Below are 53,306 nucleotides of genomic sequence, written 5' to 3' on the forward strand. Positions count from 1 at the left end.
CTGCGCGGTGGCGACGTCGTTGCGGGCGGATTCGTAGCTCGTCTCGGCCTGACGCGACTCCAGTTCCGAGGCGGTGCCGATGCGGAACTGGGCACGGGTTAGCTCCAGCGATTGTTGGAATGCCTTGAGCGTATTCTGCGCGATGGCGAGCTGCTCCCGGTCCGACGCGAGGGTGAGCCAAGCGCTGGCGATCTCGCCGATCAGAGAGACGCGGGTGGCGCGTTGCGCCTCGCTGCTGGCGAAATATTGTTCCTGTGCGGCACGGCTGAGGTTCCGGATACGCCCGAACAGGTCGACCTCGAAGGAGGTGATTCCCGCAGACACGCTGAAGTTCTGGACATCCTGCACGCCGGCACCGCCCAGCGCGCCGCCGGCGCTCGCCGCGAATTGTGCGGTGTTGGTGTAGGTGCCGGTGCCGGTCGCGCCGATCGCGGGGAACAGGTCCGCCCGCTGCGCCCGGTATTGCGCCCGCGCCTGCAGCACGTTGGCGGCCGCGAGGCGCAGGTCCTGGTTGTTGTCCAGGCCCAGCTGGATCACCCGGCGCAGGCGTTCGTCGACGAAGAAGTCGCGCCAGCCGACCTTGCTAATGTCCGGCGCGTCGGTAGCGGCGGCCGGGTAGACGCCGCCCTGGGGCAGCGCCGCCGGCACCGCCGGCTCCGGCCGGCTATACTTGGGAGCTAGGTTGCAGCCCGCGAGCGTGGTGCTCGCGGCCAGTACGAGGAGCAGGGGGAAGCGGTTGGTCACGGCCGTCAGGCTCCCTGCGACGCCGAGGCGCCGCCGTCATGGGTGGTTGCGGGGGGCGTCTGGTTCTTGTTGCGGCGGCGATCGAACAGATTGCGCACCACCACGAAGAACATCGGCACCAGGAAGATGGCGAGGATCGTGGCGGAAAGCATCCCGCCTACCACCGAACGGCCGATGGCGTGCTGGCCGCCGGCGCCCGCGCCGGTGGAGATCGCCAGCGGCAACACGCCGAAGACGAAGGCGAGGCTGGTCATCAGGATCGGGCGTAGACGCAGCTTGGCGGCTTCCACGGCGGCGTCGAAGGCGCTCATGCCTTCGCGCATCCGTTCTTCCGCGAATTCCACGATCAGGATCGCGTTCTTCGCCGACACGCCGATCGTGGTGATAAGGCCGACCTGCAGGTAGATGTCGTTGTTCAGCCCGGTGAGCCACGCAGCGAGCAGCGCGCCGACCACGCCGAGCGGCACCACCAGGATGACCGAGATCGGCACCGACCAGCTTTCGTAGAGCGCGGCTAGGCAGAGGAACACGATCAGCAGCGACAGCGCGTAGAGTGCCGGTGCCTGGCCGCCGGAGAGACGCTCTTCGTACGACAGGCCGGTCCATTCGAGCTGGGTGCCCGGCGGCAGCTTGGCGTGGATCGCCTCCATCGCCGCCATGGCGTCGCCGGTCGACACGCCGGGTGCCGGCGAGCCGAGGATTTCGATCGCAGGCAGGCCGTTGTAGCGGGTGAGCTGCACCGGCGCTTGCTCCCAGCTAAGCGTCGAGAAGGCGGTGTAGGGCGTCATCGTTCCCGTGGGGCCGCGGACGAACAGGTTGGCGATGTCCTCGGGCTTCAGGCGGTACGGTGCGTCGGCCTGGACATAGACGCGTTTGACGCGGCCGCGGTCGATGAAATCGTTGACATAGGACCCGCCCCAGGCGGTGGCGATGGTGCTGTTGACCGAAGACAGATCCAGGCCGAGCGCCTTGGCCTTGTCCTGATCGACGTCGACCTTGAGCTGCGGCGCGTCTTCCAGCGAGTTCGGGCGCACGCCGACCAGGCGCTTGTCCTGCATCGCCATGCCCAGCATCATGTTGCGAGCCTGGAGCAGGCGCTCATGTCCGATGCCGCCGGTGTCGACGAGCTGGAGGTCGAAGCCGGTAGCGTTGCCCAGCTCCTGCACGGCAGGCGGGGTGATCGCGAAGATAAGGCCGTCACGATATTGCGCAAAGACGCCCATGGCACGGCCGACGATCGACTGGGCGACATTGGCGTTGCCCTTGCGCTCCGACCAGTCCTTGAGCGGCATGAAGGCGAGGCCGCTGTTCTGGCCGGCACCAGCGAAGCTGAAGCCGTTGATCGTGAACACGCCCTTCACGTTGCCGCCTTCCTTCTGGAGGAAGTGGTCGCGGATCAGGTCGAGGCCCTTTTCGGTACGCGCCGAGGTGGCGCCTGCCGGACCCTGAACCAAGGCGATCATGATGCCCTGGTCTTCTTCCGGAAGGAAGCCGCTGGGCAGGCGCATGAACAACAGGCTCATGCCCCCGACGATCAGCAGATAGACCAGCCCGGAGCGCTTCCAGCTGCGGGCGGTGCTGCGCACGCCTCTTTCGTACTTCTCCTGGCCGCGATCAAACTTTTCATTGAACCAGCGGAAGAAGCGCGAGAGCGGCCCGTTGCCTTCCAGCTTGTCCGGGTCGTGCGGCTTGAGGATGGTGGCGCAGAGCGCGGGCGTCAGCACCAGTGCGACGACTACCGACAGCACCATTGCCGACACGATCGTGATCGAGAACTGGCGATAGATCACGCCGGTCGACCCGCCGAAGAACGCCATCGGCAGGAACACCGCCGACAGGACCATGGCGACGCCGATCAGCGCGCTGCTGATCTCGTCCATCGACTTGCGGGCGGCATCGATCGGGCTGAGATGCTCGGTGGTGATCAGGCGGTCGACATTTTCGACGACGACGATCGCGTCGTCGACGAGCAAGCCGATCGCCAGCACCATGCCGAACAGGGTGAGCGTGTTGATCGAGTAGCCTGCTGCCGCCATCACCGCGAAGGTGCCGAGCAGCACCACCGGCACGGCGATCGTCGGGATCAGCGTGGCGCGGAAGTTCTGCAGGAACAGGAACATCACGAGGAAGACGAGCACCACCGCTTCGATCAGCGTGTGGACCACCTGCTCGACCGACAGGCGGACGAACGGGGTGGTGTCGTACGGGTAGATCACCTTGATGTCGGGCGGGAAGGTCTTGGCGATCTCGTTCACGCGCGCCTTGACCGCGTCGACCGTGGTCAGGGCGTTCGCGCCAGGGGCGAGCTTGATGCCGATGCCGGCGCCGGGCTTGCCGTTCCACTTGGAATCGAAGCCGTAATTCTCGGCGCCGATCTCCACCCGGGCGACGTCGCCAAGGCGCACCACCGACGCGTCGGTGGCACTCTTCAGGCGGATCTGCGCGAACTGGTCCGGCGTAGTGAGGCGGGATTGCACCGAGACAGTGGCGTTGAGCATCTGCTCCTTGGGCGCCGGGCGCGCGCCCAGCTGGCCGGCCGAGACCTGCGCGTTCTGCGCGCGGATCGCGCTCGTCACATCGTCCATGGTGAGCGCGTATTTGTTCAGCTTCACCGGATCGATCCAGACACGCATCGCATATTGCGAGCCGAAGATCTGGGTGTCGCCGACGCCGTTCACGCGCGACAGCGGATCCTGCAGCTTGGACACCGCATAGTCCGCAAGGTCGGTGCCGCTGTGCGACCCGTCTTCCGAATAAAGGCCGATCACGACCAGGAAGTTCCTGGTGGCCTTGGCGACCTGCAGGCCTTGCTGCTGCACTTCCTGCGGCAGGAGCGGGGTGGCCGCCTGCAGCTTGTTCTGTACCTGCACCTGGGCGATGTCAGGGTTGGTACCCTGCTCGAACGTCAGCGTGATCGTGACCGTGCCTGCCGACGAGGACGAGGACGAGAAGTAAAGAAGGTGGTCGATCCCCTTCAGCTGCTGCTCGATGATCTGCGTCGTCGTGTTTTCCAGCGTTTTCGCGTCCGCGCCCGGATAGGTCGCGGTGATCGAGACGGACGGCGGCGCGATCGCCGGGAACTGCGCGATCGGCAGCGTGCGGATCGCGAGGATGCCCGCGAGCATGATGATGATCGCAATGACCCACGCGAAGATGGGCCTATCGATGAAATAGCGCGACATGGGGGGTTACTCCCCTTGCGCGGGCTTGGCGCCCGCCTGGCCTTGCCCTTCGGCAGGCTTGGCGTTGGGGTTCCACGGCTGCGGGGTGACCGGCATGCCCGGACGCAGCATCATTGCGCCCTCGACGATTACCTTGTCGCCCGGCTTCACGCCGCCGGTGACGATCCAGCTTTCGCCGGCGGTACGGCTGGTCTGGATCGGGCGCGGCTCGATCTTGTTCTCGGCGCCGATGACCATGACGATCGGGTTGCCGCGCTCGTCGCGGCTCACCGCACGTTGCGGTACCAGCATTGCGTTCTGCTGCGTACCCTCAACGAGATGGGCGCGGACGAACATGCCCGGCAGCAACAGGCTGTTGGGGTTGGGGAACAACGCGCGGATCACCTGGCTGCCGGTCGTCTCGTCGACGGTGACGTCGGCGAAGCGCAGCGTGCCCTGCGGGCCGTAGCTGGTGCCGTCCTCCAGCGTCACGGCGACCTTGGCGTTGCCGTCGCGGGCGACCTTGCCGGCCATGATCTGCTGGCGCAGTTTGAGGATGTCCGCGCTCGACTGCTGGATGTCGACATAGATCGGATCGAGCCGCTGGATCGTGGTCAGCGCGTTGGCCTGGGAGGCGGAAACCAGTGCGCCGGTGGTGAACACCGAACGACCGATCTTGCCGCTGATCGGCGCGCGGATCGTGGTGCGGGCGAGGTCGATCTCTGCGGTCGCGAGCGCGGCCTTCTGCGCGGCGACATCAGCGCGGGCCTGCGCGGCGCTGGTCACCGCATTTTCGTAATCCTGCTTCGAGATCGCGTTGATCTTGGCAAGTTCGCCGTAGCGGCGGGCGAGTGCCTCGCTGGAGGCGATCGCGGCTTGGGCGCGGGTCAGCGCGGCACGGGCGCTGGCGACGGCGGCGCGATAGGGCGCGGGGTCGATCCGGTAGAGCGGCTGGCCCTGGCGCACCATGTCGCCTTCGGTGAACAGCCGCTCGAGGATCAGGCCGTTGACCTGCGGGCGCACGTCGGAGCTCTCATAGGGGCTCAGCCGGCCGGGCAGTTCGCTGGTGAGCGGCACGGCCTGCTGCTGGACGACGACATAGGAGACGGGCGGCGGCGGCGCCTTTTGGCCACCGGTGCCGCCGGGGCCCCCGGCACCCTGCTGCTGGGACTGGCCGCCACAGGCAGCGAGGACGAGCGCGAGAGCCGGCGCGGTGTGACGGAAAAAAGTCATGCGGAAGCCTGCCGTTGTGTTATATGTGAGTGAACGTTCGCTCACATTCGCCGCTACTGCGAAGTGAGTGACTCGGTCAAGATGGTTTTATAGGGACGCCCGATGGCAGAAACCACGGAAGAAGGCGGGGTTCCACACCGCGACAAGGCGTTGTTGCGGCGCGAGAAAATTGTGTCCGCTGCGCGCAGGTTGTTCATTGCGAACGGTTTTCACGCAACCGGCGTAGCCCAGATCGCCAAAGAATCGGGCATTGCGGTAGGTCAAATTTATCGAGATTTTTCTTCGAAGGAGGCGATCGTCGCGGAGATCGTGCAGGCGGACTGCATGGATTTCCTCGCACCCGACTCGCTCTGCGCAGGTATCAAAAGCGGCGATCCGGAGTTTGTGTGGAACTGGCTGGGCGACTTCATCCGTCCTGAGCCTGACGAGTCCGATCCGCTTTTTGCGGAGATCGTCGCTGAGTCGGCGCGCAACGAACGCATTGCGGTGATCTTCGAGGATACGCGGGAGGACGTACGCGGGACGATGCTCGCGGCGCTCTCGTCGCTGATCCCGGGGGAGGCCTTTGCCGATCGGCGTTGCGCGCTGGCCGATGTGATTACCGCGACCGCGCTGGGGCTGATGCAGCACCGCTTCCTCAGCCCCGCCGAGGACACCGATCGTGCCGCGGCACTGGTGCTGAAGATGATCCGGCGTGAAGTCGCCGAAATGCAGGCCGAGGCTGCAGGGAGTTGAGCGCGCCATTCTGGAAGCTGCGGCCTTGATATGCGAAGGGGCGGCATGAGCATGGTCCCCTCGTCTCGCGTCGCGCTGTTCGTCACCTGCCTGGTGGACGCGATGCGGCCGCGGATAGGCTTTGCAGCGCTTCGGGCGCTAGCCGATGCCGGCTGCGAGGTGGTGGTTCCGCAAGCGCAGACCTGCTGCGGCCAACCCGCGCTTAACTCGGGCGACCGCGCGACCGCGACCGACTTCGCGCGGCGCAACGTCGCGATGCTGGAGGTCTATGACGCGATCGTCGTGCCTTCCGGCAGCTGCGCAGGCACGATGCGGTGCCGTTATCCCGAGCTGCTCGCCGAGGACCCGGAATGGAGCGCGCGGGCGGAGGGGGTGGCTGCGAAGACCTGGGAAGTGCTTGCCTATCTCGATGCGCGCGGCTGGCGGCCCGCGGGCGTGGCGCTGCCGGCGAGCGCGACCTATCATGACAGCTGCTCCGGCCTGCGCGAGCTCGGCATCAAGGCGCAGCCGCGGCGGCTGCTGGGCGCGGTGGACGGGCTCGATCTGGTGCCGCTGGCGGGCGAGGAGACCTGCTGCGGCTTCGGCGGCACCTTCTGCGTGAAATACCCCGCCATCTCCAACGCGATCGCCGACGAGAAGGCGGCGGCGGTGGAGGCGAGCGGCGCGGGGCTGCTGCTCGCGGGGGATCTCGGCTGCCTGATGAACATGGCGGGCAAGCTGCATCGGCGCGGATCGGACGTGCGGGCCTTCCACACCATCGAGGTGCTGGCGGGCATGGCCGACGGCCCGGCGATCGGGGAAGCGCAATGAGCCGGGCCTTCGACGCGCGGGTCGATGCCGCGCTCGCCGACCGGCAGCTCAAGATCGCGGTCGAGCGCACCGCCGGCACCGCCGAGGCCAAGCGGGGTGCTGCGATCGGCGTCTGGCCCAGTTTCGCGGCGGCACGCGAACGGGCGGCGGCGATCAAGGACCATGTGATCGCCAATCTCGGCGCCTATCTCGTCCAGTTCGAGGCGGCGGCGACCGCTTCGGGGGCGACGGTGCATTGGGCCCAAACCGCCGACGAAGCCTGCGCGATCGTGGTTGAGATCTGCCGCAAGGCGGGGGCGAAGAGCGTCGCCCGCTCCAAGTCGATGCTCGGCGAGGAGATCGGGCTGCCGCATGCCCTTGAAGCGGCGGGGATCGGCCGGGTCGAGACCGATCTGGCCGAACACATCATCCAGCTCGCCGGCGAGCGGCCCTCGCACATCATCTGGCCGGCGATGCACAAGACGCGCGAGCAGGTCTCCGAACTGTTCCACGCCCGCCACCGCGAGCCGCATGTCGAGGAAAGCATCGTCGCGATGGCGGCGAGCGCACGGCGGCAGTTGCGCGGCGAGATGCTGGGCGCCGATGTCGGCATCTCGGGCGCCAATTTCCTGATCGCCGATAGCGGGCAAATCTGCACCGTCACCAACGAGGGCAATGCCGAACTCTCGCTGGTGCCGCCGCGCGTCCATATCGTCACCGCCGGGATCGAGAAGCTGGTCCCCTCGATGGACCATGCGGTGCATCTGCTGCGGCTGCTCGCCCGCTCGGCGACCGGCGCGGCGCTGACGCAATATACCACCTTCTATGCCGGGCCGAAGCGGGCAGGGGACCACGACGGGCCGGAGGAGATGCACATCGTGCTGGTCGACAATGGCCGCAGCGCGATGCGCGACGAGGGGCTGGCGGAGATGCTCCGCTGCATCCGCTGCGGCGCGTGCATGAACCACTGCGTGGTGTTCCGCCAGATCGGCGGCCATGCCTATGGCGGCACCTATCCGGGGCCGATGGGATCGGTGCTCACCCCTGCGCTCGACGGGCTGGCGGCGAACCGCGATCTGCCGAACGCGTGCACGATGAACGGCAAGTGCCAGGAGGTGTGCCCGGTCGCGATCCCCCTGCCGACCTTGCTGCGCGGCTGGCGCGAGAAGAGCTGGCGCGAGGGACTGGAGCCGATGACCTTGCGGTCGGGGCTCGGCCTCTGGGCCTGGGCGGCGCGGCGGCCGTGGCTGTATCGGGCAGGGGTGCGCTGGGCGATCCGGGCGATGCGGCTGGCCGGGCGGGGCTGGATATCGCGGCTGCCGCTCGCCGGCGGCTGGACCGGCGGGCGCGACTTTCCCGCACCCGCGGCGGAGAGCTTCATGGACCGCTATCGAAAGGGCGAACGGTGAGCGCGCGCGATGCGATCCTGGCGCGGCTGGGGCCGGTCCGCGACCCGGCGGTGCTGGCGGCCGAGGCGGCATGCCTGCTCGCCGGCGAGGAACGCGAGCGGCCGGCGGGGTCAGAGGATCTGGTCGCCCGCTTCCTTGCGCAGCTGGCGCTGCCGAGCGTCGCGGCGACGCATGTGCGGATCGGCTCGCTGGCGGAGCTGCCGGGGGCGGTGGCGGGCTATCTCGCGGCCGAGGGCGCGGCGCCGGCGCTATGGCTGCCGCCCGATGCGCGGGTGGCGGGGCTCGACTGGGCTGGGCTGACCCGGCTGGCGGACTGCCCGATCGACGACGGCGCGGTGCTGGCGTTCGCGCGGGCCGGGGTGGCGGAGACGGGCTCGCTGGTGTTCGAGACCTCGCCGTCCGCGCCGATGCTGCCCAACTTTCTGGCGCTGCGGCACATCGTCGTGCTGGAGCTCGCCGGTGTGGTTCGCTGGCTGGAGGATGCCGCACCCGGCGGCGCGACCCCACGCGCGCATTACTGGGTAACGGGCGTCAGCGGCACGACCGACATCGAAGGCACGTACGTGCGCGGCGCGCATGGTCCGCGGTTCCTGCATGTGGTGCTGGTGGGGTGATCTTCTTAAGCCCCTCCTCCTTGGAGGAGGGGTTGGGGGTGGAGGGATTCCAGAACGTCGGTTGGTCTCTTCGAGACACTGCCCCACCCCAACCCCTCCCCTGAAGGGAGGGGCTTTTAATGTCGCCTCAATGCCCCGCCGCTGCGAACTCCACGTCCCCCGCCGTCCCCGTCGCGCGCATCCCGAAGGCGAGCACCACCAGGAATGCCACCGCCGGCACCAGCAGCGCCATGTTGATCCCGGCGAGGTCGGACAGGTGCCCCATCGCGGCGGTCAGCACTGCGCCGCCGATAATCGCCATGATGATCAACGAAGCGCCGATCTGCTTGAGGGGGCCCAGGCCGCCGATGCCGATCGCAAAGATCGTCGGGAACTGGATCGACATGAAGAAGCTCGCCGCCACCAGCGCGTAGAGTCCGGTCGTGCCGCCGACGAACACCGCCACCGCCGCCAGCGCCGCCGCGACCCCGGCGAACACCACCAGCAGCTGCGGCGCCTTGACCTTGCCAAGTAACGCTGCGCCCACGAAGCGGCCCACGCCGAACAGCACCAGACTGGCGAACAGATAATCGGCCGCGCCCTGCTCGGTGAGGCCGGGCAGGTTCACCTGGGCGTAGCGGATCGTGTAGCTCCACAGCCCCACCTGCGCGCCGACATAGAAGAACTGCGCCACCACCGCGAACACCAGCGTCCGGTCGCGCAGCACGGTGCCGAGCGCCTTGGCCGTAGGCACCGCCGGCGCGTCGTCCGACGGGCGGTTGTCCGGGAAGGCGATCAGCGCGGCGGCGATCGCGAAGGCGAGCACGACGAGGCCGATGACGAGGTACGGCGTCTGCACCGAGGCGAGTTCGCCGCGCAGCGTCGCGGTCCGCTCGGCGGCGGACATCGCGGCCAGTGCGTGATCGTCCTGCGCGAAGCTGGAGAGGATGAAATATTTCCCCACCAGCACGCCGAAGATCGTGCCCAGCGGGTTCGCCGCCTGGGCGAAGTTGAGCCGGCGGGCGGCGCCCTCGGGGCTGCCGAGCTCGGTAATCAGCGGATTGGCCGAGGTTTCCAGGAAAGCGAGGCCGCAGGCGATCACGAACAGCGCCGCGAGGAACCAGCGATACTCGCCGAAATGCGTCGCCGGATAGAAGAGCAGCGCGCCGATCGCGTACAGCGTGAGCCCGGTGACGATCGCCGTCTTGTAGCCGCGCCGCCGCGCAAGCATCGCCGCCGGCGTCGCCAGCAGGAAATAGCCCATGTAGAAGGCCTGCTGGACGAAGCTCGTCTCGAAATCGCTCAGCGTGAAGGCGCGGCGGAAATGCGCGATCAGGATGTCGTTGAGGTTGTTCGCCATTCCCCACAGGAAGAACAACGAGACGGTCAGGATGATGGCGGGGGTGTAGCGTCCGGCCTTGCTGGCCATGTGTCCTCTCCTTGGTGCGACGCCCCTGTTGGGGTCATTCGATGGCGCGGTCCAGATGCGTGTAGCCGCCGTCGACGAAAAGCCACTGGCCGGTGCTGTGGCTGGCCCGCCCGGAGAGCAGGAACAGCGCGGTATCGGCAATCTCTTCCGGCGTGGTGAAGCGATTGCCGAAGGGCACCCGGCGCTCGATTTCCTGCCGCCTGGCGGCGGGGTCGTCGAAACTTTTCAGCCATTCGGCATAAGCGGGGGTCTCGACCTCGGCGGGGACGATCGCATTGACGCGGATGCCGTCACCGCGCAGCGCCACCGCCCATTCGCGGGTCAGCGCCAGCACCGCGCCCTTGGCGGCGGCATAGGCGCTGGTGTGCCCCTGCCCGGTGATCGAGGTCTTCGAGCCGATATTGACGATCGCGCCCTGCGCCGCCTTGAGGTGCGGAAGGGCCGCGCGCGCCATGCCGAAATAATGGACGAGGTTGATGTCGAGCGAGGCGCGGAACTGCGCCGGCGTCGCTTCGAAGCCGAGATTGTCGTTGAGCCCGGCATTGTTGACCAGTCCGTCGATCCGCCCGAAGCGCGCCGCCACCGCGTCCACCGCGGCGACCACCGCATCGTCGTCCGCCAGCTCGCAGGGGTGGAACAGCCAGTCCGCGCCCAACTGCGCGACCAGCTCGGGCCGGGGCGGCTCGCGCGAGACGATGGCGGGGAACGCGCCTTCGCGCGCCAGTCCCGCCACGATCGCCGCGCCGATCCCCGACGAACCGCCGGTGACGATCACGACCTTGCCGGCGAGCCCCAGGTTCATGCGCCGAACCGGTATTGGACGAGCGTCTCGGGCTTCATCTGGATCGAATAGCCGGGGCGCTGCGGCGGCATGTACGCTGCGTCGCGGATCACGCAGGGCTCCAGGAAATGTTCATGGAGATGATCCACATATTCGATGACCCTGCCGTCCATGGTGCCGGCAAAGCACAGATAGTCGATCATCGACAAGTGCTGGACGTATTCGCACAGCCCCACGCCGCCGGCATGCGGGCACACCGGCAGGCCGTAGCGCGCGGCGAGCAGCAGCACCGCCAGCGCCTCGTTCACCCCGCCGATGCGGCAGGCGTCGAGCTGGATCACATCGACGGCGCCGACGCTCATGAACTGTTTGAACAGGATGCGGTTCTGGCACATCTCGCCGGTCGCGACCTGTACCTGGCCGATGCCGTCGCGGATCGCCTTGTGGCCGAGCACGTCGTCGGGGCTGGTCGGCTCCTCGATGAACCAGGGCTTGGCGAAGGCGAGGGCGTTGACCCACTCGATCGCCTGACCGACGTCCCAGACCTGGTTCGCGTCGATCATCAGCTTGCGATCGGGCCCGAGCACCTCGCGGGCGATGCGGACGCGGCGGATATCGTCCTCCAGGTCGCGGCCGACCTTGAGCTTGATATGGTGGAAGCCGGCATCGACCGCTTCCTGCGCGAGGCGGCGCAATTTCTCGTCGGGATAGCCCAACCAACCGGCTGACGTGGTGTAGCAGGGATAGCCGTTCGCCTCGAGCGTGGCGACGCGCTCGGCCTTGCCGGCTGCGCGTTCGGTGAGCAAGGCGAGCGCCTGGCCGGGCGTGATCGCATCGGTGAGGTAGCGGAAGTCGATCGCGCGGACGAGCTGCTCGGGCGTCATGTCCGCCACCAGCTTCCACACCGGCTTGCCCTCGGCCTTGGCCCAGAGATCCCAGATCGCGTTGACCACCGCGCCGGTGGCGAGGTGCATCGCGCCCTTGTCCGGGCCGATCCAGCGCAGCTGGCTGTCGCCGGTGAGGTGCCGCCACATCCGCGCGGGCTCCTCGGCGATCCAGGCGAGGTCGAGGCCGATGACGAGGTGGCGCATCGCCTCGATCGCCGCGACGCAGATGTCGTTGCCGCGGCCGATCGTGAAGGTGAGGCCATGGCCTTCGAGGCCGGGCACGTCGGTCTCCAGGATGACATAGGCCGCCGAATAATCGGGGTCCGGGTTCATCGCGTCCGAGCCGTCGAGCGAGGCACTGGTCGGGAAGCGCAGATCGACGGTGCGCAGGCCGGTGATGCGGGCGTTCGTCGTCATCAATTCACCCACCCGCCGTCGATCACGTGCACCGCGCCGGTGGTGAAGCTGGCCTCGTCGCTGGCGAGGTAGCAGATCAGCGCGGCGATCTCGTCTTCCTGGCCGAGCCGGCCCATGGGCTGGCGGGCGACGAAGGCGGCATGTGCTTCCTCCACCGCGATGCCCTGTTGCGCGGCCTGTTCGGCGACGCGCTGGCGAAGGCTGGGCGTGTCGACGGTGCCGGGGCAGACCGCGTTGCAGCGGATGCCCTTGGCGACGAAGTCCGCCGCGACCGATTTGGTCAGGCCGATCACCGCGGCCTTGGAGGCGCCGTAGGCATGGCGGTTGGGGATGCCCTTCACGCTGGAGGCGATCGACGACATGTTGACGATCGCGCCGCCGCCCTTCGCCAGCATGCCGGGCAGGAACGCGCGGATCATGCGGTGCATCGCATGGACGTTGAGGTCGAAGGACAGCATCCAGTCCTCGTCGGTGCCGTCGAGGATCGAGCCTGCCGCCACGAAGCCGGCGATGTTGGCGAGCACGTCGACCCTGCCGATCTTTTCGGGGAGCGCCGCGATGGCGCCCGCGTCCAGCAGATCGAGGACCACCGGCTCGACGCCGTCCAGCGTCGCAAGCGCGGCGCCGTCGCGATCAAGCGCGAACACCTTGGCGCCCTCATCCCGAAGCCGCAGCGCGGTCGCGCGGCCGATGCCGTGCCCAGCCGCGGTTACGAGCGCGGTCTTGTTCCGGAAACGCATCGCCTCCCCATCTCCTCTAGAACGTTTTCATAGGTCAAAATGACTTTTATCTTCTTATGCGTAAGCCGACGTTCTTCGCAAGTGGCATGACACCGCTCGTCGCATTGGCTAGCGTGGGTGCATGACCGATACCGTTTCGCCCGCTTCGGCCGAAAAATCCCCGAGTTACGCAGCGCCTGCGCTGGAAAAGGCGATCGACGTGATCGAGCTTCTCGGCAGCGAGCCCCAGGGGCTGACGATCAGCGAAATCGCGCAGCGGCTGGGCCGCTCGATCAGCGAATTGTTCCGTATCATCGTGGTGCTCGATCGCCGCGGATGGTTGCACAAGGATGGCGGCAGCGACCGCTACCGGGTGACCTACCGCGTGCTCGAGATCGCCCACCGCGCGACACCGGCGCAGGAGCTCACCCATGTCGCCACGCCGCTGATGCACAGCCTGGCGGCCGCGACGGTGCAATCCTGCCATTTGGTGGTGGCGAACGGCACGCGCGGGTTGATCGTCGCGCGGCAGGAAAGCCCAGGCCAGACCGGCTTCGCGGTGCGGCTCGGCACCGAGATCGACTTGCTGACCAGCTGTTCCGGCCATGTGCTGCTTTCGGCGATGGACGAGGATCGGCGCACGGCGCTCTATCCGAAGGGACTGCCCAAGGGACTGGCGGAGCGGCTCGAGGAGGTGCGCGTCCAGGGATATGAGTCGATTCCCAGCGCGCGGATGGCCGGCGTGTCGGACATGAGCTGCCCGGTCTTCGGGTTCGACGGCCATGTCGTCGCGGCGCTTACCATCCCGTTCCTTGCCGCGATCGACGATGCGCCGCACGTTTCGCACGACGAGGCGCTGGCGCTGTTGCGGACGACGGCGACGTCGATCTCCTCGGCGCTAGGCTGGTTCGATCGGGTGGAGGCGCCGGTGGTGCCGAGCCTCTCCGTCGCCAGCCCGGTCCGCCGTCGCCGCGCCCGGACGCGTGCGGAATAGCCTCAGCCCGGCGTGACGATGTAGTAGATGTTGTAGCCGACGAACAATAGGGCGAGGGTCAGCAGCACGATCAACGCGACCACGCCCAGCCCCTTGCGCGCGCGTTTTTCGACAGGTTCGTGTCTCGGGTCCATGGTGCGCGCCTTGTTATGGTTTCTCCATCAACAGACGCTTCGCCGACGCGATCGTTGCGTTCAGCCGGCCAGTACCCCCAGTCGGCGCGCATAGGCGGCGAACAGCGCGGGCCACGCCGAGGCCGGCACCGTTTTCGGCAGGCGGGTGCCGAAGCCATGGCCGCCCTGGTCGAAGGCGTGGAGTTCGCCCGGTCGCTTGGCGGCGAGCAGCGCCTGGTAGAGGGCGATGCTGTTTTCGATCGGTACCAGCCCGTCGTCGCTCGCATGGGTCAGGAAGATCGGCGGCGTGTCGGTAGTGACACGGGTCTCGACCGAGGCAGCGGTAAGCGCCTGGGGCGAAGCGCCGGTGCCGAACAGATTGTCGCGCGACCCGATATGGGTGAAGGACGCGGCCATGCTGACGACCGGATAGATCAGCCCTGCCAGATCCGGGCGGGCAGAAAGCTGATCGGCCGCGTCGACAGGGGCGTAGGCACGCTCGGCATGGCGGGTCGCCAGGCTGCCGGTGAGATGCCCGCCCGCGGAGAAGCCGATCGCCAACACCTTCGCGGGATCGACGGCATAGCGCTTGGCCGAAGCGCGTATCAGTCGCAGGCCGCGCTGCGCGTCGGCCAGGGGCACGGTCGCGCGATTGGCCCAGCCCTCGGTGGGAATGCGATAGCGCAGGATGAAGGCGGTGACGCCGAGCGCGTTGAGCCAGCGGGCCTGTTCCTCACCCTCATTGTCGATGGCGAGGAAGCCATAGCCGCCACCGGGCACCAGCATCACCGCGGTGCCGTTGGGCGTGGCCGGGCGGCGAACGGTCAGCGAGGGGCGGTCGACGCCGCGCATCCAGCGATCGGGCGCGGCAGGATCCTTGGAGCGCTGCTCGTAGCTGGGCTTGGGCAGGGTGGCGGGGGCGCCAGGGGGAGAACCCGGCCAGAGCGGAAGCACCTCGTCCGCATCGGCAGCGCGGGCAGGAACGGCGGCGGCGACGCCGGTGGCAGCCATGGCCGTGAGCATCGTCCGGCGGGTAAGGTCTTCGAACACGGGCATCCCTCTCTCTTCCGCGACGGCATGCGGCGGTGGCTGGACGCGGCCAGTGCGCTGCTGCCGATTCTGGTAGCGGTACCGCGTGGTCGCAGAATCGCGAGGCGCGCGCAACGGGCTCGGCACGGGAGCGATATGGGTATGGCGGGACGCCTGGCGGCGGGGATCGTCTCTATCGATCGAAGGGGAAAATGGTGCTGCCGGCGAGGATTGAACTCGCGACCTCAGCCTTACCAAGGATGCGCTCTACCACTGAGCTACGGCAGCACTGTTTTCCAACCGCGGCGATCAGCGCCGTGCGGGAGGGGCCTATGTGCAGGGCAGCGGGTGATTGTCAACCCGCATCGCGCCGGTTTATCGCTTTTCGCATGAAGGATGTGGATAAGCAGGCCCGGCTGGCCGAAAAGCTGCGCGAAAATCTGCGGCGGCGGAAGGCGCAGGCGCGCGGCGCGAAGACGGAAGCCGGCGAGCGGGGGGCGGCGACGCCCCCCGAATCGGCAGATTGAACGATCCTCCCCGTTTCGGGGAGGATCTTCCCGTCATCCGATCGGCGCGCACTTTGCTTCCAGCCACGCACGCTCGGCGCCCTCCAGCTGCGGGCCGACGATCGCCAGCACTTCGGCATGGTAGGCATCCAGCCAGGCGCGTTCCGCTGGGGTGAGCAGCTCCGCCAGGATCAGGCTGCGCTCGATCGGCGCGAAGGTGAGGGTTTCGAACGCCAGCATCGGCTTGTCGCCGCCGGGGATCGTCCGCTCGACGATGTGGACGAGGTTCTCGATCCGGATGCCGTATTCGCCCGCCTTGTAATAGCCCGGCTCGTTCGAGAGGAACATGCCCGCGCGCAGCGGCTCCAGCGCCTGGCCGCCGGGATAGGAAGGCGGCGCGATGCGCTGCGGTCCCTCGTGCACCGAAAGATAGGCGCCGACGCCGTGGCCGGTGCCATGCGCGAAATCGAGCCCTGCCTCCCAGAGCGGCCGCCGGGCGAAGCCGTCGATCTGCGCGCCGGTGGTGCCATCCGGGAAGATCGCGGTGGCGATGGCGATATGGCCCTTCAGCACGCGGGTGAAACGGTCCCGCATCTCGTGGCTGGCCTCGCCGACCGGCATCACGCGGGTGACGTCGGTGGTGCCGTCGCCATATTGCCCGCCCGAATCGATCAGGAACAGCTGGCCCCGCTCGATCGGCAGGCTCGATTCGTCGGTGACCTTGTAGTGCGGGATCGCGCCGTTCGGGCCGGTGGCGGAAATGGTGTCGAAGGACAGGTCCTTCAGCTTGCCCGTCGCCTCGCGGAATGCACGCAGCTTGTCCGCGGCGGACATCTCGGTGAGGCCGCCCTGCGGCGCGGTCTCCTCGAACCATTTCAGGAAGCGGCTGAGCGCGGCGCCGTCGCGCGCCTGCGCGGCCTTGTGGCCTGCGACTTCGGCGGCGTTCTTGATCGCCTTGGCGAGGATCGTCGGATCGCGCAGCGCAACGACGGTGGCGCCGCCGTCCTCCAGCGCATCGAAGATCGCCGAGACCGCGGTCCCCGGATCCGCGACCACGCGCTTGCCCGCGAAGCCGCTCAGCGCCGGCGCAAAGGCAGCGCGATCCTGGATGCGCACCGCGTTACCGAGATGCTGGCGCACCGCGTCGGTCACTTTTTCGGGCGCAACGAACAGATCCGCGGTGCCATCGGCATGAATTACCGTATAGGCGAGCGCGACCGGCGTGTGCGTCACGTCGTCGCCGCGCACGTTGAACGTCCAGGCGATCGAATCGAGCGCGGCGATCACCACCGCATCGGCGTTGCGGGCCTGCAGCCAGTCGGCGATCTCGGCGCGCTTGGCGGCGGAGGACTTGCCGGCAAACGCCTCGTCGAGCACCGAGAGCGGCGCGTCGGAAGCGTCGGGCTGATCCGCCCAGACCGCGTCGATCGGGTTCCGCGTGACCGGCACCAGCGTGGCGCCCTTCTCCGCAAGCGCCGTTCGCGCGTCCTCCACCCAGGCGCGGGTGTGGAGCCAGGGATCATAGCCGATCCGGCCGCCGTTCGGTGCATGCGCGCCCAGCCAGTCCGCGACGCTGGTGGCGGGAACACCCACATATTCCCACTGCGCGGCCGAAACCTGCTGGCGGACCTGCAGCGTATAGCGTCCGTCGGTGAAGATCGCGGCTTCCTGCGGCAGCACTACCGCGGTGCCGGCCGATCCCTGAAAGCCGGTGAGCCAGGCCAGCCGTTGGGCATAGGCGCCGACATATTCGGACATGTGCTCATCGGTGAGCGGCACGACGAAGCCGTCGAGCGCGTCCTGCGCAAGTTGCGCGCGAAGGGCGTTCAGACGATCGGCATAGCTGGACATACGCATATTTCCTGCATCTTCGGAGGCGGCGCGAAGGGCACCGCGGAATGGCCGGTTTCTGGCCGATGCAGGGGGATTTGGAAAGGGGCGGGACCCGCCCGCCCCTCCTGGTCGCTCAGCGGCGGACCTTGACGTAGTAGCAGCGGTTCTTCGCGGTCATCGTGCGATCGATCGCGCGGCCGCCCAGTGCACCGGCGACACCGCCGGCTGCCGCACCCAGCAGGCCGCCGCCGATGATTGCCGGACCCGCGACGGCACCGGCCACGCCGCCTGCGATCAGGCCGGCCTCGCCCTTGGACTTGCGGCACTTCTTCACATAGCGATAGCCGCGGCTGGACTTGCCTTCGTAGCGCGACTGAGCGCTGGCGACGCTGATCGGCATGGCGACCGGCATGACCAGTGCGAAGGCAGCGAGAGCGGCAATTGTCTTACGCATCGTGTGACCCCATCTTTCGGTTCGTGTTCGATGCGTATCAATGTGCCATGCCACATTTCGGTTGCATGAACCCGCAGCGATCGGGGTGCAGCCGATGATTTCTGGTGGCTTCCGTCTGCGCGGCGCGGCTGCGGCCATCGCGGTGGAGGCGCTGCTGGCGGCGCTGCTTTTCGCCGGTTTGCGGGCGCAGACGGTGCTGCGCGCCGATCCCGACGCCAGCCTGCTGAGTTTCGACGTGGCGCCCCCGCCGCCGCCTCCCGCACCGGAGCCCGCAAAGCGCCGCGCGGCACCGAAGGCCGAAGGGGCCGCCGCGCCGCCAAACCGGGTCTCCAAGGCCACCGAAGTGGTCGCGCCGCCGCCGCCGGTGCTGCTCAAGCCGCCGCCCGTGGTGACGGCGCCCAAGCCGGCGACCGCCAGCGATTCCTCCTCCGGTGCGGCGCCGGTCGCGGGGCCGGGCACCGGCGCGGGCGGGCAGGGCGACGGGACCGGCAGCGGTGGTCGTGGTAACGGCGCAGGCGGTGGCGGCGGGGTGCCGTTGCGCTGGGTCGGGGGCCGGATCACCGATGGCGACTATCCCCGCGCGGCGCTGGAGGCAGGGGCGAGCGGCGTGGTGGGGTTGCGCTTCGTCGTGGGCGTGGACGGCCGCGTTTCGGACTGCGCCGTCACCCGATCGAGCGGCAATCGCGATCTGGACGAAACGACCTGTCGGCTGATCCGCAAGCGCTTCCGCTATGTCCCCAGCAAGGATGCGGCGGGACGCCCCTATCCCGACACCGTCACCGGCGAGCATCGCTGGGATTTGTACGACCGGCCGGACGCGGGGGAGTAGACGTCCGTTCCCCCCAACCCCTCCTGCGTGCGGGTGGGGGGGGCGGATGCGCGCGCGGCTGGTTAGCCGCGCACCAGCGCGTCGATCGCGGCGGCAAGTTGCAGGTCGCGGGTCGATAGCCCGCCAGCGTCATGCGTGGTCAGCAGGATGTCCACCCGGTTCCACACATTCGACCATTCGGGATGGTGATCGGCCTTTTCAGCAATCAGCGCGACACGGGTCATGAAGGCGAATGCCTCGGCGAAATCGGCGAACAGGAAGCGGCGCGTGATCGCGTCACGTCCCGGTTCGTAGTTCCAGGCCGGCAAGGCCGCGAGCGATTCCTGCCGCAATCCATCGGTCAAACGCGCTACCATGGTATCCCCTCCTTGCTCCTGCTCTGCCGCTCCGCCTATGCATTCGGCCATGCCGGAGCAAGCGCCAACCTTCGCCCCCGATGCGGCCCTGATCGAACGCCTTGCCCGCGCGGCACTGGCGCGCATTCCCGAGCCGTTCCAGGCGCATCTCGCGGATGTGGTACTGCTGGTCGAGGAGTTCGCCGACGAGGAGACACTCGACACGCTGGGCATCGATGACCCCTTCGCCCTTAGCGGCCTGTACCATGGCCGGCCGATCGGCGAAAAATCGGCGTTCGATTCCGGCGGCTTGCCGGATCGCATCCATTTGTATCGCCGTGCCATCCTCGACGAATGGGTGGAGACGGGCGAGGCGCTGGAGCGGCTGGTGCATCATGTCGTGGTGCACGAGGTGGGTCATCATTTCGGCCTGTCGGACGACGACATGCATGCGCTGGAAGACGCTGCCGATTGACCCCCGGCCTCGCCTTTGAAGACGTGACCTGTTTGCGGGGCGGCCGGCTCCTGTTCGAGGGGCTGCGCTTCACGCTGGGCGCCGGGGAGGCCGGGCTGGTGCTGGGGCCCAACGGCGTCGGCAAGTCGAGCCTGATCCGCATTGCCGCCGGGCTGCTTGCTCCGCTGGGCGGCCGGGTGACGGGGGAGGGTGCGCGGGCGCTGCTGAGCGAAACCGCCGCGCTGGACGCGGAGCGGACGCTGTCCGGCGCGCTCGGTTTCTGGGCCGGGCTCGACGGGCGCGGGGCGGCGGTGGCCGGGGCCCTGGAGCAGGTGGGACTTGCGGACATCGCTGATGTACCGGTGCGGCTGCTCTCCACGGGCCAGCGCCGGCGGGCGGCGTTCGCGCGAGTGCTGGCGAGCGGCGCGCCCGTATGGCTGCTCGACGAGCCGGCCAACGGCCTCGATGCCGCCTCGGTCGCTATGCTGGAGGCGCGGATCGCGACGCACCGTGCAGGCGGCGGCATCGTGCTGGTCGCGACGCACCAGACTATCGCACTGCCGGGCGCGCAGGAGATCAAACTGTGACCGCCCTGGTGTGGCGCGAGCTGCGGCGCGCCTGGAGCAGCGGCGGGCTGGTGCTGCCGATCGCCTTTTTTCTGCTGGTCGCGATCCTGTTTCCGTTCGCGGTCGGGCCCGATGGGCGCCTGCTCGCGCGGATCGGCGGCGGCGTGATCTGGGCGGCCGCGCTGCTCGCGGCGCTGCTCCCGGTGGAGCGGCTGGTGACGCCGGATGCCGATAGTGGCGTCCTCGATCAGCTGGTCGTGCGTGGCTTCTCGGACGTCGGGATCGCCGCCGCCAAGATGCTGGGCCATTGGCTGGGTTTCGGACCTGCGCTGCTTGCGGCGACCTGCGTGGCCGCGGCGCTCCTGCATGTGCCGGGTCCGGCGCTGGGGACGATCCTGATCGGGCTGGCGATCGGCACGCCGGGTCTCGCCGCGCTGGGCGTGGCGACGGCGGCGCTGGTGGCGGGATTGCGTGGCGCGGGCGCCCTGGCGGGACTGGTGATGCTGCCGTTCGCGGTGCCGCTGCTGATCTTCGGCGCGGGCGCCACCGGCGGCGAGCCGGGCGCGATCAAGCTGCTCGCGGCGATCAGCCTGCTGCTGGTGGCGGGCTGCCCGTTCGTGGCGGGCGCTGCGATGCGGATGGGGCGGGGATAGGAAGCGCTCAATCCTCCCCCGCCAGGGGGAGGTGGCGCCGAAGGCGACGGAGGGGGAGGATGCCAGAACTTATAGGCCGGCGTGCTTCCTCCCCTCCGCCAGGCTGCGCCTGACACCTCCCCCTGGCGGGGGAAGATTATGGTCGCTCAGTTCCCTTCCGGGCCGGTATAGTTGGCCAGCTCGTCGCCGAGCAGGGTCACCACGTGCAGCACGTTGGTCGAACCCGGCGTCTTGAACGGCACGCCGGCGCAGACGATCACGCGATCGCCTGCCTTGGCGAGGCCGTGGCGGAGCGCCATGCGCTTGGCCTTGGCGACCATTTCCTCGAACGAGTCGACATCGCGCGTGTTCACCGCATGCGTGCCCCACAGCAGGCCAAGTCGGCGCGCCGTGTCGCGTTCCGGGGTGAGCACCAGGATCGGCACCAGCGGCCGCTCGCGGGCGATGCGCCGCGCGGTCGAGCCCGAGCTGGTGAAGCAGATAATGGCCGAGGCCGACACCGTCGCCGCGATGTTCTTCGCCGCTTCGGCAAGCGCGTCGGCGGTCGTCGGATCGGGCTTGGTGACGGTGAAGTGGACGCGGTCGCCATGCGCCGGATCACGCTCCACCGCATCGGCGATCGAGTTCATCATCGACACCGATTCGACCGGCCACTTGCCTGCGGCGCTCTCGGCCGAAAGCATGATCGCGTCGGCGCCGTCATACACCGCGGTCGCCACGTCCGACACTTCGGCGCGGGTGGGCGAGGGGCTCTCGATCATCGATTCGAGCATCTGCGTCGCGACGATCACCGGGCGGCCCAGGCGGCGCGCCGATTCGACGATGCGCTTCTGCAGCGGCGGCACCTGCTGCGGCGGCAGCTCAACGCCGAGATCGCCGCGTGCGACCATCACGCCGTCGCACTGCTCGAGGATCTCCTCGAGGCGGGCGATGGCCGACGGCTTCTCGATTTTGGCGAGCAGGGCGGCCTTGCCGCCGATCAGACGGCGGGCTTCCATCAGATCCTCGGGGCGCTGGACGAAGCTGAGCGCGATCCAGTCCGCGCCCTGCTCGACCGCGAAGCTGAGGTCGCTGCGGTCCTTCTCGGTCAGCGCAGCGAGCGGCAGCACCATGTCGGGCACATTGAGGCCCTTGTTATTCGAGAGCGGGCCGCCGACCTCGACGATCGTGGTCAGCCGGTCGGGTGCGACGTCGGTCACGCGCAGCACCAGCTTGCCATCGTCGAGCAGCAGGCGGGCATCGGGGTGCGCGGCTTCGAAAATCTCGCGGTGCGGCAGCTCGACGCGGGTGGCGTCGCCCGGCGTGGGATCGCGGTCGAGCGTGAACTGGTGGCCGGTGACGAGCATGACCTTGCCGTCGGCGAACTTGCCGACCCGCAGCTTCGGCCCCTGAAGGTCGGCGAGGATCGTGGTCGGGCGACCGGTGATCGCCTCCATGCCGCGGATCGCCTCGAACAGCGGAATCTTCGAGGCCTGGTCGCCATGGCTCATGTTGATGCGGAACGCATCGGCGCCGGCCCGAAACAGCTTCTCGATCATTTCGGGGGACGCGCTGGCGGGTCCCAAAGTTGCCAGTACGCGCACCTTGCGCGAGCGGGGGGAGATCGCCTGTGTCATCGTTGTCTTCCTCGGCTTGTGCGTGCCCGCCTCTAGCCCCAAATGCGTTAACATCAACTGCGGAGGTGCCAAATGGATGAACTAGATCGCCTGGATGACGCAACAGCGGCCAAAGCGTTCCGTCGGCTGGTGCGGCATTTGCGGCATCGGCACGACGCCCAGAACATTGATCTGATGGGTCTTTCGGGCTTTTGTCGGAACTGCCTGGGCGACTGGATCCACGAGGCGGATCCGAGCATCGCCAAGGCCGACGCGCGGCGAATCGTCTACGGGATGGAGCAATCCGAGTGGAAGGCGAAGTACCAGAGCGAGGCGACGCCCGAGCAATTGGCGCGCATGGAAGAGAGCCTGAAGAAGAACGAGGGCCGCGACGATGCGCTCGACGAGGCGCTTGACGAGAGCTTCCCGGCCAGTGATCCTCCCAGCATGACCGACCCCCACGCCTGAGTTGGGGGCGACAGGGGGAGACGGGCATTGAAGACGTTGCTGCTGGCCGCGCTGTCCTGTTCCGTGGCCGTTCCCGCCCTTGCCCAATCTTCCTCCAAGGTCACCTATGTCCAGGCCGGGCGCCTGCTCGACCGGCCCGGCCAGGCGCCGCGCGGCGCCAGTACGCTGATCCTGCGCGACGGCAAGGTCGCCGAGGTGCGCGACGGCTTTGTCGCGCCCGAGGCGGGGGCGACCCTGGTCGATCTGCGCGACAAGTTCGTCCTGCCGGGGCTGATCGACCTGCACGTCCACCTCTTCTCCGAGGGTGACCCGGTGAAGGAGCGGATGAACGCGCTCACCGAAGACGAGGCCGACGAATTCGTCATCGGCATCGAGGATGCGCGGCGCGATCTGGAGGCGGGCTTCACCACGGTCCGCGACCTCGGCAGCAATCCCCGCGCGATCCGGGCCCTGCGCGACGCGGTGGAGCGCGGCGCGATCGCGGGACCGCGAATCGTCAATGCCGGGCGGATGATCTCGGTCTCGGGCGGGCATGGCGACGGCACCAACGGGCTTGCCGAGGAATTCGCCGAGGCGGTGGCACACCGCCAGATCAATACCTGCGACGGCGCCGATGATTGCCGCCGCGCCGTGCGGCAGCAGATCGGGCTGGGCGCACAGGCGATCAAGTTCGCCGCGACCGGGGGCGTGCTTTCCAACGTCGCCGGGGGCCTCGGCAAGCAGATGTCCGACGAGGAGATGAAGGCGATCGTCGACACGGCGCACGCCTTTGGCCGTCGTGTCGCGGTCCACGCCCATGCCGCCGAAGGCGTGCGCGGTGCGGTGGAGGCGGGGGCCGATTCGATCGAACATGGCAGCTTCCTCGACGATGCGACGATCGCCGCGATGAAGGCACACGGCACCTGGCTCGTCCCGACAATGATCGCGCCGGTGACCGCGCTCGCCAATGCCCGGGCGGGCAAGCTGCCGCCCGCCACCATCCCCAAGGCCGAAGCGGCCGCCGCGGCAGCGGCCGCCAGCCATGCCCGAGCGATCAAGGCGGGGGTGAAGATCGCGTTCGGCACGGATACCGGCGTGTCGCGGCACGGCGAGAACGCCAGAGAGTTCGCGCTGCTCGTCCGCGCGGGGCTGACCCCGGCGGGGGCGATTCGCGCGGCGACACTGGACGCCGCCGACGCGCTCGGTCGCAAGGACCAGCTCGGTTCGCTCGAACCGGGCAAGGCAGCGGACCTGATCGCGGTGGCGGGCGATCCGCTGCAGGACGTGACCGTGCTGGAACATGTCGACACGGTTGTCCGAAGCGGCGTGGTGCACAAGCTGGGCGGCAAGCGGCAGGTCTTCCCGCAGGACGGTGGTTGAGCGCGGGCGTCGGCTGGCGTACAGGGCCCGCCGGATTCCTTTCCTTTCGGACGATCCGACCTGCGCGACTCTCGCGCGGCGTGCCTCGTCCGATCCCATGCTTCAGGAGCTAGAACACCCATGTCCGACAATATTTCCGCCGAGCAGCTCCGCCTCCTGATCGAGCGTGTCGAGCGTCTCGAAGAGGAGAAGAAGGGCATCGCCGACGACATCAAGGACGTCTATGCCGAAGCCAAGTCGACCGGCTTCGACGTGAAGACGATGCGCACCATCGTCCGCCTGCGGAAGATGGAAAAGCATCACCGCGAAGAGGCCGAGATGCTGCTCGAAACCTACAAGCAGGCGCTGGGCATCTAATCCCGCGCCGATGGCGCTCGCTGGCCATCCGCGCTAAGGCGAGCGCTTCCACCTCTTCCAAATCGCAGGCAGTTCGGGTTCACCATGGCAGGCCATTCCAAATTCAAGAACATCATGCACCGCAAGGGCGCGCAGGATAAGAAGCGCTCGGCGATGTTCTCCAAGCTCAGCCGCGAAATCACCGTGGCGGCAAAGATGGGTCTGGCGGACCCGGACATGAACCCGCGCCTGCGCGCCGCGATCAACGCCGCCAAGGCGCAGTCGATGCCCAAGGACAATATCCAGCGCGCGATCGACAAGGCGAGCAAGGGCGAGGGCGATAACTACGAAGAGATTCGCTACGAGGGCTTCGGCCCGGCGGGCGTCTCGCTGATCATCGAGGCGCTGACCGACAACCGCAATCGCACCGCGACCAACGTGCGCACTGCGGTGTCGAAGAACGGCGGCAACCTCGGCACCGCCGGTTCGGTAAGCCATGGCTTCGATCGCCTGGGCCTGATCTCCTATCCGCCGAGCGCCGGCGACGCCGAGAAAGTGTTCGAGGCGGCGCTGGAAGCGGGCGCCGAGGACGTCACCAGCAGCGAGGACGGCCACGAGATCTGGACCGGCCAGGGCGAGCTGCACGAAGTCGCCAAGGCGCTGGAGCCGGTGCTCGGCGAGTCCGAGGGCGCGAAGCTCGCCTGGCGGCCGCAGACGATGGTGACGGTGGGCGCGGACGATGCCGCGACGCTGTTCAAGCTGCTCGACGCGCTGGATGACGACGACGACGTCCAGACGGTTTGGGGGAATTACGAGATCCCTGACGACGTGATGGAGAAGCTGGGCTAAGCTGGCGATCTACTAGCCCCTCCCCTTCAGGGGAGGGGTTGGGGTGGGGACTGGCAGAGTAGCCAAGCGGCCCGCTGGTGGTACATCCTGTCTCCGAGGGAGGGCAGGGATGGTCACCGAAGCCGAGCTATACGCCCGAGCGCGCGAAATGCGGCGCAATCCAACCGAGCTGGAGAAGCGCCTGTGGCGCCACCTCTCCAATACCCAGCTCGGGCACAAATTCCGCCGGCAGCAGGTGGTGTTCCCCTATATCTGCGACTTCTTCTGCCCCGCGAAAGGGCTGGCGATCGAAGTGGATGGCGACACGCATGATCCCGGGCGCGACGAACGACGCGACGCCTACCTTCTAAGCCAAGGATTTCTCGCCCTGCATTTCTCGAACTACGAGGTTTTCGACAATATCGACGGCGTGCTCGCAGTGATCGTCGAGGCACTCAAAACCCGTTCGGATCGCTGGTCCGCCATGCCCCACCCCAACCCCTCCCCTGAAGGGGAGGGGCTAGGCTCGTGATCATCCTCGGCCTCGATCCCGGCCTTGGCACTACCGGCTGGGGGCTCATTCGCGCCGAGGGAAACCGCCTTGGCCATGTCGCGCATGGCAAGCTCGTTACCGACACCAAGGCAGAGCTCCCCCGCCGGCTCGCCCATCTCGATGCGATGCTCGCCGCGCTGATTGCCGATCATGCCCCCGAGGCGGCGGCGGTCGAGGAAGTGTTCGTCAATTCCAACGCGCAGTCGACGCTCAAGCTCGGCCAGGCGCGCGGGGTGGTGCTGTGCGCCGCGGCGCGGGTGGGGATCGACGTGGGCGAGTATAAGCCGAGCACGGTCAAGAAGTCCGTCGTCGGGGTTGGCAATGCCGACAAGGAGCAGGTCCATGCGATGGTCTCGCGGCTGCTGCCGGGGGTGAAGATCGTCGGCGCCGATGCTGCCGACGCGCTCGCGGTGGCGATCTGCCATGCGCACCATCTGGCGAGTGCACGGTTCGGGGTTCGGTAGCGGGACCTTCGCAATGCTCGTCATCCCGGCGAAAGCCGGGATCCAGACGCCTCTTGCTATCAGCAGGGACCGGAGCGGAGACCCCAATGGATCCCGACTTTCGTCGGGATGACGGCTCGGGGGTGCCTGCGCACTATCCGCAAACAAAAAGGCCGGAGCGTCGCCGCCCCGGCCTTTCCGAAACCCATCGGGTCAGCGGATCAATACACCCGCTTCTTCGGCTTGATATACTCGATCGCGTCGGTGAGCGTGTAGTCGTGGACCGGGCGGTAATCGAGCTCGGTCTTGCCGCCCTTGCCGCCCCAGCCGTCGAACGTCGCGATGGTGTGCTTCATCCAGCCGGCATCGTCGCGCTCGGGGAAGTCCTCGTGCATGTGCGCGCCGCGGCTTTCCTTGCGGTTGATCGCGCTGCGGATCGTCACCATCGCCTGGCCGAGCAGGTTGTCCAGCTCGAGCGTCTCGACGAGATCGGTGTTCCAGATCAGCGAGCGATCGCTGACATGGACGTCCTGCAGGCCCGCATAGACCTGGTCCATGTGCGCCACGCCCTCGGCCATCAGCTCCTCGGTGCGGAACACGGCGCAGTGGCGCTGCATCGTCTTCTGCATGTCGGCGCGCAGCTGCGACGTGCGGGTGCCGCCGTTCGCATTGCGGAAGTGATCCAGACGGCCCAGCGCCAGCGCTTCCGAATCCTTCGGCAGCGGGTGGTGCGGGGTGTTCGGCTTCAGGATGTCGACGATCCGCTTGCCGGTCGCGCGACCGAACACGACGAGGTCGATCAGCGAGTTGGAGCCGAGGCGGTTTGCGCCGTGCACCGACACGCAGGCCGCTTCGCCGACCGCGAACAGGCCGGGGACCACCGCATCCGGATTGCCATCCTTCAGATGGACGACTTCGCCGTGATAATTGGTCGGGATGCCGCCCATATTATAGTGGACGGTCGGCACCACCGGCAGCGGCTGGCGAGTGAGGTCGACGCCGGCGAAGACCTTGCCGGTCTCGGTGATGCCGGGCAGGCGCTCGTGCAGGATCTTCGGGTCGATATGGTTCAGGTGAAGGTAGATATGGTCCTTCTCCTTGCCCACGCCGCGGCCTTCGCGGATCTCCATCGCCATCGAGCGCGACACGACGTCGCGGCTGGCGAGATCCTTGGCGGACGGTGCGTAGCGCTCCATGAAGCGCTCACCCTCGGAATTGGTGAGATAGCCGCCTTCGCCGCGCGCACCCTCGGTGATCAGCACGCCCGCGCCGTAGATGCCGGTCGGGTGGAACTGGACGAACTCCATGTCCTGCAGCGGCAGGCCGGCGCGGAGCACCATCGCGTTACCGTCGCCGGTGCAGGTGTGCGCCGAGGTGGCCGACTGGTAGACACGGCCATAGCCGCCGGTCGCCAGCACCACCGCATGGCTGCGGAAGCGGTGGATCGAGCCGTCTTCCATGCACAGCGCGATCACGCCGCGGCACTCGCCATTTTCCATGATCAGGTCGAGCGCGAAATATTCGATGAAGAAGTCCGCGTCGTACTTCAGGCTCTGCTGGTAGAGCGTGTGCAGCATCGCATGGCCGGTACGGTCCGCCGCAGCGCAGGTGCGCTGCGCGGGCGGGCCTTCGCCCATGTTCTGCATCATGCCGCCGAACGGGCGCTGGTAGATCTTGCCTTCGTCGGTGCGGCTGAACGGCATGCCGGCATGCTCGAGCTCGTAAACCGCGGCCGGGGCCTCGCGGGTCAGATACTCGATCGCGTCCTGGTCGCCGAGCCAGTCGGAGCCCTTGACGGTGTCGTACATGTGCCAGGTCCAGTGGTCCGGACCCATGTTGCCGAGGCTGGCGGCGATGCCGCCCTGCGCCGCCACGGTGTGGCTGCGGGTGGGGAACACCTTGGTGATGCAGGCGGTCTTGAGGCCCGACTGCGCCACTTCCATCACCGCGCGGAGGCCCGAGCCGCCCGCGCCGACGACGACGGTGTCATAGATGTGATCGATGATCTTGTAGGCGGCGGGCATCAGGCGGCCACTCCGGTGGTGGTGAAGGCGATCTTCAGGATGGCGAAGATCGCGAGCACGCGGACGGTGATCGTGAAATATTCGAGCAGGACCAGCAGCACGAAGCGGCTTTCGTCGTGCTGATAGTCCTCGATCACGACCTGCAGGCCGTGACGGAAGTGGAAGGTGACGCTGAGCACCAGGAGGATCAGCGGCACAGCGACCAGCGGCTGGGCGATCCAGGCCTGCATCGTCGCATAGTCATAGGCCGGCAGCAGGGCGATCGAGACGATCAGCCACAGTACCAGCAGCAGGTTGGATCCGGCGGAAACCTTGTGCTTCCACCATTCGCCCGCGCCTTCATGCGCGGAGCCGAGGCCGCGGACGCGACCGAGCCGGGTGCCGTTACCCATGGGCCTTCTCCAGAAGCACGACCCAGAAGATCGCAGTGGCGAGGATGCTGACCGCGAAGGTGGTGAGCGCGCTGCGCTTGTTCGCGCGCAACTCGAAATTCGCGCCTGCATCCAGGAAGAGGTGGCGGACGCCCGAGGCCATGTGCTGGAAGAAGGACAGGCTCAATCCGATCCCGACGACATAGCCGAGGATGTTGAGCTGGCCGTTCTGCAGCGTGAACACGTCCAGGAACGTCGCATAGGCATCGGGGCCATAGGCGAGCGCGACCAGCCACCAGACGAACAGCCCGGTGCCCACGGTCGCCATGCCGGAGCCCGTGGCGCGGTGAATGATCGAGACCGCCATGTGCGGTCCCCATTTGTAGATGCCGAGATGCGGCGACAGCGGTCGTGCCGTGTTGCGGACGTTGGCCAACGATAAATCCTTTCGGTCGACGCGGGCTTCCTTAATCCCGCCAGACGAGGATGCAAGACGGATTGCCCTTAGGTTCAGCCGGGCGGTGCGCGCAAGATGTTGCGGAGCGGCAATGGCACACAGGCTCCTAACCGCCTCTTAACCACTGGCCCGGCATAGCTTGTGGTCGACGCGGCCGAAGCGCGGCCGCCGACCGGGGATAAAAAGTACGTGAGCGATTCGGTTTCCACCCAGGCGCTTGCCGCCGCCGGCACGATGAGCGCGCGGATCGACGTGGCGGCGCGGCTGCATGTGTTCGACTTCGAAGGCTCGCTGCAGCAGTCGAGCCGCGAGTGCTGGGATATTCTGGAACCCGAAATTGAAGGCGTCTCGGCCGCCTATTGGCACCAATGGGTCCGCTGCTTCCCCGAAGAACGCGATTGGGCGCCCTCCGATACGGCGAAGATGATCGATGTGGGCGTGGTATTCCTGCGCAACCGCTTTCTGGAGACGACGGGCAAGACCTGGATCGAGTCGATCGAGCGTTCGGTCGCCGCAGCCTATGAAAAGGGCGTGCCGCCGATGGCGCTGCTCTCGATGATCAGCGCGAGTGACCGCGCCGCGCTGGAAGTGCTGATCCGCCGGGTCGGCGGGATCGATCCGCGGCTGCCGGCGCTGGTGGATACGCTGATGCGCCTGTCAGCGCTGGAAGCGGACATCACGGTGGAAATCTACAACATGTACCGCGAACACAGCGCCCAAGTGGCGCGCGACCGGCTGGCGAGCGAGTTCCGCGACTCGATCGGCGCAACGGTGGAGCAGGCGTCGCGCGGCGGCGAGGAACTGCGCGATCAGGCGGTGCATACTTCCGCTTCGGCGCGTGGCATGCTGGGCAAGGCGAGCGAAGTGGCCGCGGCGGCGGAACAGTCCGCGGTGGCGATGCGCGAGGCCGCGATGACCGCCGCCGGCCTGATCCGCGCGATCGAGGATGCGCGTACCGAAGTGGAAGCGGCGGCGGCAATCGCGACCCGCGCTTCGGGCCAGGCGACCGATGCCGTCGGCATGAGCGAGATGCTGTCGGAGCACGCCAAGTCGATCGAATCGATTCTCGGCCTCATCCGCGACATCGCGGGGCAGACCAATCTGCTGGCGCTCAACGCCACGATCGAGGCGGCGCGGGCGGGCGATGCCGGGCGCGGCTTCGCGGTGGTGGCGCAGGAAGTGAAGAGCCTCGCCAGCCAGACCGCGCGGGCGACCGACGATATCGCCGCCAAGATCGCCGCGATCCAGTCCGCGACGCGCTCCACGGTGGCAACCAATGCCTCGATCCGTGAGACCGTCTCTGAGGTGCAGGAAAGCGCCAACCGCATCCGCACCGCGATGGAAGTGCAGGCACAAACCGTCACGGCGATCACCGCGGCGGTCGATGAAACCGCGCTGGCGGCAGACTCGATGTCGGCGACGATCGGGGCGATTCGCGAGGATACCAAGAGCGTCACCAGTGAGATCGACACGCTCCAGCACGATGTGACCGAAGTGGACGATCGCCTCAACCAGTTGCGCGCAGCGGCGGAGAGCTTCTCGACGGCGGTGGAGGCATAAGCCACTCCGAGCGGGGCCGGTCAGGCCCCGTCGCGTGCAGACGCGCCGCACATAGCCGCGCGCGGGCAACGGCTGATCGCGTGTACCGCTGCAACTATTTGGCGATGGCTCGAAATCGTTGTTCCATGGCGAAGCACAGCTTTGGAAGGCGAGTCATGCGCATTTCTCGAACAGCGATCCTCTTTCTGGCGCTCTTCTCCAGCCCGGTCAGCCTGGCCCAGACGCAGGACTTCACGTTCAATGGCTGGGCCTGGTCCAACATCATTCCATCGGTGGCGCAGACGGACATCCTCGGGTCCCATCTGCGCCAGTTGCGACAGGAGGACGAGGCGCGTGCCGCTGCTTCCGGTCGGGCTGCCGGCACCCAGGCCGCACCGGCCGACGCCGTGCGACTGCGCTATGTGCCGTCGAAGGCGCGACGCGACGCGAACATTGCGAGCTTCGTGGCCAAGACCAGGGCAAGCGATCCGGCGGGTGCGCGCGGCCTGGAGGAACTCGTTGCCAAGGACGACATCATTGCCCGCATTTCGCCGCTGATCAGCCCCTATGGTCTGCGCATCGACGATGTTGCCGACGCCTATGCCCTTTGGTGGGTCAGCGCCTGGGAGGCGACCCATGGCCGCGACGACACGTTCGACAAGACCACCTACCAGGCGGTACGCGCGCAGGCGGCACGTGCGCTGTCGTCGACGCCGGAAATGGCAGCGGCGGACGATCGTGCGAAGCAGCAGCTCGCCGAGGCATTGCTCATCCAGTCGGTGCTGCTTGACGCGATGATGGAGCAGACGAAGGCCGATCCGGCCAAACGGGCTCTTGTCGCCAAGGCTGCAGCCAAGGGCGGCCGGGGCATGGGGCTGAACCTGACCGCAATGACGCTGACGCCGACGGGCTTCACCGCGGCTGCGCATTGACGGACACGCAGGATGCCGGCGCGCAGGCCATGGGGTGACGCATCCCCATGCCCGCGCTAGGGCAGGGCCATGAAGACCCATATCCTCCTTACCGGCAGCAGCCGGGGCATCGGCGCGGCGACGGCCGCGCTTCTCGGCGAAGACGACCACGTCCTGCTGGTCGGCCAGGGCACGCGCAGCGGTATCTCCGCCGACTTCACCGACCCCGCCGCACCGCAAGCGTTGTGGGCACAGGCGCTCGACGCGCTGGGCGGGCGGATCGACGTGCTGATCAACAATGCCGGCATCTTCGAGGCGAATCCGCTCGATGCCGCGCACGACGACTGGGTCGACGGCTGGGAGCGGACCATGCGCGTCAACCTCACCGCCTCGGCCGAACTTTGCCGTCTTGCCGTGCGGCACTGGCAGGAGCGCGCCAGCGGCGGCCGCATCGTCAACGTCGCCAGCCGTGCCGCCTATCGGGGCGACAGCCCGGCGCACTGGCATTATGCCGCGTCCAAGGCGGGCATGGTCGGCATGACCAAGTCGATCGCGCGGGGCTATGCCGCGCAGGGCATCCTTGCCTTCGCGATTTGCCCGGGCTTCACCATGACCGGCATGGCCGAGGACTATCTGGAAAGCCGTGGCGGCGATAAACTGCTGGCCGACATTCCGCTCGGCCGGGTTGCGATGCCGGAAGAAATCGCCGCCATCGCTAAATTCTGCGCGCTGGATGCGCCGCCCTCGATGACCGGTGCGGTGCTCGACGCCAATGGAGCCAGCTATGTCCGCTGAGATCGACAGCTGGAAGGTGAGCCTGCCCTGCACCCGTGCGGAGGCCGAGGCGATCGACGCGGGCACGATCGAGATCGAGGCCGTGTTGATGACCACCGAAACGGTGGAGGACGATGTCGAGCATTGGCGGCTCGATGCCTATCTCGAGCAGGAGCCCGATGCGGCCATGCTCGCGGCGCTGAAGGCGCTGGTGCCGAGTGCGGGCGATGTCGAGCCGGAGGTCGAGGCGCTGACCGCGCAGGACTGGGTCACGCTGAGCCAGGAAGGGCTGGAGCCGATCCGCGAAGGCCGCTTCGTCGTTCACACCAGCGCCCATCCTGTCGAGGCACCCGAAGGTGGCCGCGCCTTCCTGATTGACGCAGGCCGCGCCTTCGGAACCGGGCACCATGCGACGACCTCAGGGTGCCTCGCGATGCTGGACGGCCTTTCGAACAAGCAGTTCGCGAACATCATTGACGTTGGAACGGGTACCGGGCTGCTTGCCTTCGCCGGTGCCCATCTCTGGCCGGACGCCAGAATCATGGCGACGGACATCGATCCCGCCGCCGTGGACGTGACGCGCGAGAATGCGGCCGCGAACGACATCGAGGGCGTCGACCTGGTGGTGGCGGACGGCGCGCTCTCGGATGCGATCACCGCCAAGGCGCCCTACGACCTCGTCATCGCCAACATCCTGGCGGGGCCGCTGGTATCGATGGCGCCGGAGCTGGCCGCCATCGCCGCGCCAGGCGCAACGATCGTGCTGGCTGGCCTGCTGGAGACGCAGCGCGCGCAGGTGGTGGAAGCGTTCGAGGTGTGCGGCTGCACGCTGGAAGCGTTTGACCGCCGCGGCGACTGGACGATACTGCGGCTCGCCGCTGGCGCGACGCGCTACGTGCCCGTCACCCCGCCCGACCCCAAGGGCCGCGACGGCTGGGCCCTGGATATTTGAGGGATCGCCCGATCCTCCCCCTGGCGGGGGAGGATCTTGCCGGGTCTCAGCCGCGATGCCGGCTGACGTAGCTTACAATCTCCTCGGGCGTGCGGAACACGGCGTCGGGGGACATGCCGGTCAGCAGATCCTCGGCGGCATAGCCCCACAGCACCGAGCCCGCCCGCACGCCGACCTCGCGGGCAGCATCCACGTCGCGGGTCTCGTCGCCGATCGCGAGCGCGGCATGCGGTTCGACTCCCATCTTGCGTAGCACGCGGCGGAACTTGGGAGCCTTGCCGAACAGCGAGGAGCCGCAGGCATAGCAATGGATGTGTGCGGCGTGGCGTGGGCCCAGGATCTTGCGCGCATTCTCCTCCGAATTGGAGGTGACCAGCGCGAGCTTCACGCCCATGTCGACCAGCCGTTCGAGCAGGTTCGGCGTGCCGGGAAACAGTTCGATCCGGTGCGCCTCGCGCCCCACCAGCTTGCGCACATACCGGGCGATCCACGGCATCTTCCAGCGGGCGATGCCGAGAAATTCGATCACCTCGCGCGAGCTTTTGCGGCGGAGCAACTCCACCTCGTGCGGCGCGATCTTGCGGAAGCGGAATCGCTCGGCGAGATCGTTGGCGACCGAGACGAACCAGTCGCCACTGTCGGACAGGGTGCCGTCGAAATCGAAGATGACGAGGTCGAGAGGTCGGGTCGCGATGGCGCCCGTATCAGCCATGTCCGCTACCAGTTCCATGCATCCGGCACTCCGCCCCGTTGCCCAACTCTATCTGTACCGTGCTGTGCTCGATCCGGAAATCGTGCGCGAGCAAATGCTGAAGATGAAGCAGAAATGCGTCACCTGGATGACCATCGGGCATCACCAGATGCGCCGTCAGCGCCGCTTCGGTGGTGCTCATGGGCCAGACATGCAGATCATGGACGCGGGCGACGCCCGGCTGCGCCAGCAGCGTCTCCTCCACCGCCTGCAGGTCGATGCGGTCGGGCACGGCCTGCAGTACCATGGTGAGCGATTCGCGGAGCAACCCCCAGGTGCCGATCAGGATCACCAGCACGACGACGAGGCTGATCGCGGGATCGATCCAGCGGAGGCCGGTCCACCAGATCAAAGCCCCCGCCACGACCACGGCGGCCGACACCGCCGCGTCGGCCGCCATGTGCATATAGGCGCCGCGAATGTTGATGTCGTGCTCGCGACCGCGGGCGAATAGCAGGGCGGTGCCGAGGTTCACGATGATGCCCGCCCCTGCCACCAGCATGACCGGAATCGGCGCGACAGCGGGCGGATCGGCGAAGCGCTGGATGGTCTCCAGCAGGATCGCGCCGATCGCGATCAGCAGCAGCAGGGCGTTGGCAAGCGCGGCGAGGATCGACGAGGCACCCAGGCCATAGGTAAAGCGCGGCGTCGCGGGGCGTTTGCCGAGCTCCGCGCCGACCCAGGCGATCAGCAGGCCAAGCACGTCGGACAGGTTGTGGCCCGCATCGGCGAGCAGCGCCATCGACCCGGTCCAGATCCCCGCGCCGCCTTCCATCACCACAAAGGCGATATTGAGCGTTATACCGATCGCGAAGGCGCGCCCGAAATCGGCAGGCGCATGGCTGTGGCCTAGGCCGTGCGCGTGGCTGTGCCCGTGTGAATGGCCATGAGGATGGCTGTGCGCGTGATTTCCCGACATGCGGCGCGATCCTAGCGGGCGCAGCCCATGTGATGCTAGCCCATTGCGGCAAACGGGGTGTGGCCGCTTGAACGCTAGCCCGTGGCCCTGCGAAAGCAGGGGTCCAGGGCCATGCGCGACGTCCTATTCAACCCTGGGCCCCTGCTTTCGCAGGGGAACGGCCGGGGCAGGTTCAGCGGCGCTTGCGCTTGCCGTCCGTCGGGTTGAACGCGGGCGGGCGGATCGTCACCAGCTCGCTGCGCTCGATCACGCCGTCCTTGTTCTTGTCGAACCGCACCCAGATCAGCGCGAAGCGGTCCTGGAATTCGGCCCAGCTCACCTTGTTGTCGCCGTCGCGGTCCATCTCGAACGGGCTGGGCAGGGTGTTGCGGTCGCCCATCCAGCGCAGCGACCAGTCCGAATAGGCGATATAACCGAGGCTGCCGGTGTGGCCGGTATCGGCGCTGTCGAAACTGCGCTTGAGTCCTGCGTCGAACTCGGCGCGGGTAACGCGGGCGTCGCCGTCGCTGTCGAACCCCGCAATCAGCAGCGCGACCGGCTCGGCGATCACCGTCGCCTGCGGCTGCACGCCGGGTGCGTTCACCGTTATCGGGCCGGTTGCAGAACGTTCCTGGGCGGCTGCGGGCAGGGCGGCGGTGCAGGCGGCAAGCAGCAGGAACAGGCGCATTGAATTCCCTTTAGCGGGCGGGCAGCAACAGGCTCGAATCACCGTAACTGTAGAAGCGATAGCCGGTTTCGATCGCATGGGCATAGGCGGCCTGCATGCGATCCAACCCCATCAGCGCGGAAACGAGCATGAACAGCGTCGAGCGCGGCAGATGGAAGTTGGTGACCAGCCCGTCGACGCCCTTGAAGCGATAGCCCGGGGTGATGAAGATCGCGGTGTCGCCCTCGAAGGGCTGGATTACGCGATCCTCGTCGGCGGCGCTTTCGAGCAGACGCAGGCTGGTGGTGCCCACCGCGATGATGCGGTTGCCGGCAGCGCGCACGGCATTGAGCCGATCGGCCACCTCCGGCGTGATGCGGCCCCATTCGGCGTGCATCTTATGGTCGGCAGTGTCTTCGGCCTTGACCGGCAGGAAGGTGCCGGCGCCGACATGCAGCGTCAGCGTCGCGTGGTCGATGCCGGCGGCTTCCAGCGACGCCATCAGCGCAGGCGTGAAGTGCAGCGCCGCGGTAGGCGCGGCAACGGCACCGGGCTCGTTGGCGAACATCGTCTGATAGTCGTCGGCGTCGCGTTCGTCGGTCGGGCGCTTGGAGGCGATGTACGGCGGCAGCGGCATGCGGCCGCACCGTTCCAGCAGCAGCTCGACCGGCTCGTCGCCCTGGAAGTCGAGCGCGAAGCTGCCGTCTTCCGCGCGATCCGAGGCGATCGCGATCGCCTCGGGGCCGAAGTCGATCGCATCGCCCTCGCGCAGCCGCTTGGCGTTGCGGATGAACGCACGCCAGCGGCGCGGCCCCTCGCGCTTGTGGAGCGTCGCGCCGATCTTCGCTTCGCCGCGCATGCCCTCCAGCTGCGCCGGGATCACACGGGTGTCGTTGAACACCAGGCAGTCGCCGGGGTTGAGCTGGGCGGCAAGGTCGCGGACGATCGCGTCGCGCGTCTCCGCCGCGTCCAGCACCAGCAGCCGCGCGGAGTCGCGCGGGTTTGCCGGGCGCAGCGCGATCCGTTCGTTCGGCAGTTGGAAATCGAAAAGGTCGACGTTCACGGGCGGCGGTCGATCACTTCTTCTTCGGCGCCGGTTTCTTCACCGCGGGTGCGGGTTTGCCGGCCGGGGCGCCCGGGCCCACCGGGATCAGCATCGGGCCGGCCGCCGCCGGGGCCGCAGGCGCTAGCGGCTGATAGGGCGGGGGATTGTCCGACTCGATATAGGCGTGGATGATCTTGGTCGGGTTCTGCGGCGGTTCGCCGCGCTGAATCTTGTCCACCCATTCCATGCCCGAGGTGACGCGTCCGAACACGGTATAGTCGTGGTCGAAGGCGAGCTTGGGCTGCATCATGATGAAGAACTGGCTGTTCGCGCTGTTCTCCGCCTCGGCCTTCTGCTCGGCGGTGGCATTATCCGGCGCGCCGCGGCGGGCGGCAGATACGGTGCCGCGGACATGCGGCAGCGAGCTGAACTCCGCCGGCACGTTGGGCATGTCCGAATCGCCGGTACCGTCGCCCTTGGGATCACCGCCCTGGGCAATGTTGTAGGGATCGTCGACTACGCGGTGGAAGGTCAGGCCGTCATAGAAGTGCTTGCGGGTGAGCGTCTTGATCCGTTCGACCATCTTCGGCGCAACGTCCGGGCGCAGCCGGATCAGCACGCGGCCCCCGGTGGACAGGTCGAGCACCCAGGTGTTCTCCGGGTCGGCGGGAACCAGCACGGCGGGACGGGTGTTGACGTCCGAACTGACGCCCTTGAACGGTTCGATGACGGGCTTCGGCTTGCCCCCGCCGCCCTGGGCCAGCGCCGGCACGGCGAACAGCGTGGCGGCCATGGCGGCCATCGTGGCTAGGAAACGCATCGAACTTCCCACTCGTTTTCTGGTGAATGCGCGGCTCTACCGCAATCGCCGGGCAGCGCAAAGCCCGGCTGGTATCGGCTTGGTGTTAGTTGCTGCCCTTGCGACCAAGCAGCTCGACGCGTGCGGCGACATCGGCCTCGACGGCCTCGGTCACGAAGCGATGGATCGGGCCGCCATATATGGCGATTTCCTTCACCAGCCGGCTTGCGATCGGCTGAAGCGAGACGTCGGCCATCAAAAAGACAGTCTCGATCCGGTCGTTGATCTGCTGGTTCATGCCGGCCATCTGGTACTCGTACTCAAAATCCGCGACCGCGCGCAGGCCCCTGACGATCACGCTCGCGCGCTCACGCTCGGCAAAGTCCATCAGCAGCGAATCGAAGCTGACGACCTCGATCGTGCCGGGCAGGCCCTCCACTTCGCGACGGACCATGGCCATCCGCTCCTCGACGGTGAACATCGGCGACTTGGACGGGTTGGTGGTCACGCCGATCACCAGCCGATCGACGAGCTTCGCGCCGCGCCGGATGATGTCCATATGGCCGCGGGTGATCGGATCGAAGGTGCCGGGATAGACCCCGATACGGCTGTGCATGCGGGTTCTCCCCCGGTCCTTACCGGTCGCGTTCGAGGGTGAAGCGCGCCACGTCGCGCAGCAGGTCGGCCTCGGGGCCATAGGCGTGGAGATGGGCGATCGCTTGGTCGACCAGCATGCGCGCCTGTTCGCGTGCGCGATCAATGCCGAGCAGTGACAGGAAGGTCTCCTTGCCTGCCGCACCGTCCTTGCCGAGCTTCTTGCCGACCAGCGCCTCGTCGCCCTCGGCATCGAGGATGTCGTCGACGATCTGGAAGGCGAGGCCGATGTCGCGGGCATAGCCGCGCAGGCCGGTGCGCCCCTCGGGCGACACGCGGCCGAGGATCGCGGCGCTCTCGACCGCGCAGCTGATCAGCGCGCCGGTCTTCATCGCCTGGAGCCGGGTTACGGTGGCAAGATCGAAGCTGGCCTTCTCCGCTTCCAGGTCCATCATCTGGCCGCCGGCCATGCCGGAAGGGCCGGAAGCGCGGGCCAGTTCGGCGATCAGCTCGACGCGGACATAGGGGTCCGGATGGGTCGCCTCATGGCCGAGGATCTCGAAGGCCAGCGCGTGGAGGCAGTCGCCCGCCAGGATCGCGGTGGCCTCATCGAACGCCCTGTGCACTGTCGGCTTGCCGCGGCGCATGTCGTCATTGTCCATCGCGGGCAGGTCGTCATGGATCAGCGAATAGACATGGATGCATTCCAGCGCCGTCGCGACGCGGGCCGCGCAGGTCTTGTCGACCGCGAACAGCTGGGCCGTAGCGAACACCAGCAGCGGCCGCAGCCGCTTGCCACCGCCGATCGCGGCGTGGCGCATCGCGCGGTACAGGTCGGCGCGGGGGTCGTCCGGCACTTCGAGCAGCCGGTCGAACTGGGCGTCGATCTCGGCTGCGACCTGGCGCAGCGCCGATTCGAGCGCGAGCGATGCGTGCGTCACGCTCGCCACGCCTCAGCCGGCCGCGAAGGGCGTGGTGCCGGCGGCGCGGCCGTCGGCGTCGGTGCGGATCGCCTCGATCCGGGCCTGCGCTGCATCGAGACGTGCCGCGCATTGCCGGCGCAGCTGGTCGCCGCGCTCGTAAAGGTCGATCGCCTCCTGCAACGCCGCTTCCCCGCTCTCCAGCCGGCTCACGATCTTCTCCAGTTCCTTCAGCGCCTCTTCGAAGGAGAGCGCCGTGATATCCGCTTGGTCGGTCATGATGCTGCTATGCGGCAGGGTGGGGCCCGATGGCAACCGGGCCCCGCCGCAATTTACTGGCCGGCCGGCTTGGTGCGGTAGCGATCGAACCAGGCGAGGATGGCCGCCGCCTTGGCCGCGGACTGGCTGGGCCGCGCGGTGAAGCCGCCATGGCTGGCACCGGGCACCTTCACCAGTGCGGTCGGCACGCCGCGAATCTGGAGCGCCGCATAATATTGCTCCGATTCGCTCACCGGGGTGCGGTAATCCTCGCTGCCGACGACGACGAGGGTCGGTGTCTTGACGTTGCCGACCAGGCTGAGCGGCGAGCGGTTCCAATAGCTCATCGGATCTTCCCAGGGCTGCTTGGCGAACCAGTAGCGCGAGGTGAAACCGGTCGCGTCCATGGTCAGCGCTTCGCTGATCCAGTTGATCACCGGTTTCTGCGTGGCGGCGGCCTTGAAGCGATCATTCTTGCCGACGATCCAGGCGGTGAGCACGCCGCCGCCGGATCCGCCGGTGACGAACAGATTGTCGGGATCGGCCACGCCTGCCGCGACCGCGGCATCCACCGCGGCCATCAGGTCCCCGTAATCGTCACCGGGATATTTCTTGTCGATCAGGTCGGCGAATTCTTCGCCATAGGAGGTGCTGCCCCGCGGGTTCGCGTAGAGCACCGCATAGCCGTGCGCGGCATAGAGCTGATAGTCGGTCGAGAAGCCGGGGCCATAGGCGGTGTGCGGGCCGCCATGGATCTCCAGGATCGTCGGCACGCGTGGGCCGGGCTTCACGCCGGGCGGGGTGACGAGCCAAGCGTCGATCTTGCGGCCATCGGGGGCAGTGACGGCGAGCGGGGTTACCGGCGCCAGCGTCTTGGACGCGAGCAGATTGTCGTTGAGATGGGTGAGGCGGCGGCCATTCACATAGATGTCCGCCGGGTGCAGCGCGTCGCCGCCCGTATAGGCGATGGTGCCGCCTGCCGAGACCGTAAAATCACCGCCGGTATAGGGCCGGTCGAGTCCACCGCCGGTGAGGCCGGTGGCGACCGTGGTCGCCTTGCCGTCCAGCCCGATGCGGGCGACCTGCTTGCGGCCGTGATCGTCATAGGAGACGAACAGGCTGCGGCCGTCCTTCGCCCAGACTGCGCCGTCGATGCTCTTGTCGAGCCCGGCGGTGAGCGCGCGGCTGCCGCTGCCGTCGCGGTTCATCACATAGAGCTGGGTGTTCTGGAAGCTGCGATGCGTGTCGTCGAAGCCGAGATAGGCGATGCGGGTCCCGTCGGGCGAGAGCACCGGCGCGGCATCGGGGCCGTAGCGCTTGGTGATCTGAGTCAGCGTGCCGGAGGCGACGTCGACCGCGTAGATTTCGCTGTCGTTGGGCTCGCGCTCCCAATCCTTGCGGCGGTTGCTGCCGAAGAAGATCGTCCGCCCGTCGTTCGACCAGGCGAGCGGTCCGGCATCGTCAACCTTGCCGAAGGTGACCTGACGCGGCGCGCCGCCGTCGGCCGATACGATGAAGATATGATCCGAGCCGGGCTTGAGATAGCCGCCGCCATCGGCTCGGTAGGTGACACGGTCGATCACTTCCAGCGGCTCCGCCCATTTGGCGCCGTCGGGCTTGGGCGGCTGGCTGCCGAGACGCATGCCGTCGCCGGGCACCGTCATGGTGTAGGCGATCTGCTTGCCGTCAGGCGACCAGGTGATGGCCTGCGGACTGTCCGGCAGGCCCGTCACACGGGCGGTAGCGCCGGTCGCGATCCAGCGGACAAACAGCTGCGGTGCTCCGCCCTCGGCGCTCGAGACATAGGCGAGGCGGGTCCCGTCAGGCGACCAGCGCGGCTGGCTGTGCGATCCGGTACCGGCGACGAGCGGCGTCTGCTCGCCGGACTTCACGTCGACCAGCCAGATCGTCGCGCGGCCGCGATCGGTCATGATGTCGGCGGACTGGCGGACATAGGCGACCTTGCTGCCGTCCGGGCTGATCTGGGGATCGCTCGCCTGCTCCAGCGCAAACAGGTCGCTGCCGGTGAACAGGCGGCTGGGCCCATCCTGCGCGAGCGCGGCCGCAGGGATCGCGGCGCTGAGGAGGAGGGCTAGGGGGACGAGGCGCATGAAGGTCTCCGGCAGGACAGATACAGCATGGTGTTCGGGCGTCGCGCGCTTGGCAAGCCGTTCCGCGCGCAATGGACGGCAGTATGATTGCCGCCCTTGGCACCCTGCGCCTAGGTCCGCGTTGGGAAGCGCGAAGGAGACTTGCGGATGTTCGAAATCATCAACCCGGCGACGGGCGAGACCGTCGATCGCATCGCCGAGCTGGACGATGCCGGGATCGAGGCGGCGCTGGCACGTGCGGCAGCCGGGTACAAGCAGTGGCGCGAGACGTCGATCGAGACGCGCACCGCGCTGTTGTCCAAGATCGCCGACGCATGGGAAGCCAACAAGCAACACCTTGCCGAACTGGCGGTGCGCGAGATGGGCAAGACGATCACCGCAGGTCTCGCCGAGGTCGAGAAGTGCATCGCCGGCTTCCGCCACTATGCTGAACATGGCCCCGCCTATCTGGAGTCCACGACCGTCAAGACGCCGACCGGCCATGCCGTGGCACGCTGGCTGCCGCTCGGGCCGGTGCTGGCGGTGATGCCATGGAACTTCCCCTACTGGCAGGCGGTGCGCTTCCTCGCGCCGACGATCCTCGCGGGCAATGTCGCGCTGCTCAAGCATGCGTCGTCGGTACAGGGCTGCGCGGCGGCGATGGAGGAGATGGCGCGCAAGGCCGGCGCGCCCGAGGGGCTGTTCCAGAACCTGGCGATCAAGTCGGGCAAGGTCGACGCAATCATCGCCGACAAGCGGGTGGTGGCGGTGACGCTGACCGGTTCGGAAGGCGCGGGGGCCAAGGTTGCCGAGGCGGCAGGCCGTGCGCTCAAAAAGGTGGTGCTGGAGCTGGGCGGCTCGGATCCGTTCATCGTCATGCCCTCGGCCGATCTCGACGCGGCGGTGAAGACCGCGGTGACCGCGCGGGTGCAGAATGCCGGGCAGAGCTGCATCTGCTCGAAGCGGATGATCGTGCACGCCGAGGTGTACGACGCCTTCCTGGAGAAATTTGTCGCCGGCATCGAGGCGGTGAAGATCGGCGACCCGATGGACAAGGAAACGGTGATGGGGCCGCTTTCCAGCGTTCAGCAGCGCGATACCGTGCTGGAGCAGGTCGAGCGGGCACAGGCGGCCGGTGCCAAGCTGCTGACCGGCGGCACCAAGATCGAGCGTGAAGGCGCGTGGATGACGCCGGGTGTGCTGGTGGGTCTCGATCCGGAAAGCGACGTTGCGAAGGAAGAGATCTTTGGCCCCGTCGCCGCTGTGTACAAGGTGGCGGATATCGACGACGCGATCGCGCTCGCGAACGACGTGCCCTATGGCCTCGGTTCGTCGGTGTGGACGCAGGACGAGGGCGAGGTCGAGCGTTTCGCGCGTGACATCGAAGCGGGGATGACGGCGGTGAATTCGCTGCTCGCCTCGGTGCCGGGTGCGCCGTTCGGGGGTATCAAGCTTTCCGGCCATGGCCGCGAGCTCGGGCCCTGGGGGCTGCACGAGTTCATGAACCTCAAGGCGGTGATGTTCGGGGGCGGGAAGGCTGGGGATTGAGTCTGGAGTTTTCTTAGCCCCTCCCCTTCAGGGGAGGGGTTGGGGTGGGGCCGTGTCTCACCGAGACCAACCGACGTTCTGGAATCCCTCCACCCCAACCCCTCCTCCGAGGAGGAGGGGCTTAAGAATTAGAAATCACCGTCCCGCCTTCACCTCCGCCAGCAGGTCCTTGCGGCTGAGCTTGCCGATCATCGTCTTGGGCAGGGCATCGCGGATCACCACTTCGGCCACCCGCTCATGTTTGCCCAGTTGGGCGTTGAGCCAGCCGCACATTTCCTTGGCGTCCGCCGCCATGCCGTCGTTCAGTGCGACATAGGCGTGCGGCAGCTCGCCATGGTATGGATCGGGCAGCCCCAGCACGAGCGTCTCCTTCACCGCCGGATGGGTGTAGAGCACCGCCTCGATCTGGCTGGGGAATACCTTGAAGCCCCCTACCGAGATCATGTCCTTCAGCCGATCGACGATCTGGATGTAACCGTCGTCGTCGATGATGCCGACATCGCCGGTGCGCAGCCAGTGATCGTCGACGAATACGCCGGCATCCGCTTCGGGCCGGTTCCAGTAGCCGCGCATGATCTGCGGGCCCTGGACGACGATCTCGCCGGGTTCACCTTCGGGCGCAGGCTTGCGGGGGTCTTCCTTGTCGACCAGCCGGACCCGCGTGCCGGCGATCGGCTGGCCGATCGTGCCGCTCTTGTTCGGCCCGACATAGGGATTGGCCGAGACCACGCCCGAGCTTTCGGACAGGCCATAGCCTTCGATGATGTGTGCGCCGGTGGTCGATTCCCAGTTGAGCTTCAGCTGCTCTGGCAGCGGCGCGCCACCGGAAATGCAGAAGCGCAGTGAGGCGAAGTCGCTGGGCTTCATGCCGGGGGCATCGAGCAGGGCCTGATACATGGTCGGCACGCCGGGTAGCGAGCGCGGCTTGGTGCGGCGCAGCTCGTTCAGCACCTGCTGCGCGTTGAAACGGGGCAGCATGATGATCTTGCCGCCGGTGATAACGGTGCGATTGAGCACGCAGGTATTGGCGAAGACGTGGAAGAAGGGGAGAACCCCCAGCACCGAATCCTCCACCTTGCCGAGATCGGGGTCGAGCTCCGACACCTGCCGCGCATTGGCCGACAGATTCTGGTGCGTGAGCACCGCGCCTTTTGGGGTGCCGGTCGTCCCGCCGGTATATTGGATCAGCGCGACGTCCCGCTCCGGATCGATGTTCGGGATCGTGCAATCGCCCTTGTTGGCGATCAGCTTCGAAAAGGCGAGAATGCGCGGGTCGTGCGGCTTGGCCGTCACTTCGCTGCCGCGGAACAGCTGGTAGAAGAGCGACTTGGCGGTGGGCAGCGCACCTGCGACCGATCCGACGACCAATCGTTCCAGCCCGCTCCGCTCCAGCACCTTCAATGCGGTGGGAAGCAGTGCCGTGGCGGAGAGCGTGAACAGCAGCCGCGTGCCCGAATCTGCGACCTGTGCGGCCAGCTCGTCCACCGAGTAGAGCGGCGAAAAGTTCACCACCGTCGCACCCAGTTTGAGGATGCCGTAATAGGCAGCCACATAGTGCGGCACGTTGGGCAGGAACAGGCCGATCCGGTCGCCTGGGCCATAGCCCATCGCGCGGAGCCCGCAGGCAACGCGATTGGCGCCGTCCAGCGTCTCGCCATAGCTGTAGATGCGACCCATGAAATCGAGAAGCGGGGCGTGCGGGTGGGCCGCCGCGCTCTCCTCGAACAGGTCAACCATGGACCGCGGCGCGTAGCTGCGATCCCACTCTCCTGGATGCCGATAGGCGGTCTTCCAGACCATTTCGGGCTTTGTCATTGACATCAGTGTAAGCAACCCGATTTTGCCATGCAAGCGCGGTTTTCAGCCGGCGCGAGCGGACATGTCGCGCGGCATGCACGCTGTGTCTCTACGGCAGTTTTCGAGGTTGGTTCCGCGCCTCAGCGCGCGAGCGCGCGGCTCCAGGTGACGAGTACCGACACGGCCAGGATGCCAAGATCGATCGCGGCATGCACCTGCTGCGGCGCAGTGTCCCCGACGCGATGGGTAAGAATCTGGAGATCGGCATGGGGGCGCGGCGGGCGCACGACCGCGACGATCAGAGCAATGGCTCCCGCGATCAGCAACAGGTGCTTGTGACGCTGCATCATTCCCCTTGTCCCTCCCGACTGTCTACACACCGGGAGGCGGGCGGGCAAGCTCAGGCGGCGTCCAGCCGCAAGGTCCGGGCGCGATCACGCCCTGCGGCCTTCGCCTCGAACAATGCGCAGTCCGCACAGCGATACAGCGCCTTCCAGTCCATGTCCGTCGCAAGCGACCCGGTGCAGGTGCCGATGCTGGCGGTGATCGTCAGGTCGAACGGCATGCGGACCCGGCGCAGGCTGGCGAGCAGGGTTTCGGGCTCGACCCGATGGGTAGCGGGGGTGAGCAGTGCGAACTCCTCCCCGCCCATGCGCGCGATCAGCACGGGATCGGGCGCGGTCGCGCGAAGGGCTGCGGCAAACAGGCGCAGCACCTCGTCGCCGCCGTCATGGCCCAGCGTTTCGTTGACGCGCTTGAAATGATCGATATCGATCAGCAGCAATTGCTGGCACGCCGTCCGGCCGATCGCGCGCTGCAGAAAGGCGCGGCGGTTGAGCAGGCCGGTCAGCGGATCGACATCGGCAAGGTTGCGTGCGATCACCTCACGCGTGAGGGCCGCATCGCGTTCGTCGCGCAGAGACTTGATGCGATAGGCGACGGCGAGCGAGGAGATGAGTGCTTCCAGCCCCATCGAGACGATCGTCGAATTGTCGATCCAGAAATTCCAGCCGATGAGATGCAGCGCCGCGCTGATCCGCACCGCCGCGAGCAGGATCGGCGCAGTCCAGGCGACGGCGAACAGCCACAGGAAGTTGGAACGCTGCCGCCAGGCGCCCCACAAGGTCGGCACCACGATCGCCAGCAGGCCGGCGAAGGACAGGCTGTAGAGCAGGTCGGCAACCCGCAACTGCACCGCGCCCAGGATCGCCACCGCCAGCGCGGAGAGCGGTACCGCGGCAGCAGCGATACGGCTCGCTCGATCCAGCCACCGCGGCATCGACTGATCTTTGAAGAAGCTGCGGGTGAAGAGCGCGGCGGCACCGCCCGCGAGGCCGATGAAGAGATAGTTGAGCCGGATCCGATCATTGTTGGCGATCATCGGCGCCAGCCAGGCGAGGGCGCCCGAAGACGTGAGCGTGTAGCCGAGCAGCGCCCCCAGCAGCAGGCAGTAATGCAGCTGGAAGCGATAGCCCATCGCTGCCCAGAGCGCCAAGTTGTAGACGATCAGCGCAACCGCTATTCCGGCGAAGAAGGCGTACAGCCCCGCGAGCATGAGGTTGGCGCGATCGCCCTCGGCCTCGGTAACGATGCGAAAGCCGGTGGCGATTCCGCGCAGGTTGGCCGCGTCCTCGACGTGGAACAGCACCCGGACCAGCGCCGGATCGCGCACCGGCACGGGCGCCTGCGCGACGGCGCCCAGCTGGAGCAGTGGCGTGATGCCGCGGCGATCGCTCCGCCACTGGCGAACGGCGCCATCGGCATAGAGGAAGTAAAGGGTCAGCCGCCCTTGCCACAGGCTGGCGAAGCGGAGCGAAAGCGGCGCGGCGAACGTCGACCGTTCGTCCACAAGCGTTGTAATCGCCCAGAAATTCCCGGAACCGAAACGATGCTGCGGCGTCTTGCAATCGAAACGTTCCGGATGCCGGAGCAGTTCGTCAGCCCGTTGCCCCGCGTCAACCAGCAGGCACGCGCCGACTGGTTGACCGGCAACACCTGCTTGGGCATGTGCCGAGGGCACGATGCACGCAAGCAGGGCGGCAAGCGCGATGCAGAGCAGCCGGCGAGAAAGGGCGCTAACCATGGTGGCGTAGGTACGCCTGTCGGACAAAGAAGACGTAAATGAGGCCGATGCCGGGGATTGCTGATACCGCCGGAGCGCCTCGGCACCGCGATGTGCCGCCGAATGGCAGCGCCGACACGACTTCCGCAAATGCCCGGCTCGATGTCGTAGACGTGCTGCGCGGCTTTGCGTTGATGGCGCTGTTCCTGGTCCATGTCATCGAAAGTTACGAGCTGTTCTGGGCGGTCGAAAAACCCGGCCTTATCACCGATGTCGTCTTCGCTCTTTTCATGGGAAAGAGCTTCTCGCTGCTGGCATTGTGCTTCGGGTTCAGCTTTTTCATCCTGATGGATCGGGCGGCCCGGCGCGGACAGGATTTTACCGCGCGGTTCGCCTGGCGCCTGCTCATTTTGGAGGGAATCGGCTTTCTCCACGCGCTGATCTACCGCGGCGACATCATGCAGACGTTGGCCGCGATCGGCTTCCTGTTGCTCTTCTTCAATCGCATACGGAGCAACGCGGTGCTTCTGGGCGGCGCCCTGTTCTGCCTGATCGGTCCCAGCCTGATCGTGCAGCTTGTCGCCGGGGCATTCGACATGGCCTGGGCGAACGCGCCCGCGCGATCCTCGATCGACCCGGGCATGCCGATCTATCTCGGTGGCGATCTCTGGCAGGTGCTGCGAGTGAACCTTTGGGCGGGGCAGCAGTCCAAATACTGGTTCTTCCTGGAATATGGCCGGCTGGTGCAAATCCTCGGCCTGTACCTGCTTGGGCTGGTCCTGGGCCGGACCAATTTTTTTGGCGACCTGGCCAAGAGTCGCCCCTGGCGGGGACCCGCGCTTCTGGTGTCGGCGTTGCTCGCGGTGGCGCTGTTCCTCGGGCGCGAGCCTCTGCGCGAGGCCTTTACCGGACTAGGCCTGGGCTTGGGCGCGGACCGCGCCTTCTGGGCCCTGGTGAACCTGTGGCTGGACTTGGCTGGTACCGCCTTCTGGGCGCTGCTGGTGATCGCGCTGTACGATGGGCCGATGCGCTGGCTGGTGCGGCCGCTCGCCGCGCCGGGGCGGCTGACGCTGACCTACTATATCCTGCAATCGGCGATCTTCGTGCCGATCTTCTACCATTATGGCCTGGGCAAATATAACGACTGGGACGCTGCCACCCGCCTCTGGGTCGCGGTGGCCGCAATCGCCGTGCAGGTCGTCGCCGCGCACTGGTGGCTGGCGCGCTTCCAATATGGGCCGATCGAATGGGTGTGGCGTGCGCTGACCTATCTGCGCCGCGACGTGCCCTTTCGCCGCAAGGAGCGCGCACCGGCGCGCTGAGGCGCCGGTGCGCGTACCGGTCAGATGTCCTGGACGAGCCGGCCGTACAGCTCGGGCCGGCGATCCCGGAAGAAGCCGAAGGCGGCGCGGTGGCGCTTCACCCGGTCGAGGTCGAGCGTCGCGGTGATCACGCCCTCTTCGGTGCGATCCAGCTCGGCGAGGATGTCGCCGCGCTCGTCGGTGATGAAGCTGGTGCCGTAGAAGGTCTGGCCATGCTCGGTGCCGACGCGGTTGGCGGCGATCACCGGCACGACGTTGGAGACGGCATGGCCTACCATCGCGCGGCGCCACAGCCGCGCGGTGTCGAGGCTGTCGTCATGCGGCTCGCTGCCGATCGCGGTGGGGTAGAACAGCAGTTCGGCGCCCATCAGCATCATCGCGCGCGCGGTTTCGGGGTACCATTGGTCCCAGCACACGCCCACGCCCAGCTTGGCGCCGGGGCCGTCCCACACCTTGAAGCCGGTGTTGCCGGGGCGGAAATAGAATTTCTCCTCATAGCCCGGGCCGTCGGGGATGTGGCTCTTGCGATAGACGCCGGAGACCTTGCCGTCCGGGCCGATCATCGCGAGGCTGTTATAGTGATGCGGGCCATCGGCTTCGAAGAAGCTGGTGGGGATGTGGATCGAAAGCTCGGCGGCGAGCGCCTGCATCGCCAGCACCGCCTTATGCTCGGTCACCGGCTTGGCATTCGAGAACAGGCCCTCGTCCTCGACGCGGCAAAAATATTCGCCTTCGAACAGTTCGGGCGGCAGCACGACCTGCGCACCGCGGCCGGCCGCCTCGCGGACCAGCTCGGTCACGCGTGCGATGTTGGCATCGATATCGTTGGAGAAGGCGAGCTGCAGCGCGCCGACGGTGATTGCAGTCATGACGGTCCTCAGAGCGTGATGCCGAACCGGGCGAGCGCCGCGGCGGTCAGGAAATACAACAGGATCGTGAGTCCGATGCCCGCGAGCAGGGCAGGCGAGAAGCCGACCCCGGATCGCAGCAGCGCCGGCACGAGCAGGAACATGGGGAGCGAGGGCAGAACATACCAGAAGGTCGCCCGGAGATGGTCGGCCACCCGCACGGGGTCCTGGGTGTCGCGCCACAGCCACACGACCCCGAGCAACGAGATCAGCGGCAGCGACGCGACCAGGGCGCCGAACGCGGGACTGCGCCGGGCAAGCATCGCCACGGTGGCGACGATCAGCCCGGAGAGCAGCGCGCGGACGGCGAAGGCGGTCACCCGATCGTCGGGATCTGCTGCGAGATGCAGTGGAAGCTGCCCCCGCCGGTGAGGATATGGTCCGCCCGCTGGCCGACGATATCGCGGCCGGGGAACAGGTCCTTGAGCGTGTCGATCGCGGCCTGGTCGTTGGGCTGGCCGTAGAGCGGCACCACCACGGCAGCGTTGCCGATATAGAAGTTCATGTAGCTGGCCGGGATCACCTCGCCGTCCTCGTCCAGCACCGCGCCGGGGGAGGGCATGCGCACGACGTCCACGCCGAACGCCTCGGCGCGGGCGACCGCATCGGCATAGATCGCCGCATTGGGATCGTCCTCCGCCGGGGTCGGGATCAGCAGCCGGTTGGGGCCGACGAAGCGGGCGAGATTGTCGACATGGCCGTCGGTGTGATCGTTGGCGAGGCCGTCGCCCAGCCACAGCATGCGATCATAGCCCAGGTCCGCCGCCAGCTTGGCCTCGATCGCGGCGCGGTCCAGGTCCGGGTTGCGGTTGGGGTTGAGCAGGCACTGCTCGGTGGTGACACACAGCCCGGTGCCGTCGCCGTCGATCGCGCCGCCTTCGAGCACCCAGCCATGCTTGATGGCGGTGAGCCCGCGACGCGCGGCGAGGCGGGCGCCGATCGTGTCGTCGCCCTCGAGGTCGTATTTGCCGCCCCAGCCGTTGAAGCCGAAATCCTGCGCGACATTGTCGCCGGTGACGATGCCGGCGGTGTCGCGCAGCCAGATGTCGCCGAACAGCTCGGTCACGACCTCGGCGGCGTCGCCGGCCATGGCGCGGGCGGCTTCGGCGGCAGCGTCATCGGCGGCGACGAGGATCACGCGCTCGCCGCGGCCTTCGGCATGGACCGCGCGGGCAAAGGCGATCACTTCTTCGCGGGCCGGCTCTAGGTCTTCGACCCAGAGGTCACCATGGCTGGGAAAGCCGATCCAGACCGCGTCGTGCGGCGCCCATTCGGGGGGAGGGGTACGAGTCATGGCGCGGCCTTTAGCCCTGTACGGTTACAGGGGAAAGGCCGACGGATGGTCCGGGCGCTTCCCACTAGCCGTCATCCCGGCGGAAGCCGGGATCCATGCGCCTCCCGGTATCGGCAGGAGCCGTGACGGAGACCCCAATGGATCCCGGCTTTCGCCGGGATGACGACGGAACGGCGCTGGACCGCCTTACTGCTCGGCCCGCGCCTTGTCGCGGATCGCCCGGAATTCGGCATCCTTGAACCAGTTCGGCCAGCTGCTGCCCTCGGCCAGTTCGCGACCGAGGCCGTAATAGATCCGGAGGTCCGACAGCGCGCCGTCCCAGTTCCACTTGGGATCATATTCGTCCTGCGGCTTGTGATAGCGCTTGTCGGTATACTCCTCCGACGCCTTTGCGCCCGCCGCCTTGCCGCCGACCACCAGATCGTCGCCGCTTTCGCCATAGAGCATCGGCACACCCAGCTTGGCGAAGCTGAAATGGTCCGAGCGGTAGTAGCTGCCCTTTTCCGGCGTCGGCTCGATGCCGATCACCCGGCCCTCCGCGGCGACGAGCGGCTTCACCAGTTCCTCGAGCTCGGACTTGCCGGCGCCGATCAGCACGAAGTCCTTGGCCTTCCCGTGGATATTGAGGCCATCCATGTTCACGCCGCCGACCGTCTTGGCGAGCGGGTAGACCGGATGCTCGGCATAATATTGCGAGCCGATCAGCCCCTGTTCCTCGGCGGTCACCGCCAGGAACACCATGCTGCGCCTGGCGGGGCCGGCCTTGGCATTGGCTTCGGCGAGCGCGACCAGCCCGGCGGTGCCGGTCGCGTTGTCGACGGCGCCGTTGCAGATGTCGTCGCCGTTCACCGGCTTGCAATGGCCGAGATGGTCCCAGTGCGCCGAGAACAGCACCACTTCGTCCGGCTTCGCGGTGCCGGGGAGGATGCCGACGACGTTCTTCGAGGCCTGGCGCTTGATGCCCACGCCGAAGCTGGCCGATGCCTTCACGCCCAGCGGCACCGGCTTGAAGCCCTTGTGCTTGGCCGCCTCGACCAGCGCGGCATAGTCCTTGCCGGCGCTGGCGAAGAGCGCCTTGGCCGCATCCTGCTGGATCCAGCCGATCAGCTGTGACTGGTCGGCATGGTCGCCCGGCGTATCCTGCTCGAGCTTGGGGCCGCCCCAGCTGCTCTCCACCACGCCCCAGCCATAGGCGGCGGGTTCGGTATCATGGATGATGATCGCGCCGGCGGCACCCTGGCGGGCGGCTTCCTCATATTTGTAGGTCCAGCGGCCATAATAGGTCATCGCCCGGCCGCCGAACGGGCCGTCCAGCGACATGGTCTGCCAGTCGGGATCGTTGATCAGGATGACGACCGTCTTCCCCTTCACGTCGAGCCCGGCATAGTCGTTCCAGCCCCGCTCGGGCGCGTTGATGCCATAGCCGACGAACACGACCTCGCTGTCCTTCAGCTCGATCTTCGGGGTGACGCGATAGGTGGAGAACACCGCCTCGCTGCCATAGGCGAGCGATACCGGCGTCTTGCCGCCGGTGAAGGCGAGCTTGCTGGGGCTCTGCACGCTAAGCTCCACCAGCGGTACGTCCTGCACCCACTGGCCCTTGTTGCCGGGCTTGAGCCCTGCCTTCTGGAAGCGCTCGATCAGATAGGCGATCGTCTTCTCTTCCCCCGCGCTGGTCGGCTTGCGACCCTCGAACGCGTCGGAAGACAGGGTTTCGGTGACGGTCTTCAGCGTGTCGAGCGAGAGGGCGGGGGCAGCGGTCTGCGCCTGGGCGGCGGTGGTGGAAAGCAGGGCAACAGCGAGCAACGAAAAGCGCATGGAATTCCTCCTGGTGCGCCCGTTCTGCGGATTCGTGCTCGTCCGCACAACGAAAAAGGGCGGCCCCGAAGGACCGCCCCGTTTCTCGTTCCCGAAGGGAGCCGAATTAGCGCGAGTAGAACTCGACGACCAGGTTCGGTTCCATCTTCACCGGGTACGGCACTTCGTCGAGCGTCGGCACGCGGGTGAAGGTGACCTTCGCCGCGCCGTCCGGTGCGACATAGTCGGGGATGTCGCGCTCGGCGAGGCTCTGCGCTTCCATGACGAGCGCCATTTCCTGCGCCTTGCCGCTCAGGCTGATTTCCTGGCCCGGCTTGATGCGGCGCGAACCGATGTTGCACTTCTCGCCGTCGACGCGGACGTGGCCGTGGTTGACCAGCTGGCGGGCCGCGAAGATCGTCGGCGCGAACTTGGCGCGATAGACGATCATGTCGAGGCGCTGCTCGAGCAGGCCGATCAGGTTCTGACCGGTGTCGCCCTTCATGCGCGACGCGTCTTCGTACGAGCGCTTGAACTGCTTCTCGGTGATGTCGCCGTAATAGCCCTTGAGCTTCTGCTTGGCGCGCAGCTGGATGCCGAAGTCCGACATCTTGCCCTTGCGGCGCTGGCCGTGCTGGCCCGGGCCGTACTCGCGCTTGTTCACCGGGGACTTCGGACGACCCCAGATGTTTTCGCCCATGCGGCGATCGAGCTTATGCTTGGCGCTGGAGCGCTTCGACATGTAAAATCCTTTACCAATTGCTGTGACGTTGACCCGGGCGGCGAACCGCCCTGATCGCGATCCCGGTTTCGCCTGTGCTTTTCCGTTTGGAAAAGCGCAGGGCCACCGCTTCACCGGGGGTGCGGGGCCAATTGCGAAGCGGCGCGCCTAGCGAGACCAGGCCCGCGAGTCAAGCAGCGAGCGGATTCCGTTCCTCAGTTACCGCCGAAGGAAGAGCGGATTGCCGAGCGCTGGCGCACCGAGGCTGCGCGTGCATCCTCCGCCATCTGGTCCCATTCCGCCTTGGTGTGGCATTCGCGGGTGGTGAAATAGGAACCGGTGACCTGTTGGCGTTTGCAGATCTTCTTTTGAGGATCAGGTTTCTTGTCCTGCGCAGCCCGCTCGGATTGCGTCGTTCGCGCGATCGCCGGCATTGCAGAAGAGCAGCACAATAACAGAACAGCAAGCAAGCGCATTGGTAAGTCCCCCCCCTGTCTGATGGGATGGTGGTATGAAGAGGTTGCGGAAGGGAGCCCGTCCCCCCCCCGAGGGTCTGGAGCCC

The 53,306-nt window shown here is 67.3% G+C and carries 56 protein-coding genes, 1 tRNA gene and 1 pseudogene (1 of these 58 only partly in view); 23 read left to right on the top strand and 35 right to left on the bottom strand.

What is annotated here, in order from left to right; all coding sequences use genetic code 11:
* The 3 genes in view from A7X12_RS15940 to A7X12_RS15950 are tightly spaced (at most 6 nt apart) and all read right to left on the bottom strand, a layout consistent with a single transcriptional unit that may run on beyond the window.
* Positions 1-744 carry the 5' portion of an efflux transporter outer membrane subunit gene (locus A7X12_RS15940; protein ID WP_064312525.1) on the bottom strand. The gene continues 687 nt to the left of window position 1, outside the view, so 744 of the gene's 1,431 nt are visible here — the first part of the coding sequence; its start codon is at positions 742-744; the stop codon falls past the left edge of the window.
* 5 nt (positions 745-749) lie between these two features.
* Complete coding sequence (locus A7X12_RS15945) at positions 750-3,926, bottom strand: efflux RND transporter permease subunit (RefSeq protein WP_064312526.1); 3,177 nt, start codon at positions 3,924-3,926, stop codon at positions 750-752.
* A 6-nt stretch (positions 3,927-3,932) separates the two neighbouring features.
* Positions 3,933-5,138 carry an efflux RND transporter periplasmic adaptor subunit gene (locus tag A7X12_RS15950; RefSeq protein ID WP_064312527.1) on the bottom strand — a complete coding sequence of 402 codons (1,206 nt, stop codon included), beginning with the start codon at positions 5,136-5,138 and terminating at the stop codon, positions 3,933-3,935.
* A gap of 102 nt (positions 5,139-5,240) precedes the next feature.
* Between A7X12_RS15950 and A7X12_RS15955 the strand changes: the two genes are divergently transcribed.
* Genes A7X12_RS15955 through A7X12_RS15970 form a run of 4 tightly spaced genes read left to right on the top strand, consistent with a single transcriptional unit; the run spans position 5,241 to position 8,685 of the window.
* On the top strand, positions 5,241-5,873 hold the full coding sequence (locus tag A7X12_RS15955; RefSeq protein WP_064312528.1) for a TetR/AcrR family transcriptional regulator: 633 nt from the start codon (positions 5,241-5,243) through the stop codon (positions 5,871-5,873).
* Between the two features lie 45 nt (positions 5,874-5,918).
* Positions 5,919-6,683 carry a (Fe-S)-binding protein gene (locus tag A7X12_RS15960; protein WP_064312529.1) on the top strand — a complete coding sequence of 255 codons (765 nt, stop codon included), beginning with the start codon at positions 5,919-5,921 and terminating at the stop codon, positions 6,681-6,683.
* Positions 6,680-8,071 carry a lactate utilization protein B gene (locus tag A7X12_RS15965; RefSeq protein ID WP_064312530.1) on the top strand — a complete coding sequence of 464 codons (1,392 nt, stop codon included), beginning with the start codon at positions 6,680-6,682 and terminating at the stop codon, positions 8,069-8,071. The genes A7X12_RS15960 and A7X12_RS15965 overlap by 4 nt, the downstream gene beginning before the upstream one ends.
* Complete coding sequence (locus tag A7X12_RS15970) at positions 8,068-8,685, top strand: LutC/YkgG family protein (protein ID WP_064312531.1); 618 nt, start codon at positions 8,068-8,070, stop codon at positions 8,683-8,685. Before A7X12_RS15965 ends, A7X12_RS15970 begins: the two co-directional genes overlap by 4 nt.
* Positions 8,686-8,812: 127 nt before the next feature.
* On the opposite strand, the gene fucP is transcribed toward A7X12_RS15970, so the two are convergent.
* Genes fucP through A7X12_RS15990 form a run of 4 tightly spaced genes read right to left on the bottom strand, consistent with a single transcriptional unit; the run spans position 8,813 to position 12,918 of the window.
* Positions 8,813-10,093, bottom strand: a complete 1,281-nt coding sequence (fucP, locus tag A7X12_RS15975; protein WP_064312532.1) for an L-fucose:H+ symporter permease — start codon at positions 10,091-10,093, stop codon at positions 8,813-8,815.
* A 34-nt stretch (positions 10,094-10,127) separates the two neighbouring features.
* The gene (locus A7X12_RS15980) at positions 10,128-10,895 is read right to left on the bottom strand and encodes an SDR family oxidoreductase (protein WP_064312533.1); all 768 of its coding nucleotides are present in this window, start codon (positions 10,893-10,895) and stop codon (positions 10,128-10,130) included.
* Positions 10,892-12,178, bottom strand: coding sequence for an L-fuconate dehydratase (locus A7X12_RS15985; protein WP_064312534.1), 1,287 nt, complete (start codon positions 12,176-12,178; stop codon positions 10,892-10,894). The genes A7X12_RS15980 and A7X12_RS15985 overlap by 4 nt, the downstream gene beginning before the upstream one ends.
* Entirely contained in the window at positions 12,178-12,918 is a 741-nt protein-coding gene (locus A7X12_RS15990; protein WP_064312535.1) for an SDR family oxidoreductase, read from the bottom strand. The genes A7X12_RS15985 and A7X12_RS15990 overlap by 1 nt, the downstream gene beginning before the upstream one ends.
* Positions 12,919-13,039: 121 nt before the next feature.
* Here A7X12_RS15990 and A7X12_RS15995 point away from each other — a divergent pair, with 121 nt between their 5' ends.
* Positions 13,040-13,891, top strand: a complete 852-nt coding sequence (locus A7X12_RS15995; protein WP_064312536.1) for an IclR family transcriptional regulator — start codon at positions 13,040-13,042, stop codon at positions 13,889-13,891.
* 2 nt (positions 13,892-13,893) lie between these two features.
* On the opposite strand, the gene A7X12_RS26625 is transcribed toward A7X12_RS15995, so the two are convergent.
* The 3 genes from A7X12_RS26625 to A7X12_RS16005 form a co-directional block, all read right to left on the bottom strand.
* Positions 13,894-14,025 carry a hypothetical protein gene (locus A7X12_RS26625; RefSeq protein WP_269747825.1) on the bottom strand — a complete coding sequence of 44 codons (132 nt, stop codon included), beginning with the start codon at positions 14,023-14,025 and terminating at the stop codon, positions 13,894-13,896.
* Positions 14,026-14,085: 60 nt separating this feature from the next.
* Positions 14,086-15,060, bottom strand: coding sequence for an alpha/beta hydrolase (locus A7X12_RS16000; RefSeq protein WP_232318543.1), 975 nt, complete (start codon positions 15,058-15,060; stop codon positions 14,086-14,088).
* A 186-nt stretch (positions 15,061-15,246) separates the two neighbouring features.
* Positions 15,247-15,321: transfer RNA gene (locus tag A7X12_RS16005), tRNA-Thr, on the bottom strand.
* Between the two features lie 101 nt (positions 15,322-15,422).
* On the opposite strand from A7X12_RS16005, the gene A7X12_RS25975 reads away from it, so the two are divergent.
* On the top strand, positions 15,423-15,560 hold the full coding sequence (locus A7X12_RS25975) for a hypothetical protein (protein ID WP_198162053.1): 138 nt from the start codon (positions 15,423-15,425) through the stop codon (positions 15,558-15,560).
* A gap of 33 nt (positions 15,561-15,593) precedes the next feature.
* Here the strand turns inward: A7X12_RS25975 and A7X12_RS16010 are convergent, their stop codons facing one another.
* Together A7X12_RS16010 and A7X12_RS16015 are read right to left on the bottom strand one after the other, a co-directional pair.
* A complete protein-coding gene (locus A7X12_RS16010) occupies positions 15,594-17,390 on the bottom strand; it encodes an aminopeptidase P family protein (RefSeq protein WP_064312537.1) in 1,797 nt (598 codons plus the stop codon).
* Between the two features lie 115 nt (positions 17,391-17,505).
* The gene (locus tag A7X12_RS16015) at positions 17,506-17,826 is read right to left on the bottom strand and encodes a hypothetical protein (protein WP_064312538.1); all 321 of its coding nucleotides are present in this window, start codon (positions 17,824-17,826) and stop codon (positions 17,506-17,508) included.
* 94 nt (positions 17,827-17,920) lie between these two features.
* Here A7X12_RS16015 and A7X12_RS16020 point away from each other — a divergent pair, with 94 nt between their 5' ends.
* Positions 17,921-18,655, top strand: a complete 735-nt coding sequence (locus A7X12_RS16020; RefSeq protein ID WP_064312581.1) for an energy transducer TonB — start codon at positions 17,921-17,923, stop codon at positions 18,653-18,655.
* Between the two features lie 62 nt (positions 18,656-18,717).
* On the opposite strand, the gene A7X12_RS16025 is transcribed toward A7X12_RS16020, so the two are convergent.
* Entirely contained in the window at positions 18,718-19,011 is a 294-nt protein-coding gene (locus A7X12_RS16025) for a 4a-hydroxytetrahydrobiopterin dehydratase (protein ID WP_064312539.1), read from the bottom strand.
* A gap of 49 nt (positions 19,012-19,060) precedes the next feature.
* Between A7X12_RS16025 and A7X12_RS16030 the strand changes: the two genes are divergently transcribed.
* From A7X12_RS16030 to A7X12_RS16040, 3 genes are read left to right on the top strand one after another with little or no spacing between them, the layout of a single operon-like run.
* Positions 19,061-19,465, top strand: a complete 405-nt coding sequence (locus A7X12_RS16030; protein ID WP_198162054.1) for a metallopeptidase family protein — start codon at positions 19,061-19,063, stop codon at positions 19,463-19,465.
* Positions 19,462-20,031, top strand: coding sequence for a heme ABC exporter ATP-binding protein CcmA (gene ccmA / locus A7X12_RS16035; RefSeq protein ID WP_064312541.1), 570 nt, complete (start codon positions 19,462-19,464; stop codon positions 20,029-20,031). The genes A7X12_RS16030 and ccmA overlap by 4 nt, the downstream gene beginning before the upstream one ends.
* Positions 20,028-20,663, top strand: coding sequence for a heme exporter protein CcmB (locus A7X12_RS16040; protein ID WP_064312542.1), 636 nt, complete (start codon positions 20,028-20,030; stop codon positions 20,661-20,663). The genes ccmA and A7X12_RS16040 overlap by 4 nt, the downstream gene beginning before the upstream one ends.
* Positions 20,664-20,809: 146 nt before the next feature.
* Here the strand turns inward: A7X12_RS16040 and pyk are convergent, their stop codons facing one another.
* Positions 20,810-22,279, bottom strand: coding sequence for a pyruvate kinase (pyk, locus tag A7X12_RS16045; RefSeq protein WP_064312543.1), 1,470 nt, complete (start codon positions 22,277-22,279; stop codon positions 20,810-20,812).
* A gap of 72 nt (positions 22,280-22,351) precedes the next feature.
* Between pyk and A7X12_RS16050 the strand changes: the two genes are divergently transcribed.
* The 6 genes from A7X12_RS16050 to ruvC all read left to right on the top strand — a co-directional run bounded on the left by A7X12_RS16050 (position 22,352) and on the right by ruvC (position 26,266).
* Positions 22,352-22,726 (top strand): DUF1244 domain-containing protein, encoded by a 375-nt coding sequence (locus A7X12_RS16050; protein ID WP_064312544.1) that lies wholly within the window; start codon positions 22,352-22,354, stop codon positions 22,724-22,726.
* A gap of 27 nt (positions 22,727-22,753) precedes the next feature.
* Entirely contained in the window at positions 22,754-24,085 is a 1,332-nt protein-coding gene (locus tag A7X12_RS16055) for a metal-dependent hydrolase family protein (protein ID WP_064312545.1), read from the top strand.
* A 120-nt stretch (positions 24,086-24,205) separates the two neighbouring features.
* On the top strand, positions 24,206-24,442 hold the full coding sequence (locus tag A7X12_RS16060) for a DUF2312 domain-containing protein (RefSeq protein ID WP_010543233.1): 237 nt from the start codon (positions 24,206-24,208) through the stop codon (positions 24,440-24,442).
* Positions 24,443-24,526: 84 nt separating this feature from the next.
* Complete coding sequence (locus A7X12_RS16065; protein WP_064312546.1) at positions 24,527-25,270, top strand: YebC/PmpR family DNA-binding transcriptional regulator; 744 nt, start codon at positions 24,527-24,529, stop codon at positions 25,268-25,270.
* A 109-nt stretch (positions 25,271-25,379) separates the two neighbouring features.
* Positions 25,380-25,781: an endonuclease domain-containing protein gene (locus A7X12_RS16070; RefSeq protein WP_084445575.1), complete on the top strand. Its 402-nt coding sequence runs from the start codon at positions 25,380-25,382 to the stop codon at positions 25,779-25,781.
* Positions 25,778-26,266 (top strand): crossover junction endodeoxyribonuclease RuvC, encoded by a 489-nt coding sequence (ruvC, locus tag A7X12_RS16075; protein WP_064312547.1) that lies wholly within the window; start codon positions 25,778-25,780, stop codon positions 26,264-26,266. The genes A7X12_RS16070 and ruvC overlap by 4 nt, the downstream gene beginning before the upstream one ends.
* A 200-nt stretch (positions 26,267-26,466) precedes the next feature.
* On the opposite strand, the gene sdhA is transcribed toward ruvC, so the two are convergent.
* Genes sdhA through sdhC form a run of 3 tightly spaced genes read right to left on the bottom strand, consistent with a single transcriptional unit; the run spans position 26,467 to position 29,076 of the window.
* The gene (gene sdhA, locus A7X12_RS16080; RefSeq protein ID WP_064312548.1) at positions 26,467-28,269 is read right to left on the bottom strand and encodes a succinate dehydrogenase flavoprotein subunit; all 1,803 of its coding nucleotides are present in this window, start codon (positions 28,267-28,269) and stop codon (positions 26,467-26,469) included.
* Complete coding sequence (gene sdhD / locus A7X12_RS16085) at positions 28,269-28,661, bottom strand: succinate dehydrogenase, hydrophobic membrane anchor protein (RefSeq protein WP_064312549.1); 393 nt, start codon at positions 28,659-28,661, stop codon at positions 28,269-28,271. The genes sdhA and sdhD overlap by 1 nt, the downstream gene beginning before the upstream one ends.
* Complete coding sequence (gene sdhC, locus A7X12_RS16090) at positions 28,654-29,076, bottom strand: succinate dehydrogenase, cytochrome b556 subunit (RefSeq protein ID WP_064312550.1); 423 nt, start codon at positions 29,074-29,076, stop codon at positions 28,654-28,656. Before sdhC ends, sdhD begins: the two co-directional genes overlap by 8 nt.
* 255 nt (positions 29,077-29,331) lie before the next feature.
* On the opposite strand from sdhC, the gene A7X12_RS16095 reads away from it, so the two are divergent.
* The 4 genes from A7X12_RS16095 to A7X12_RS16110 all read left to right on the top strand — a co-directional run bounded on the left by A7X12_RS16095 (position 29,332) and on the right by A7X12_RS16110 (position 33,273).
* Positions 29,332-30,657, top strand: a complete 1,326-nt coding sequence (locus A7X12_RS16095; RefSeq protein WP_064312583.1) for a methyl-accepting chemotaxis protein — start codon at positions 29,332-29,334, stop codon at positions 30,655-30,657.
* Positions 30,658-30,812: 155 nt separating this feature from the next.
* On the top strand, positions 30,813-31,568 hold the full coding sequence (locus A7X12_RS16100; RefSeq protein WP_064312551.1) for a DUF6683 family protein: 756 nt from the start codon (positions 30,813-30,815) through the stop codon (positions 31,566-31,568).
* A 69-nt stretch (positions 31,569-31,637) separates the two neighbouring features.
* Positions 31,638-32,342 carry an SDR family NAD(P)-dependent oxidoreductase gene (locus A7X12_RS16105; RefSeq protein ID WP_064312552.1) on the top strand — a complete coding sequence of 235 codons (705 nt, stop codon included), beginning with the start codon at positions 31,638-31,640 and terminating at the stop codon, positions 32,340-32,342.
* Positions 32,332-33,273: a 50S ribosomal protein L11 methyltransferase gene (locus A7X12_RS16110; protein WP_064312553.1), complete on the top strand. Its 942-nt coding sequence runs from the start codon at positions 32,332-32,334 to the stop codon at positions 33,271-33,273. Before A7X12_RS16105 ends, A7X12_RS16110 begins: the two co-directional genes overlap by 11 nt.
* 46 nt (positions 33,274-33,319) lie before the next feature.
* Here the strand turns inward: A7X12_RS16110 and A7X12_RS16115 are convergent, their stop codons facing one another.
* From A7X12_RS16115 to A7X12_RS16155, 9 genes are all read right to left on the bottom strand, one after another.
* Positions 33,320-33,985, bottom strand: coding sequence for an HAD hydrolase-like protein (locus tag A7X12_RS16115; protein WP_064312554.1), 666 nt, complete (start codon positions 33,983-33,985; stop codon positions 33,320-33,322).
* Positions 33,978-34,943, bottom strand: coding sequence for a cation diffusion facilitator family transporter (locus tag A7X12_RS16120; RefSeq protein ID WP_064312555.1), 966 nt, complete (start codon positions 34,941-34,943; stop codon positions 33,978-33,980). Before A7X12_RS16120 ends, A7X12_RS16115 begins: the two co-directional genes overlap by 8 nt.
* Positions 34,944-35,115: 172 nt before the next feature.
* Positions 35,116-35,610 (bottom strand): calcium-binding protein, encoded by a 495-nt coding sequence (locus tag A7X12_RS16125; RefSeq protein ID WP_064312556.1) that lies wholly within the window; start codon positions 35,608-35,610, stop codon positions 35,116-35,118.
* Between the two features lie 10 nt (positions 35,611-35,620).
* Positions 35,621-36,652, bottom strand: coding sequence for a tRNA preQ1(34) S-adenosylmethionine ribosyltransferase-isomerase QueA (gene queA / locus A7X12_RS16130; RefSeq protein ID WP_064312557.1), 1,032 nt, complete (start codon positions 36,650-36,652; stop codon positions 35,621-35,623).
* Positions 36,653-36,665: 13 nt separating this feature from the next.
* Positions 36,666-37,454, bottom strand: coding sequence for a peptidylprolyl isomerase (locus A7X12_RS16135; RefSeq protein ID WP_064312558.1), 789 nt, complete (start codon positions 37,452-37,454; stop codon positions 36,666-36,668).
* A gap of 85 nt (positions 37,455-37,539) precedes the next feature.
* Complete coding sequence (coaD, locus tag A7X12_RS16140; protein WP_064312559.1) at positions 37,540-38,049, bottom strand: pantetheine-phosphate adenylyltransferase; 510 nt, start codon at positions 38,047-38,049, stop codon at positions 37,540-37,542.
* 19 nt (positions 38,050-38,068) lie between these two features.
* Positions 38,069-38,977 (bottom strand): polyprenyl synthetase family protein, encoded by a 909-nt coding sequence (locus A7X12_RS16145; RefSeq protein WP_064312560.1) that lies wholly within the window; start codon positions 38,975-38,977, stop codon positions 38,069-38,071.
* A 3-nt stretch (positions 38,978-38,980) separates the two neighbouring features.
* On the bottom strand, positions 38,981-39,226 hold the full coding sequence (locus tag A7X12_RS16150) for an exodeoxyribonuclease VII small subunit (protein WP_064312561.1): 246 nt from the start codon (positions 39,224-39,226) through the stop codon (positions 38,981-38,983).
* 53 nt (positions 39,227-39,279) lie between these two features.
* Positions 39,280-41,316, bottom strand: coding sequence for a S9 family peptidase (locus A7X12_RS16155; protein ID WP_064312584.1), 2,037 nt, complete (start codon positions 41,314-41,316; stop codon positions 39,280-39,282).
* A 147-nt stretch (positions 41,317-41,463) separates the two neighbouring features.
* Here A7X12_RS16155 and A7X12_RS16160 point away from each other — a divergent pair, with 147 nt between their 5' ends.
* On the top strand, positions 41,464-42,843 hold the full coding sequence (locus A7X12_RS16160; protein WP_064312562.1) for an NAD-dependent succinate-semialdehyde dehydrogenase: 1,380 nt from the start codon (positions 41,464-41,466) through the stop codon (positions 42,841-42,843).
* Between the two features lie 135 nt (positions 42,844-42,978).
* Here A7X12_RS16160 and A7X12_RS16165 read toward each other — a convergent pair whose 3' ends face one another.
* The 3 genes from A7X12_RS16165 to A7X12_RS16175 form a co-directional block, all read right to left on the bottom strand.
* On the bottom strand, positions 42,979-44,658 hold the full coding sequence (locus tag A7X12_RS16165; RefSeq protein ID WP_064312563.1) for a long-chain-fatty-acid--CoA ligase: 1,680 nt from the start codon (positions 44,656-44,658) through the stop codon (positions 42,979-42,981).
* A gap of 122 nt (positions 44,659-44,780) precedes the next feature.
* Entirely contained in the window at positions 44,781-44,990 is a 210-nt protein-coding gene (locus A7X12_RS16170; protein WP_232318544.1) for a hypothetical protein, read from the bottom strand.
* Positions 44,991-45,040: 50 nt separating this feature from the next.
* Complete coding sequence (locus A7X12_RS16175; protein WP_232318545.1) at positions 45,041-46,489, bottom strand: GGDEF domain-containing protein; 1,449 nt, start codon at positions 46,487-46,489, stop codon at positions 45,041-45,043.
* Positions 46,490-46,528: 39 nt separating this feature from the next.
* Here A7X12_RS16175 and A7X12_RS26345 point away from each other — a divergent pair, with 39 nt between their 5' ends.
* Together A7X12_RS26345 and A7X12_RS16180 are read left to right on the top strand one after the other, a co-directional pair.
* Positions 46,529-46,765 carry a hypothetical protein gene (locus tag A7X12_RS26345; RefSeq protein ID WP_232318546.1) on the top strand — a complete coding sequence of 79 codons (237 nt, stop codon included), beginning with the start codon at positions 46,529-46,531 and terminating at the stop codon, positions 46,763-46,765.
* Entirely contained in the window at positions 46,762-48,024 is a 1,263-nt protein-coding gene (locus A7X12_RS16180) for a DUF418 domain-containing protein (RefSeq protein WP_232318547.1), read from the top strand. Before A7X12_RS26345 ends, A7X12_RS16180 begins: the two co-directional genes overlap by 4 nt.
* A gap of 20 nt (positions 48,025-48,044) precedes the next feature.
* Here the strand turns inward: A7X12_RS16180 and aguB are convergent, their stop codons facing one another.
* The 6 genes and pseudogenes from aguB to A7X12_RS16210 form a co-directional block, all read right to left on the bottom strand.
* Complete coding sequence (gene aguB, locus A7X12_RS16185; RefSeq protein WP_064312567.1) at positions 48,045-48,893, bottom strand: N-carbamoylputrescine amidase; 849 nt, start codon at positions 48,891-48,893, stop codon at positions 48,045-48,047.
* An 8-nt stretch (positions 48,894-48,901) separates the two neighbouring features.
* A pseudogene (locus A7X12_RS16190) lies at positions 48,902-49,240 on the bottom strand (DUF3147 family protein); the annotation flags it as partial.
* An 8-nt stretch (positions 49,241-49,248) separates the two neighbouring features.
* Positions 49,249-50,226 carry an agmatine deiminase family protein gene (locus tag A7X12_RS16195; RefSeq protein ID WP_064312569.1) on the bottom strand — a complete coding sequence of 326 codons (978 nt, stop codon included), beginning with the start codon at positions 50,224-50,226 and terminating at the stop codon, positions 49,249-49,251.
* A 186-nt stretch (positions 50,227-50,412) separates the two neighbouring features.
* Complete coding sequence (locus A7X12_RS16200; protein ID WP_064312570.1) at positions 50,413-52,044, bottom strand: M28 family metallopeptidase; 1,632 nt, start codon at positions 52,042-52,044, stop codon at positions 50,413-50,415.
* A gap of 106 nt (positions 52,045-52,150) precedes the next feature.
* Positions 52,151-52,765, bottom strand: a complete 615-nt coding sequence (rpsD, locus tag A7X12_RS16205; protein ID WP_064312571.1) for a 30S ribosomal protein S4 — start codon at positions 52,763-52,765, stop codon at positions 52,151-52,153.
* A 194-nt stretch (positions 52,766-52,959) separates the two neighbouring features.
* Positions 52,960-53,220 carry a hypothetical protein gene (locus tag A7X12_RS16210; protein ID WP_232318548.1) on the bottom strand — a complete coding sequence of 87 codons (261 nt, stop codon included), beginning with the start codon at positions 53,218-53,220 and terminating at the stop codon, positions 52,960-52,962.
* Positions 53,221-53,306: the final 86 nt, after the last annotated feature.

This window comes from Sphingomonas sp. TDK1, assembly GCF_001650735.1.
GTDB lineage: Bacteria > Pseudomonadota > Alphaproteobacteria > Sphingomonadales > Sphingomonadaceae > Sphingomonas.

What these genes read in the sequence shown, in the direction of transcription:
- A7X12_RS15945 (WP_064312526.1), bottom strand. Translation starts at nt 3,926, where the DNA reads ATGTCGCGCTATTTCATCGATAGGCCCATCTTCGCGTGGGTCATTGCG.
- A7X12_RS15950 (WP_064312527.1), bottom strand. Translation starts at nt 5,138, where the DNA reads ATGACTTTTTTCCGTCACACCGCGCCGGCTCTCGCGCTCGTCCTCGCT.
- A7X12_RS15955 (WP_064312528.1), top strand. Translation starts at nt 5,241, where the DNA reads ATGGCAGAAACCACGGAAGAAGGCGGGGTTCCACACCGCGACAAGGCG.
- A7X12_RS15960 (WP_064312529.1), top strand. Translation starts at nt 5,919, where the DNA reads ATGAGCATGGTCCCCTCGTCTCGCGTCGCGCTGTTCGTCACCTGCCTG.
- A7X12_RS15965 (WP_064312530.1), top strand. Translation starts at nt 6,680, where the DNA reads ATGAGCCGGGCCTTCGACGCGCGGGTCGATGCCGCGCTCGCCGACCGG.
- fucP (WP_064312532.1), bottom strand. Translation starts at nt 10,093, where the DNA reads ATGGCCAGCAAGGCCGGACGCTACACCCCCGCCATCATCCTGACCGTC.
- A7X12_RS15980 (WP_064312533.1), bottom strand. Translation starts at nt 10,895, where the DNA reads ATGAACCTGGGGCTCGCCGGCAAGGTCGTGATCGTCACCGGCGGTTCG.
- A7X12_RS15985 (WP_064312534.1), bottom strand. Translation starts at nt 12,178, where the DNA reads ATGACGACGAACGCCCGCATCACCGGCCTGCGCACCGTCGATCTGCGC.
- A7X12_RS15990 (WP_064312535.1), bottom strand. Translation starts at nt 12,918, where the DNA reads ATGCGTTTCCGGAACAAGACCGCGCTCGTAACCGCGGCTGGGCACGGC.
- A7X12_RS15995 (WP_064312536.1), top strand. Translation starts at nt 13,040, where the DNA reads ATGACCGATACCGTTTCGCCCGCTTCGGCCGAAAAATCCCCGAGTTAC.
- A7X12_RS26625 (WP_269747825.1), bottom strand. Translation starts at nt 14,025, where the DNA reads ATGGACCCGAGACACGAACCTGTCGAAAAACGCGCGCGCAAGGGGCTG.
- A7X12_RS16000 (WP_232318543.1), bottom strand. Translation starts at nt 15,060, where the DNA reads ATGCCCGTGTTCGAAGACCTTACCCGCCGGACGATGCTCACGGCCATG.
- A7X12_RS25975 (WP_198162053.1), top strand. Translation starts at nt 15,423, where the DNA reads ATGAAGGATGTGGATAAGCAGGCCCGGCTGGCCGAAAAGCTGCGCGAA.
- A7X12_RS16010 (WP_064312537.1), bottom strand. Translation starts at nt 17,390, where the DNA reads ATGTCCAGCTATGCCGATCGTCTGAACGCCCTTCGCGCGCAACTTGCG.
- A7X12_RS16015 (WP_064312538.1), bottom strand. Translation starts at nt 17,826, where the DNA reads ATGCGTAAGACAATTGCCGCTCTCGCTGCCTTCGCACTGGTCATGCCG.
- A7X12_RS16020 (WP_064312581.1), top strand. Translation starts at nt 17,921, where the DNA reads ATGATTTCTGGTGGCTTCCGTCTGCGCGGCGCGGCTGCGGCCATCGCG.
- A7X12_RS16025 (WP_064312539.1), bottom strand. Translation starts at nt 19,011, where the DNA reads ATGGTAGCGCGTTTGACCGATGGATTGCGGCAGGAATCGCTCGCGGCC.
- A7X12_RS16030 (WP_198162054.1), top strand. Translation starts at nt 19,061, where the DNA reads ATGCCGGAGCAAGCGCCAACCTTCGCCCCCGATGCGGCCCTGATCGAA.
- pyk (WP_064312543.1), bottom strand. Translation starts at nt 22,279, where the DNA reads ATGACACAGGCGATCTCCCCCCGCTCGCGCAAGGTGCGCGTACTGGCA.
- A7X12_RS16050 (WP_064312544.1), top strand. Translation starts at nt 22,352, where the DNA reads ATGGATGAACTAGATCGCCTGGATGACGCAACAGCGGCCAAAGCGTTC.
- A7X12_RS16060 (WP_010543233.1), top strand. Translation starts at nt 24,206, where the DNA reads ATGTCCGACAATATTTCCGCCGAGCAGCTCCGCCTCCTGATCGAGCGT.
- A7X12_RS16065 (WP_064312546.1), top strand. Translation starts at nt 24,527, where the DNA reads ATGGCAGGCCATTCCAAATTCAAGAACATCATGCACCGCAAGGGCGCG.
- A7X12_RS16070 (WP_084445575.1), top strand. Translation starts at nt 25,380, where the DNA reads ATGGTCACCGAAGCCGAGCTATACGCCCGAGCGCGCGAAATGCGGCGC.
- sdhA (WP_064312548.1), bottom strand. Translation starts at nt 28,269, where the DNA reads ATGCCCGCCGCCTACAAGATCATCGATCACATCTATGACACCGTCGTC.
- sdhD (WP_064312549.1), bottom strand. Translation starts at nt 28,661, where the DNA reads ATGGGTAACGGCACCCGGCTCGGTCGCGTCCGCGGCCTCGGCTCCGCG.
- A7X12_RS16095 (WP_064312583.1), top strand. Translation starts at nt 29,332, where the DNA reads ATGAGCGCGCGGATCGACGTGGCGGCGCGGCTGCATGTGTTCGACTTC.
- A7X12_RS16100 (WP_064312551.1), top strand. Translation starts at nt 30,813, where the DNA reads ATGCGCATTTCTCGAACAGCGATCCTCTTTCTGGCGCTCTTCTCCAGC.
- A7X12_RS16105 (WP_064312552.1), top strand. Translation starts at nt 31,638, where the DNA reads ATGAAGACCCATATCCTCCTTACCGGCAGCAGCCGGGGCATCGGCGCG.
- A7X12_RS16110 (WP_064312553.1), top strand. Translation starts at nt 32,332, where the DNA reads ATGTCCGCTGAGATCGACAGCTGGAAGGTGAGCCTGCCCTGCACCCGT.
- A7X12_RS16115 (WP_064312554.1), bottom strand. Translation starts at nt 33,985, where the DNA reads ATGGCTGATACGGGCGCCATCGCGACCCGACCTCTCGACCTCGTCATC.
- A7X12_RS16120 (WP_064312555.1), bottom strand. Translation starts at nt 34,943, where the DNA reads ATGTCGGGAAATCACGCGCACAGCCATCCTCATGGCCATTCACACGGG.
- A7X12_RS16125 (WP_064312556.1), bottom strand. Translation starts at nt 35,610, where the DNA reads ATGCGCCTGTTCCTGCTGCTTGCCGCCTGCACCGCCGCCCTGCCCGCA.
- A7X12_RS16135 (WP_064312558.1), bottom strand. Translation starts at nt 37,454, where the DNA reads ATGCGTTTCCTAGCCACGATGGCCGCCATGGCCGCCACGCTGTTCGCC.
- coaD (WP_064312559.1), bottom strand. Translation starts at nt 38,049, where the DNA reads ATGCACAGCCGTATCGGGGTCTATCCCGGCACCTTCGATCCGATCACC.
- A7X12_RS16150 (WP_064312561.1), bottom strand. Translation starts at nt 39,226, where the DNA reads ATGACCGACCAAGCGGATATCACGGCGCTCTCCTTCGAAGAGGCGCTG.
- A7X12_RS16155 (WP_064312584.1), bottom strand. Translation starts at nt 41,316, where the DNA reads ATGCGCCTCGTCCCCCTAGCCCTCCTCCTCAGCGCCGCGATCCCTGCG.
- A7X12_RS16160 (WP_064312562.1), top strand. Translation starts at nt 41,464, where the DNA reads ATGTTCGAAATCATCAACCCGGCGACGGGCGAGACCGTCGATCGCATC.
- A7X12_RS16165 (WP_064312563.1), bottom strand. Translation starts at nt 44,658, where the DNA reads ATGACAAAGCCCGAAATGGTCTGGAAGACCGCCTATCGGCATCCAGGA.
- A7X12_RS16170 (WP_232318544.1), bottom strand. Translation starts at nt 44,990, where the DNA reads ATGATGCAGCGTCACAAGCACCTGTTGCTGATCGCGGGAGCCATTGCT.
- A7X12_RS26345 (WP_232318546.1), top strand. Translation starts at nt 46,529, where the DNA reads ATGCTGCGGCGTCTTGCAATCGAAACGTTCCGGATGCCGGAGCAGTTC.
- A7X12_RS16180 (WP_232318547.1), top strand. Translation starts at nt 46,762, where the DNA reads ATGAGGCCGATGCCGGGGATTGCTGATACCGCCGGAGCGCCTCGGCAC.
- aguB (WP_064312567.1), bottom strand. Translation starts at nt 48,893, where the DNA reads ATGACTGCAATCACCGTCGGCGCGCTGCAGCTCGCCTTCTCCAACGAT.
- A7X12_RS16195 (WP_064312569.1), bottom strand. Translation starts at nt 50,226, where the DNA reads ATGACTCGTACCCCTCCCCCCGAATGGGCGCCGCACGACGCGGTCTGG.
- A7X12_RS16200 (WP_064312570.1), bottom strand. Translation starts at nt 52,044, where the DNA reads ATGCGCTTTTCGTTGCTCGCTGTTGCCCTGCTTTCCACCACCGCCGCC.
- rpsD (WP_064312571.1), bottom strand. Translation starts at nt 52,765, where the DNA reads ATGTCGAAGCGCTCCAGCGCCAAGCATAAGCTCGATCGCCGCATGGGC.
- A7X12_RS16210 (WP_232318548.1), bottom strand. Translation starts at nt 53,220, where the DNA reads ATGCGCTTGCTTGCTGTTCTGTTATTGTGCTGCTCTTCTGCAATGCCG.